50 protein-coding genes and 2 tRNA genes (2 of these 52 cut by a window edge) are annotated in these 57,522 nt (G+C 63.4%); 31 read left to right on the plus strand and 21 right to left on the minus strand.

Going from position 1 to position 57,522, the window contains the following annotated elements:
- From BKY26_RS07450 to BKY26_RS07465, 4 genes are all read left to right on the plus strand, one after another.
- A protein-coding gene (locus BKY26_RS07450) for a helicase HerA-like domain-containing protein (protein WP_071689771.1) crosses the window boundary here: on the plus strand, positions 1-174 show its final stretch. 1,416 nt of this gene lie to the left of the window's left edge; the window shows 174 of its 1,590 coding nt (coding positions 1,417-1,590); its start codon lies beyond the left edge, outside the window; its stop codon occupies positions 172-174.
- A gap of 266 nt (positions 175-440) precedes the next feature.
- Positions 441-2,414 carry a heme lyase CcmF/NrfE family subunit gene (locus BKY26_RS07455; RefSeq protein WP_071689772.1) on the plus strand — a complete coding sequence of 658 codons (1,974 nt, stop codon included), beginning with the start codon at positions 441-443 and terminating at the stop codon, positions 2,412-2,414.
- Positions 2,411-2,872 carry a cytochrome c-type biogenesis protein gene (locus BKY26_RS07460; RefSeq protein WP_071689773.1) on the plus strand — a complete coding sequence of 154 codons (462 nt, stop codon included), beginning with the start codon at positions 2,411-2,413 and terminating at the stop codon, positions 2,870-2,872. Before BKY26_RS07455 ends, BKY26_RS07460 begins: the two co-directional genes overlap by 4 nt.
- A 79-nt stretch (positions 2,873-2,951) precedes the next feature.
- A complete protein-coding gene (locus tag BKY26_RS07465; protein ID WP_071689774.1) occupies positions 2,952-3,728 on the plus strand; it encodes an enoyl-CoA hydratase-related protein in 777 nt (258 codons plus the stop codon).
- Between the two features lie 89 nt (positions 3,729-3,817).
- Here BKY26_RS07465 and BKY26_RS07470 read toward each other — a convergent pair whose 3' ends face one another.
- The 3 genes from BKY26_RS07470 to ccmI are packed head-to-tail and all read right to left on the minus strand — an operon-like array spanning position 3,818 to position 5,807.
- Positions 3,818-4,054 (minus strand): DUF1289 domain-containing protein, encoded by a 237-nt coding sequence (locus BKY26_RS07470; RefSeq protein ID WP_071689775.1) that lies wholly within the window; start codon positions 4,052-4,054, stop codon positions 3,818-3,820.
- Positions 4,051-4,530: a Holliday junction resolvase RuvX gene (gene ruvX / locus BKY26_RS07475; protein WP_071689776.1), complete on the minus strand. Its 480-nt coding sequence runs from the start codon at positions 4,528-4,530 to the stop codon at positions 4,051-4,053. Before ruvX ends, BKY26_RS07470 begins: the two co-directional genes overlap by 4 nt.
- Entirely contained in the window at positions 4,527-5,807 is a 1,281-nt protein-coding gene (ccmI, locus tag BKY26_RS07480; RefSeq protein WP_071689777.1) for a c-type cytochrome biogenesis protein CcmI, read from the minus strand. Before ccmI ends, ruvX begins: the two co-directional genes overlap by 4 nt.
- Before the next feature lie 191 nt (positions 5,808-5,998).
- Here ccmI and BKY26_RS07485 point away from each other — a divergent pair, with 191 nt between their 5' ends.
- The 6 genes from BKY26_RS07485 to rarD all read left to right on the plus strand — a co-directional run bounded on the left by BKY26_RS07485 (position 5,999) and on the right by rarD (position 13,140).
- Entirely contained in the window at positions 5,999-7,243 is a 1,245-nt protein-coding gene (locus BKY26_RS07485; RefSeq protein ID WP_071689778.1) for a sarcosine oxidase subunit beta family protein, read from the plus strand.
- Between the two features lie 112 nt (positions 7,244-7,355).
- Positions 7,356-7,679, plus strand: a complete 324-nt coding sequence (locus tag BKY26_RS07490; RefSeq protein ID WP_071689779.1) for a sarcosine oxidase subunit delta — start codon at positions 7,356-7,358, stop codon at positions 7,677-7,679.
- Positions 7,676-10,687 carry a sarcosine oxidase subunit alpha family protein gene (locus BKY26_RS07495; protein WP_071689780.1) on the plus strand — a complete coding sequence of 1,004 codons (3,012 nt, stop codon included), beginning with the start codon at positions 7,676-7,678 and terminating at the stop codon, positions 10,685-10,687. Before BKY26_RS07490 ends, BKY26_RS07495 begins: the two co-directional genes overlap by 4 nt.
- Positions 10,680-11,243, plus strand: coding sequence for a sarcosine oxidase subunit gamma (locus BKY26_RS07500; RefSeq protein ID WP_071689781.1), 564 nt, complete (start codon positions 10,680-10,682; stop codon positions 11,241-11,243). The genes BKY26_RS07495 and BKY26_RS07500 overlap by 8 nt, the downstream gene beginning before the upstream one ends.
- Positions 11,244-11,508: 265 nt before the next feature.
- Positions 11,509-12,114: a superoxide dismutase gene (locus tag BKY26_RS07505; protein ID WP_071689782.1), complete on the plus strand. Its 606-nt coding sequence runs from the start codon at positions 11,509-11,511 to the stop codon at positions 12,112-12,114.
- 147 nt (positions 12,115-12,261) lie between these two features.
- Positions 12,262-13,140 carry an EamA family transporter RarD gene (gene rarD, locus BKY26_RS07510; RefSeq protein WP_071689820.1) on the plus strand — a complete coding sequence of 293 codons (879 nt, stop codon included), beginning with the start codon at positions 12,262-12,264 and terminating at the stop codon, positions 13,138-13,140.
- Here rarD and BKY26_RS07515 read toward each other — a convergent pair.
- Complete coding sequence (locus BKY26_RS07515; protein WP_071689783.1) at positions 13,106-13,657, minus strand: LOG family protein; 552 nt, start codon at positions 13,655-13,657, stop codon at positions 13,106-13,108. The two genes, rarD and BKY26_RS07515, sit on opposite strands and share 35 nt — an antisense overlap.
- Positions 13,658-13,764: 107 nt before the next feature.
- On the opposite strand from BKY26_RS07515, the gene BKY26_RS07520 reads away from it, so the two are divergent.
- Both BKY26_RS07520 and BKY26_RS07525 read left to right on the plus strand, forming a co-directional pair.
- The gene (locus tag BKY26_RS07520; protein WP_083431361.1) at positions 13,765-15,990 is read left to right on the plus strand and encodes a LysM peptidoglycan-binding domain-containing protein; all 2,226 of its coding nucleotides are present in this window, start codon (positions 13,765-13,767) and stop codon (positions 15,988-15,990) included.
- A gap of 115 nt (positions 15,991-16,105) precedes the next feature.
- Complete coding sequence (locus BKY26_RS07525) at positions 16,106-17,947, plus strand: ABCB family ABC transporter ATP-binding protein/permease (RefSeq protein ID WP_071689785.1); 1,842 nt, start codon at positions 16,106-16,108, stop codon at positions 17,945-17,947.
- 228 nt (positions 17,948-18,175) lie between these two features.
- Here the strand turns inward: BKY26_RS07525 and BKY26_RS07530 are convergent, their stop codons facing one another.
- Entirely contained in the window at positions 18,176-21,946 is a 3,771-nt protein-coding gene (locus tag BKY26_RS07530; RefSeq protein ID WP_071689786.1) for an efflux RND transporter permease subunit, read from the minus strand.
- Positions 21,943-23,244, minus strand: coding sequence for an efflux RND transporter periplasmic adaptor subunit (locus BKY26_RS07535; protein WP_071689787.1), 1,302 nt, complete (start codon positions 23,242-23,244; stop codon positions 21,943-21,945). Before BKY26_RS07535 ends, BKY26_RS07530 begins: the two co-directional genes overlap by 4 nt.
- A gap of 283 nt (positions 23,245-23,527) precedes the next feature.
- Here BKY26_RS07535 and BKY26_RS07540 point away from each other — a divergent pair, with 283 nt between their 5' ends.
- The 3 genes from BKY26_RS07540 to der all read left to right on the plus strand — a co-directional run bounded on the left by BKY26_RS07540 (position 23,528) and on the right by der (position 27,227).
- Complete coding sequence (locus BKY26_RS07540; RefSeq protein ID WP_071689788.1) at positions 23,528-24,304, plus strand: tetratricopeptide repeat protein; 777 nt, start codon at positions 23,528-23,530, stop codon at positions 24,302-24,304.
- 46 nt (positions 24,305-24,350) lie between these two features.
- Positions 24,351-25,679 carry a PQQ-like beta-propeller repeat protein gene (locus tag BKY26_RS07545; RefSeq protein WP_071689789.1) on the plus strand — a complete coding sequence of 443 codons (1,329 nt, stop codon included), beginning with the start codon at positions 24,351-24,353 and terminating at the stop codon, positions 25,677-25,679.
- A 105-nt stretch (positions 25,680-25,784) separates the two neighbouring features.
- Positions 25,785-27,227, plus strand: coding sequence for a ribosome biogenesis GTPase Der (gene der, locus BKY26_RS07550; RefSeq protein WP_071689790.1), 1,443 nt, complete (start codon positions 25,785-25,787; stop codon positions 27,225-27,227).
- Between the two features lie 146 nt (positions 27,228-27,373).
- On the opposite strand, the gene grxD is transcribed toward der, so the two are convergent.
- The 5 genes from grxD to BKY26_RS07575 form a co-directional block, all read right to left on the minus strand.
- Entirely contained in the window at positions 27,374-27,733 is a 360-nt protein-coding gene (gene grxD / locus BKY26_RS07555) for a Grx4 family monothiol glutaredoxin (RefSeq protein WP_071689791.1), read from the minus strand.
- A 49-nt stretch (positions 27,734-27,782) separates the two neighbouring features.
- The gene (locus tag BKY26_RS07560; protein WP_071689792.1) at positions 27,783-28,019 is read right to left on the minus strand and encodes a BolA family protein; all 237 of its coding nucleotides are present in this window, start codon (positions 28,017-28,019) and stop codon (positions 27,783-27,785) included.
- A gap of 126 nt (positions 28,020-28,145) precedes the next feature.
- Positions 28,146-30,305: a phosphoribosylformylglycinamidine synthase subunit PurL gene (gene purL, locus BKY26_RS07565; protein WP_071689793.1), complete on the minus strand. Its 2,160-nt coding sequence runs from the start codon at positions 30,303-30,305 to the stop codon at positions 28,146-28,148.
- A gap of 80 nt (positions 30,306-30,385) precedes the next feature.
- Positions 30,386-30,859 (minus strand): GNAT family N-acetyltransferase, encoded by a 474-nt coding sequence (locus BKY26_RS07570; protein WP_071689821.1) that lies wholly within the window; start codon positions 30,857-30,859, stop codon positions 30,386-30,388.
- A 218-nt stretch (positions 30,860-31,077) separates the two neighbouring features.
- Complete coding sequence (locus BKY26_RS07575; RefSeq protein ID WP_071689794.1) at positions 31,078-31,980, minus strand: LysR family transcriptional regulator; 903 nt, start codon at positions 31,978-31,980, stop codon at positions 31,078-31,080.
- 131 nt (positions 31,981-32,111) lie between these two features.
- On the opposite strand from BKY26_RS07575, the gene BKY26_RS07580 reads away from it, so the two are divergent.
- A complete protein-coding gene (locus BKY26_RS07580) occupies positions 32,112-35,549 on the plus strand; it encodes an indolepyruvate ferredoxin oxidoreductase family protein (protein WP_071689795.1) in 3,438 nt (1,145 codons plus the stop codon).
- 122 nt (positions 35,550-35,671) lie between these two features.
- Here the strand turns inward: BKY26_RS07580 and BKY26_RS07585 are convergent, their stop codons facing one another.
- Complete coding sequence (locus BKY26_RS07585; RefSeq protein ID WP_071689796.1) at positions 35,672-35,899, minus strand: sulfurtransferase TusA family protein; 228 nt, start codon at positions 35,897-35,899, stop codon at positions 35,672-35,674.
- A 94-nt stretch (positions 35,900-35,993) separates the two neighbouring features.
- Here BKY26_RS07585 and BKY26_RS07590 point away from each other — a divergent pair, with 94 nt between their 5' ends.
- The 3 genes from BKY26_RS07590 to BKY26_RS07600 all read left to right on the plus strand — a co-directional run bounded on the left by BKY26_RS07590 (position 35,994) and on the right by BKY26_RS07600 (position 39,423).
- Positions 35,994-36,743 (plus strand): cytochrome c biogenesis CcdA family protein, encoded by a 750-nt coding sequence (locus BKY26_RS07590; protein ID WP_071689797.1) that lies wholly within the window; start codon positions 35,994-35,996, stop codon positions 36,741-36,743.
- Between the two features lie 65 nt (positions 36,744-36,808).
- Entirely contained in the window at positions 36,809-38,077 is a 1,269-nt protein-coding gene (locus BKY26_RS07595; RefSeq protein ID WP_071689798.1) for a hypothetical protein, read from the plus strand.
- A complete protein-coding gene (locus tag BKY26_RS07600) occupies positions 38,074-39,423 on the plus strand; it encodes a cytochrome P450 (protein ID WP_071689799.1) in 1,350 nt (449 codons plus the stop codon). Before BKY26_RS07595 ends, BKY26_RS07600 begins: the two co-directional genes overlap by 4 nt.
- Here BKY26_RS07600 and tpiA read toward each other — a convergent pair.
- The 7 genes from tpiA to rimK all read right to left on the minus strand — a co-directional run bounded on the left by tpiA (position 39,411) and on the right by rimK (position 44,405).
- A complete protein-coding gene (gene tpiA / locus BKY26_RS07605; RefSeq protein ID WP_071689800.1) occupies positions 39,411-40,160 on the minus strand; it encodes a triose-phosphate isomerase in 750 nt (249 codons plus the stop codon). The genes BKY26_RS07600 and tpiA overlap by 13 nt on opposite strands.
- Before the next feature lie 63 nt (positions 40,161-40,223).
- Positions 40,224-40,547: a TfoX/Sxy family protein gene (locus BKY26_RS07610; protein WP_071689801.1), complete on the minus strand. Its 324-nt coding sequence runs from the start codon at positions 40,545-40,547 to the stop codon at positions 40,224-40,226.
- Entirely contained in the window at positions 40,544-40,924 is a 381-nt protein-coding gene (locus BKY26_RS07615) for a HesB/IscA family protein (protein WP_071689802.1), read from the minus strand. Before BKY26_RS07615 ends, BKY26_RS07610 begins: the two co-directional genes overlap by 4 nt.
- A 52-nt stretch (positions 40,925-40,976) precedes the next feature.
- Complete coding sequence (locus BKY26_RS07620) at positions 40,977-41,690, minus strand: DUF3307 domain-containing protein (protein WP_071689803.1); 714 nt, start codon at positions 41,688-41,690, stop codon at positions 40,977-40,979.
- The gene (locus tag BKY26_RS07625; RefSeq protein WP_071689804.1) at positions 41,683-42,333 is read right to left on the minus strand and encodes a helix-turn-helix domain-containing protein; all 651 of its coding nucleotides are present in this window, start codon (positions 42,331-42,333) and stop codon (positions 41,683-41,685) included. Before BKY26_RS07625 ends, BKY26_RS07620 begins: the two co-directional genes overlap by 8 nt.
- A gap of 52 nt (positions 42,334-42,385) precedes the next feature.
- A complete protein-coding gene (locus BKY26_RS07630) occupies positions 42,386-42,739 on the minus strand; it encodes an SUF system Fe-S cluster assembly protein (RefSeq protein ID WP_071689805.1) in 354 nt (117 codons plus the stop codon).
- Between the two features lie 274 nt (positions 42,740-43,013).
- Positions 43,014-44,405 (minus strand): 30S ribosomal protein S6--L-glutamate ligase, encoded by a 1,392-nt coding sequence (gene rimK / locus BKY26_RS07635; RefSeq protein WP_071689806.1) that lies wholly within the window; start codon positions 44,403-44,405, stop codon positions 43,014-43,016.
- A gap of 73 nt (positions 44,406-44,478) precedes the next feature.
- Between rimK and tgt the strand changes: the two genes are divergently transcribed.
- The gene (tgt, locus tag BKY26_RS07640) at positions 44,479-45,609 is read left to right on the plus strand and encodes a tRNA guanosine(34) transglycosylase Tgt (RefSeq protein ID WP_071689807.1); all 1,131 of its coding nucleotides are present in this window, start codon (positions 44,479-44,481) and stop codon (positions 45,607-45,609) included.
- Positions 45,610-45,615: 6 nt separating this feature from the next.
- Here the strand turns inward: tgt and BKY26_RS20480 are convergent, their stop codons facing one another.
- Entirely contained in the window at positions 45,616-47,124 is a 1,509-nt protein-coding gene (locus tag BKY26_RS20480) for a hypothetical protein (RefSeq protein WP_071689808.1), read from the minus strand.
- 194 nt (positions 47,125-47,318) lie between these two features.
- On the opposite strand from BKY26_RS20480, the gene BKY26_RS07650 reads away from it, so the two are divergent.
- From BKY26_RS07650 to BKY26_RS20200, 3 genes are all read left to right on the plus strand, one after another.
- Positions 47,319-48,863 (plus strand): hypothetical protein, encoded by a 1,545-nt coding sequence (locus BKY26_RS07650; protein WP_071689809.1) that lies wholly within the window; start codon positions 47,319-47,321, stop codon positions 48,861-48,863.
- Between the two features lie 212 nt (positions 48,864-49,075).
- Positions 49,076-51,481: an endopeptidase La gene (gene lon, locus BKY26_RS07655; protein ID WP_071689810.1), complete on the plus strand. Its 2,406-nt coding sequence runs from the start codon at positions 49,076-49,078 to the stop codon at positions 51,479-51,481.
- A gap of 76 nt (positions 51,482-51,557) precedes the next feature.
- Positions 51,558-51,731, plus strand: a complete 174-nt coding sequence (locus tag BKY26_RS20200; RefSeq protein ID WP_158514314.1) for a hypothetical protein — start codon at positions 51,558-51,560, stop codon at positions 51,729-51,731.
- Positions 51,732-51,753: 22 nt separating this feature from the next.
- On the opposite strand, the gene BKY26_RS07660 is transcribed toward BKY26_RS20200, so the two are convergent.
- Positions 51,754-51,966, minus strand: a complete 213-nt coding sequence (locus BKY26_RS07660) for a hypothetical protein (protein WP_071689811.1) — start codon at positions 51,964-51,966, stop codon at positions 51,754-51,756.
- A 237-nt stretch (positions 51,967-52,203) separates the two neighbouring features.
- On the opposite strand from BKY26_RS07660, the gene BKY26_RS07665 reads away from it, so the two are divergent.
- From BKY26_RS07665 to BKY26_RS07700, 8 genes are all read left to right on the plus strand, one after another.
- A complete protein-coding gene (locus BKY26_RS07665; protein WP_071689812.1) occupies positions 52,204-52,983 on the plus strand; it encodes a polysaccharide deacetylase family protein in 780 nt (259 codons plus the stop codon).
- 86 nt (positions 52,984-53,069) lie between these two features.
- A complete protein-coding gene (locus BKY26_RS07670) occupies positions 53,070-53,429 on the plus strand; it encodes an HU family DNA-binding protein (RefSeq protein WP_071689813.1) in 360 nt (119 codons plus the stop codon).
- Positions 53,430-53,480: 51 nt separating this feature from the next.
- Positions 53,481-53,555 (plus strand) — tRNA-Val (locus tag BKY26_RS07675).
- A 75-nt stretch (positions 53,556-53,630) separates the two neighbouring features.
- Positions 53,631-54,221 carry a histidine phosphatase family protein gene (locus BKY26_RS07680; RefSeq protein WP_071689814.1) on the plus strand — a complete coding sequence of 197 codons (591 nt, stop codon included), beginning with the start codon at positions 53,631-53,633 and terminating at the stop codon, positions 54,219-54,221.
- Positions 54,222-54,263: 42 nt separating this feature from the next.
- Positions 54,264-54,339 (plus strand) — tRNA-Val (locus BKY26_RS07685).
- A gap of 292 nt (positions 54,340-54,631) precedes the next feature.
- Positions 54,632-55,543 (plus strand): hypothetical protein, encoded by a 912-nt coding sequence (locus BKY26_RS07690; RefSeq protein WP_071689815.1) that lies wholly within the window; start codon positions 54,632-54,634, stop codon positions 55,541-55,543.
- A gap of 190 nt (positions 55,544-55,733) precedes the next feature.
- Positions 55,734-56,696: a pirin family protein gene (locus BKY26_RS07695; RefSeq protein ID WP_071689816.1), complete on the plus strand. Its 963-nt coding sequence runs from the start codon at positions 55,734-55,736 to the stop codon at positions 56,694-56,696.
- Positions 56,697-56,795: 99 nt separating this feature from the next.
- Positions 56,796-57,522, plus strand: partial view of a DMT family transporter gene (locus BKY26_RS07700; RefSeq protein WP_071689817.1) — the 5' portion only. Its footprint extends 260 nt past the window's final position; 727 of the gene's 987 nt are visible here — the first part of the coding sequence; the start codon lies at positions 56,796-56,798; its stop codon lies beyond the right edge, outside the window.

Here is a 57,522-nt window from a genome sequence, read left to right on the forward strand (position 1 = left end):
TCGCGGGTGTCCCGACAGGCGCCTGCCGAGGAACAACCGCGCCGCCGGTCGTCTTCGAGGCGCAGCGATTCGGTCGGCACGGCCTTCGCCAAGAGCTTTGCCCGGCAACTGGGCACCCAATCGGGCCGTGCGGTGGTGCGGGGCATTCTGGGGGGGCTCTTTCGCGGGAGATAAGCGGTTTCGCCGCCTGCCGGCGTCGACCCGGGAACGGCCCGGCTCGACCCCCGCTTGCGCGGGGGCACTCACCCGTGCCGTGTTGCCACGGAGATGTGGCGGGGATCGGGCTTGACCTGATGCGGAGACGCCGGTTGCCGCGTCGGAAGCCTCCGGCGGAGGTATTTGGGCCAAGATGAAGGGGCAGTGCGGCAGGCGGTCACGGAGGCGTGTGTGGCGGACGGTTGGGCTTGGCGGTCGGGCATGGCTGCTCTAGGTTGACAGGCATGATCGTAGAGCTTGGACATTTCACCCTCATTCTCGCCTTTGCCGTCTCGATCTTCCAGACGGTGGTGCCCCTTGTCGGGGCCCATAAGGGCTGGCCCGAATGGATGGCCGCCGCTGCCCCCGCCGCGAGCGCGCAATTCCTTCTGACGGCCGTCAGCTTCGGCGCGCTGACCTTTGCATTCGTGACCTCCGATTTCTCGGTGGCGCTGGTAACCGCGAATTCACATACGCTGAAGCCACTGCTCTACAAGATCACCGGGGTCTGGGGAAATCATGAGGGCTCGCTGCTGCTTTGGGTGTTGATCCTGACCCTGTTCGGGGCCATGGCCGCGTGGTTCGGGGGCAACCTGCCGCCGCGTCTGCGCGCGCGGGTTCTGGGGGTGCAAAGCAGCATCGGCGTGGCCTTCTTCGCCTTTATCCTGTTTACCTCGAACCCGTTCCTGCGGCTGGAAAGCCCGCCGATGAATGGGGGCGATCTGAACCCGCTCTTGCAGGATCCCGGCCTGGCCTTTCATCCGCCCTTTCTCTACCTGGGCTATGTGGGCCTCAGCATGGCGTTTTCCTTTGCGGTCGCCGCCCTGCTGGAGGGCCGTGTGGATGCCGCCTGGGGCCGGTGGGTGCGGCCCTGGACATTGGCCGCCTGGCTGTTCCTGACCATCGGCATCGGGCTTGGGTCCTGGTGGGCCTATTACGAGCTTGGCTGGGGTGGCTTCTGGTTCTGGGATCCCGTTGAAAACGCCAGCTTCATGCCCTGGCTGATCTCGGCGGCCTTGCTGCATTCGGCTATCGTGGTGGAAAAGCGCGAGGCGCTGAAAAGCTGGACGATCCTTCTGGCGATCCTGGCCTTCGGCTTCTCGCTCATTGGCACCTTCATCGTGCGCTCGGGCGTTATCACCTCTGTTCATGCCTTTGCAAATGACCCGGAGCGCGGCGTGTTCATTCTGTTCATCCTGGCGTTCTTCATGGGCGGGGCTTTCCTGCTATTTGCCCTGCGGGCAGGCGCGATGGAGGCCAAGGGCGTGTTCGGTCTTGTCAGTCGCGAAAGCGCACTTGTGCTGAACAATGTGCTTCTGGCTGTGTCCTGTTTCGTTGTCTTCATTGGAACGATCTGGCCGCTTCTGTCCGAGATGTTCTTTGACCGGACCCTGTCGGTCGGGCCGCCCTTTTTCAACGCGGCCTTCTCGCCCTTTGTCTTCGTTCTGGCCGTGGCGCTGCCGATCGGCTCGGTGATGCCGTGGAAACGGGCCAGTATCGGACGGGCCATGCGTCAGCAGATGCCGGCGGCCGTGCTGGCCTTGGCGGGCGGGTTGCTGGCCTATGCCGTCTTTACCGGGCATTCGGCCATCGGACCGGTGTTCATCGCGCTGGCGGTCTGGCTGGTGGCCGGGGCGGTCGTCGACCTGTTCACCCGTACCGGGCGCGGGGCGCTTGGGGCGCGTCTGTCCCGCCTGACCCGGCTGCCGCGGGCGGATTGGGGCAAGGCGGTGGCGCATGCGGGCTTTGGGCTGACACTGTTTGGCGTCGCCGCCCTGACCACCTATGAATCGGAGGACATCCGTATTGCCCGGCTCGGCGAAGCCTTCGACGTCGGCCCCTACGAGATCACCCTGGCCGCCGTGAGAGAGCATGAGGGGCCGAACTATATCGCCCTGATGGGAACCGTCGAAGTGGCACGGGACGGAGACGTGGTGTCCACCCTGCATCCCGAGCGGCGCTTCTATCCGGTGGCGGGCATGCCCACGACCGAGGCGGCCATCGACAATGGCGTGTCCCGCGATGTCTATGTCGTTCTTGGCGAACCGCAGCAGGGGGGCTTCGCCCTGCGCACCTATATCAAGCCCTGGGCAAACTGGATCTGGGGCGGGTCGATCATCATGGCGCTTGGCGGGCTGCTGTCCCTGTCAGACCGGCGATACCGGGTTGCGGCCGGAGCACGCCGTCAGGCCGAACCGAAGGGAGTGCCCGCGGAATGAAGCGGCTCTTGCTGATACTGTGCCTGTTGGCCTCCCCGCTTTGGGCGGTCGAACCGGATGAAATGCTGGCCGATCCGGTCCTTGAGGAACGGGCAAGGGACATCTCGGCCGGGCTGCGCTGCGTGGTCTGTCGCAACGAATCGATCGACGAAAGCAATGCGGACCTGGCGCGGGATCTGCGGCTCTTGGTGCGCGAACGGCTGGTCGAGGGCGACAGCGATGACGAGGTTGTGGACTATATCGTCGAGCGCTATGGCGAATACGTTCTGCTCAGGCCGACGCTGACCGGGTCTAACCTGGTATTGTGGCTGGCGGGGCCGGGCATGGCGCTGATCGGTCTGGGGCTGGCCTTCGGATATCTTCGCAGCCAGTCACGGCGGAAAGCCGAGGGAGAGGCCGCTCCGACCGGGCTCTCTGATGCGGAGCAGGCGCGGCTGCGGCAGATCATGGAAGACTGACGCCGCGTTGCCCTTCCGGTCGGGCGGCTTGGCCCTTATCTGTCAGGGCGATTGCGCAAGACCGAGGGAATGCACGGCCATGGACTACCAGACACTTACCAGCGATTTGCACGACGGCGTTGCTGTCATTACCCTGCGGCGTCCGGATGTGATGAACTCCTTCAACACCCAGATGCGGGCCGAGCTGTGCCACGCGGTTCAGATGGCGGGACAAGCAGCGCGCGTGGGCGTTATCACGGGGGAGGGGCGTGCCTTTTCCGCCGGGCAGGATCTGGGCGATACCGGCAATCTCAACGATCTGAACCTCGAAAAACTTCTGCGCGATGAATATTCCCCGATCCTGCGCGCCATTGCAGAGGTGCCGATTCCGATCATCGCGGCGGTGAACGGGGTCGCGGCGGGCGCGGGGGCCAATATCGCGCTGGCCTGTGACGTGGTGATCGCGGCGGAAAGCGCATCCTTCATGCAGGCGTTTTCCAAGATCGGGCTGATCCCCGACGCGGGCGGCACCTATACGCTGCCGCGCAAGGTTGGCTTTGCCAAGGCCATGGGGTTGGCGCTCTTTGCCGAAAAGCTCTCTGCACGCGAGGCCGATGAGATGGGGCTGATCTGGGAAGCGGTGGACGATGCCAGCTTCGAGGCGCATTGGCGGGCTCGCGCGCAGCATCTGGCAAGCGGCCCGACACAGGCCTTTTCCCGGATCAAACAGGCGATGCGGGACAGTCTTGGCAACGATCTTGAGGACCAGCTGATGCTGGAGGCCCGGCTGCAAGGTCAGGCCGGCAAGTCCCGCGATTTCAAGGAAGGGGTTCTGGCGTTTCTGGAAAAGCGACCGGCGCATTTCGAGGGACGGTAATCACCGGGCGCGGGGAAGGCTTTTGCAAAAGCCTTTCAAGGATCTTGCAAGATCCTTCCACCGTCCGGTTCGGACGTATTGAACGATTGTCAGAGGCCGCGCTTCAGTCGGGCCGAGCGACCGCCCCGTCGCTTCTGGATCAGGTTTTGGCGCCCCGGCAGCTCCGCCATGATGCGGCGGCGATCCTCGGGCGACATGCGGCTCCAGGCCCCGATTTCGTCGATGGAGCGCAGGCAGCCGGTGCACAGCCGCGCCTCGGGATGCACCACGCAGATCTTCACGCAGGGGCTTTCGATCTCGTCGCGTTTCCAGACCTGATCCGTCATCCATCGGCACCTTTCAAATGGGCCAGCCTGTCCAGCACCCCTTGCAGGATAAACCCGGCGGCAACATGGTCGATCACCTCTGCGCGACGTTTTCGGGACGTATCCGCCTCCAACAGTGCCCGTTCGGCGGCCACGGTGGACAGGCGTTCATCCCAGAAAGAGATGGGCATATCCACCAGCCGGTCCAGATTGCGGGCAAAGGCGCGGGTGGCCTGGGCGCGCGGCCCCTCTGTGCCATCCATGTTCATTGGCAAGCCAAGTACAAGACCGCCAACAGACCGATGCGACAGGATCTTCTGCAAGGCCGCAGCATCCTGGGTGAATTTCACCCTGCGGATGGTTTCCAGCGGCGTCGAGACGCTGAGGAACGGGTCGGATACGGCCACGCCGATGGTCTTGGTGCCAAGATCGAGCCCGGCAAGGGCGCGCATGGGCGGCAGGGCGGCGGCAAACGCCGCAACATCTTCGAAGATCACTCGTCAGGCTCCCGCAGGGGGGCGTCGTCCGGCAAGGGCGTATCGCCGGCTGCATCAAGCGGCGCACCCGCTGCACGGATGATTTCAAGCGCCGCATCGGACCGTGCAAAGGCGGACAGGGCCTCCTGGTAGATCGGCCGCGCCCGGTCCGGTTGCCCCAGCACGATATAGGCAGAGATCAGCCGCGCCCATTCCTCTGGCGTGCCGCCCTCGTTGGCCAGTCGTTCCGAAAGGCCCGCAACCATGCTCTCGATCATCGCCTGACGATCCGCTGCCGACATCGCGCCTGCGGCCTCGATGTCCTCGGCAGTTGGGCCAGGCTGGTTGGGCAGGGGCGGCTGCGGCAGTTGTTCGACCGAGATGTCATCGCCCGCCATGGCCGCGACAATCTCGATCTGTTCACGAATGGCGGTCAGCCAGGGTGCGTCGGGCTCGCTGTCGGCCAAGAGGTTACGCCAGATCGGATAGCCCAGATCGGGGCGGCCCTGTTGGGCATACATCAGCCCGACGTAATAGCGCGCGGCACCGTTCATGCGATCTTCCTGCAGGACGCTGTTCAGCAGCGCCTCGGCCTCCGGCGAGACATAGCCACCGGCGGCCATGAACATCATCTCGGCCAGGTCCAGCCGATGCTGCGCCGTGGCCTCGTCCCCCAAGACCTCGATCAGGTGCGCCTGTGCCGTTCGGGCCGCGACATAGTTGCCAACGCGCGCCTCCTCGAAGGCCAGTAGGCGCAGCCCCTCCGGTTCATCGGGATGGTCCTGCATGGTTTCACGCAGTTCCGCCACCAGTTCGGCGCGGCGCGGGTCCGGGTCTTCGCGAGTCTGGCTGGGGGCGCCCGCCTCTGCCTCCGCTTGGGTCGGTCGTTCGGCGCGGGCCTGTTCGACGAGGGATATTCGCGTCTCGATCGGCAGGTCCGGGTAGCCCGGCGCACCGATGATGTTATAGAGCCAGAAGGCCCCCGCAATCACCACGGCAACGCCTGCCACGACGGCAATACGCTGCGGACGCCCGGCATGTGCCTCCGCTGTCTGGGCCTGCAACGCGCGGTCGGCCTCCAGCACCCGGCGGGCGACCTCTGTGCGGGTGCGTTCGGCCTCGTCCTCGGTCAGAACCCCACGCGCCAGGTCCTTGTCGATCTCGCGCAACTGGTCACGATAAATCTGCAGATCATAGGCCGCCGCCGGATCGGCTGCGTCACGAGACCGCCACGCGGCCATGACCAGCGCCGCGCCGATCAGCAAAGACAGAAGCCCTGCCAGCATCCAGAAACCCATGATCCCTCCGCGCTTAACCTTCTGGACACATCTATACACCGCAAGGCCGTATCAAAAGCCCCAAACCGGCCCGAAAAGCGACATCCCCCTGCGCGCCTTGTCGCATTTTCCTTGCGAAATGCCGCCGGGGGGTGGACCGGATCGGGCGCAATCCAGCATGTAGTTCGGGCACGCAGCCGTCGGGGATTACCATGCGCCGTTATTCCGCCTTTGCCATCGCCCGCGAAGCCGCCCGCTACCATCAGGGATGGGAACGGGCCTGGGCCTCGCCTGAGCCAAAAAAGTCCTACGATGCGATCATCGTGGGGGCGGGGGGGCACGGGCTCGCCACCGCCTTCTACCTGGGCAAGAACTTCGGGATCACCAATGTGGCGGTGATCGAAAAGGGCTGGCTCGGCGGCGGCAATACGGGCCGCAACACCACCATCATCCGCTCGAACTACCTGCAGGACGCCTCGGCCGCGATCTATGAAAAGGCGCGTGGTCTGTATGAGACGATGAGCCAGGACCTGAACTACAACGTCATGTTCAGCCCCCGCGGCGTCATCATGCTGGCCCAGACCCATCACGAGGTGCGCGGCTATCAGCGCACGGCGCACGCGAACGCGCTGCAGGGGGTGAAGACCGAGTTCATCTCGCCGCAGCGGGTCAAGGAAATCGTGCCGATCATCAATCTCGACGGGCCGCGCTACCCGGTTCTGGGCGGGCTCTGGCAGGCGCGCGGCGGTACCGCCCGGCATGACGCCGTGGCCTGGGGCTACGCGCGGGCCTGTTCCGACATGGGCATGGACATCATCCAGAAAACCGAAGTGACAGGTGTGCGCAAGGAAAACGGCGCAGTCGTGGGCGTTGAGACCTCGCGCGGCTTCATCGGCACCAAGAAACTGGGCATCGTCGTGGCGGGCCATTCCGGCGTGCTGGCCGATATGGCGGGCTTCCGGCTGCCCATTGAATCCGTGGCGCTGCAGGCGCTGGTGTCCGAACCCATCAAGCCCTGCATGGATTGCGTCGTGATGGCCAACACCGTGCATGGCTATATGAGCCAGTCGGACAAGGGCGAGATGGTCATTGGCGGCGGTGCCGACGGCTACAACAACTACACGCAGCGCGGGTCGTTCCACCATATCGAGGAAACCGTGCGCGCCCTCGTGGAAACCTTCCCGATGATCAGCCGCCTCAAGCAGCTGCGCCAGTGGGGCGGGATCGTGGACATGACCGGCGACCGTTCACCCATCCTGTCGAAAACCCCGGTGGAGGGCGTCTTCATCAACTGCGGATGGGGCACCGGCGGCTTCAAGGCGATCCCGGGCTCAGGCTGGGGCTTTGCTGAACTGATGGCGCGCGGCTACTCGCCGCTGACCGCCGAGTTTGGCCTCAACCGTTTCAAGGAAGGCCGCTTCATCGACGAGAGCGTCGCGGCCGGGGTGGCGCACTGATGGTCGGCAGGAAGAATTTTCTGGAAAATTCTTCGGGTCGAAAATTCTTCCAGAAGAATTTTCCTGCGCCCGGATCGGAAACCGAAGTAATCTACAAGGGGAAGAGCGAGACATGCTGATCCTGGAATGCCCCTGCTGCGGCGTGATGGCCGATGAAACCGAGCTTGCCCCCGGTGGCGAGGCGCATCTCAAGCGCTACGGCCCCGGCTCCTCGGACGAGGATTTCGAGGGCTACCTCTTCCACCGCGTGAACCCCAAGGGCGTGCATTTTGAACGCTGGCGGCACGCGAATGGCTGCGGCAAGTGGTTCCTCGCGGCCCGCTGCACGAACACGCTGGAGGTCTTTGCCACCTATTCGGCCCAGACCCCGGAACCGCCCCAACACGTCATTGACGCCATCCGCGCCAAGCGCCCCGACTGGAGCATTGAGGCATGAGCACCCGTCTGTCTTCCGGCGGTCGCCTGATCGACCGCAGCGCCGCCCGCGACTTCACCTTCAACGGCAAGCGCCTGACCGGTTACGCCGGTGATACGCTGGCCTCGGCGCTTTTGGCCAATGGTCAGACGCTGATGGGCCGGTCGTTCAAATATCACCGTCCGCGCGGCGTCGTCGCCTCGGGCGCGGAAGAACCCAATGCGCTGATGGGCATCGGCAAGGGATCGCGGTTCGAGCCGAACCAGCGCGCCACCACAACCGAGCTTTTCGACGGGCTGGAAGCGGAAAGCCAGAACCACTGGCCGAGCCTGGAATTCGATGTGGGTGCCGTGAATAACAGCCTCTACAAGTTTTTCCCGGCGGGGTTCTACTACAAGACCTTCATGTTCCCGCGCCCGGCATGGAAGCATCTGTTTGAACCCATTGTCCGCCACTCCGCCGGACTGGGCAAAGCCCCCAAGGACCGCGACGCGGATCGGTACGAGCATTTCTATGCCTTCGTCGATGTGATGATCGTGGGCGGTGGCATTGCAGGGCTACAAGCGGCACTGACCGCAGGTGCCACCGGCGCACGGGTTCTGCTGGTGGAACAAACCGCCCATTGGGGGGGACGTGCCCCCGTGGACGGGGTCGAGATCGACGGCCAGCCTGCTGATCAATGGATCAAGAACGCCCTGCAAACCCTCGAAGGCATGGACAATGTCCGGGTGCGCAGCCGTACCATGGCCTCTGGCGTTTATGACCACGGCTATGTTCTGGCCTATGAACGTCTGACCGACCATGCGCCGGAGATGGATGGCCCGCGCCACCGCCTGTGGCGCATCCGTGCCAAGCAGGTCATCACCGCAACCGGCGCGCTGGAACGGCCCCTGTCTTTCGCAGGCAACGACATTCCGGGCGTCATGCTGGCCTCTGCCGTGCGCGATTATGTGGTGAACTGGGGGGTCAGCCCCGGCGACCGTACCGTTGTGGTGACCAACAACGACGACGCCTATCGCACCGCGCTGGCGCTGCACGGGGCCGGTCTGGCCGTGCCCGCCATCGTGGACGCCCGCGCCACCGTGACCGGCGACCTGGCGGAAGCCGCCCGTGCCGCTGGCATCCGGGTGCTGACCGGCACCGGCATCGCCTCTGTAAAGGGCAAGAAAGCCGTGACCGGTGTAACCCTTTGTGCCCAAGCTGGCGAGGGCGCGGTGACCGAGGAGATTGCCTGCGAGGCGGTCGCCATGTCCGGCGGCTGGTCACCGGTGGTGCATCTGTGGTCTCATTGCGGTGGCAAGCTGACCTGGGACGCGGAACAGGCCTGTTTCCGCCCCGACCATGACCGCGCGCCCACCAGCCATGACGGCAAGCCCTTCGTGACGGCCGCCGGGGCCGCTGATGGTGTGCTTGGCTCTGCCGATGCGCTGGCCTCCGGCAGCAATGCGGCGGTTGCCGTGGCCCAGGCCCTTGGCCTTTCCGCCACCGCCTCCGCACCGTCCGCCAACGATCCGCATGAAACCCCGTTGGAGCCTGTCTGGATCATGCCGCAGGGCGCAGGCCCCGCCAAGCGCATGAAGATGTGGCTCGACTATCAGAACGACGTGAAGGTCTCGGACGTGCGGCTTGCTGCGCAGGAAGGCTATGAAAGCGTTGAACATACCAAGCGCTACACCACGCTCGGCATGGCGACGGATCAGGGGAAGCTCAGCAATATCAACGGTCTGGCGACCCTTGCCTCGGCGCTGAACGATGAGATCCCGAATGTGGGCACCACCACGTTCCGCCCGCCCTATACCCCCATTTCCATGGGGGCCATCGCGGGCGAGGCGCGTGGGGACGTGTTCCAGCCGCTGCGCCGCACGCCGATGCATGCCTGGCACGAGGAACAGGGCGCTTATATGGAGCCCGTGGGCCATTGGCGCCGGCCCTACTGCTACCCGAAAGCTGGCGAAACCCACGAACAAGCGGTCCACCGCGAGGTTCTGGCGACCCGCAACAGCCTTGGCCTGCTCGATGCCTCGACCCTTGGCAAGATCATCGTCAAGGGCCCCGATGCGGGCCGCTTCATGGACATGCTCTACACCAACATGATGAGCACCCTGAAGCCCGGCAAATGCCGCTATGGCCTGATGTGCAACGAAAACGGCTTCCTGATGGATGACGGCGTCGTGGCGCGGATCGACGAAGATACCTTCCTTGTCCACACCACCTCGGGCGGGGCGGAGCATACTCACGCCCATATGGAAGACTGGCTGCAATGCGAATGGTGGGACTGGAAGGTCCATACCGTCAACGTGACCGAGCAATATGCGCAGGTCGCCGTTGTCGGACCCAATGCGCGGAAACTGCTGGAAAAACTGGGCACGGATATGGACCTATCGGCCGAGGCGCTGCCCTTCATGGGGTGGGCTGAGGGCAAGATCGGCGGCTTCAACACCCGCGTCTTCCGTATCTCCTTCTCGGGCGAGCTCAGCTTCGAGATTGCCGTTCCCGCCAGCCAGGGCCGCGCCTTCTGGGACGCGCTGCATGCGGCAGGTGCGGAATGGAACGCCACCGCGTACGGCACCGAGGCGCTTCACATCATGCGGGCCGAGAAGGGCTTCATCATGATCGGCGATGAAACCGATGGCACCGTGATCCCGCAGGATCTGGGGCTTGGATGGGCGATCTCGAAGAAGAAAGAAGACTACCTGGGCAAACGCGCGCAGGAACGCAGCCATATGACCGATCCGACCCGCTGGAAACTGGTGGGGCTGGAAACGGTGGATGGCTCGGTCATTCCCGATGGCTCCTACGCCGTGGCCTCTGGCACCAATGCCAATGGGCAGGGCAATACCCAGGGCCGGATCACCTCGACCTATCATTCGCCCACTCTGGGCAAGGGCATCGCCATGGGGCTGGTTCTGAACGGGCCGGACCGGATGGGCGAAGTGATCGAGTTCAACAAGGTGGATGGCACCACGGTGCCCGCGAAAATCGTGAACCCGGTGTTCTACGACCCGGACGGGGAGAAGCAGAATGTCTGAAGTGAGCGCATTGATGGGCGCGGTGGCCGAAGGCCGGACCCGTGTTGAAGAGGCGGGGCTTGCCGGGATGATCACCCTGCGCGGGGATCTTGCCAGCGCCAAGCTGATTGCCGCCGTGACCGGCCTTGCGGGCGTCGAGATGCCCGGCCAGCGGGAGATCAAAGCGGGCGATGACAAGGCGGTGGCCTGGATGTCGCGTGACGAGCTGTTGATCATGGTGCCCCATGAGGAGGCGGAGGCCGCCGTCGCTATGCTGTCCACCGCTCTGGCGGGCGAGCATGCGACCGTCGCCAATGTCTCGGATGCGCGCGCTCTGTTCCGGGTGGACGGGCCCCATGCGCGGGAAGCGATTGCCAAACTGGCACCTGCCGATCTGCATCCCGACAGCTTTGGTCCCGGTGAAATGCGCCGCACCCGCATGGCGCAGGTGCCTGCGGCGATCTGGCAAAGCGGGGACGACCAGTTTTCGGTCATCTGTTTCCGGTCCGTGGCGCAGTACGTGTTCGACCTGCTGGCGCTGTCTGCCAAGGACGGCTCGGAAGTCGGATATTTCTGAGCCTGACGGTTGGGTTGGGGAAGCGGTTTCGAAACCGCTTTGTCACGCGCATTCGAATGCGCGTTGAAAAGGGCCTTCGAAGGCCCTTTCTTCATGGCGCTTCGAAGCGCCATCCCGCCCATCGGCAAGGGGAGAGCGCATCGGTCGGGACCGGTCACCTGCATTTGCGCAGGTGAAAAACCTGACCGAAACGCTTGACCAACCGGGGCTTGGGCCTCAGGTAGAGGGTATCTGACTTCCCACGCGAACAAGAGGGGCCCTTACAATGGCTTTTGAACTTCCCGACCTACCCTACGCTCATGACGCGCTGGCCGATCTCGGCATGTCCGCCGAGACGCTGGAATACCACCACGACCTGCACCACAAGGCCTATGTCGACAACGGCAACAAGCTGATTGCCGGGACCGAGTGGGAAAACAAGTCGATGGAAGAGATCATCACCGGCACCTACAACGCCTCTGCCGTTGCGCAGAACGGTATCTTCAACAACATCAGCCAGCTGTGGAACCACAACCAGTTCTGGGAAATGATGGGCCCCGGCGAAAGTGCCATGCCGGGCGAGTTGGAAGCGGCCCTGACCGAGAACTTCGGCTCGGTCGACGAGTTCAAGTCGCAGTTTGCCGCCGCGGGCGCGGGCCAGTTCGGCTCTGGCTGGTGCTGGCTGGTGAAGAACGCCGACGGCTCGCTGGCCGTGACCAAGACCGAGAACGGTGTGAACCCGCTCTGCTTCGGCCAGACTGCACTGCTTGGCTGTGACGTGTGGGAACATTCCTACTACATCGACTTCCGCAACAAGCGCCCGGCCTACCTCGACAACTTCCTGAACAAGCTGGTGAACTGGGAAAACGTCGCGGCACGCCTCGCCGGCTGATCGGCCTTCTGGACAATCAGACACATGCGAACCCGCCGGTGATCTTCACCGGCGGGTTTTTCCGTGCTGACAAGAATACCGGTGCTGCTTGACCATATTCGGCCCTCGTGAAAGGGGTAGGATAAGATCGACGGGGACAGAATGGCCATGACCGAGATGCAAAAGGGTATCCTGGCCCTGATTCTGGCCTGTGCCATCTGGGGGCTGGCGCCGATCTTCTACAGGGAGCTGTCTCATGTCGCGCCGTCAGAGGTGTTGGTCCATCGTACCGTCTGGTCCTTTGTCAGCTTTGGCCTTGTCCTGGCCCTTCAAGGCCGATTCGGCGAGATCCGGACCGGGTTTGGCGACAAGCGACAGTTGGGGATTTCCTGTTTTTCATCGCTGACCATCTCGCTCAACTGGTTCATCTTCATTTTTGCCATTGGCGCGGGCCGGGCGCTGGAGGCGTCCATCGGCTACTACATCTACCCGCTGGTCGCGGTGGTGATCGGGCTTGTAGTGCTACGCGAGAGACTGAGCCGCGCTCAGGGGGTGGCGGTCGGGCTTGCCACGCTGGCGGTGCTGGTCCTGACGGCCGGGCTTGGCGTCACGCCGTGGATCAGCCTCGTTCTGGCGGTCAGCTTTGCCACCTACGGGCTGCTCAAACGCTGGATCGACGCAGGCCCGGTGGTGTCGGTGACGCTGGAAACCCTGCTGCTGACGCCCTTTGCCCTGGCGTTTCTGGCAATCTGGGGGCAGGGCGCGTTTTTCTGGGGCTGGTGGGAGGCGCTGCTGCTGATCCTCTGCGGCCCCGTCACGGCGGTGCCGCTCATTCTGTTTTCCTACGCGGCCAAGCGCGTGCCGATGTCGTCCATGGGGCTCATTCAGTACCTGAACCCGACGCTGCAATTCCTCGTGGCCTGGCTGGTCCTGCTGGAGCCGGTCTCCCACTGGCACGCCATTGCCCTGCCGATGATCTGGCTGGCGCTGGCGCTATACAGCTGGTCGGTGCTCAGCCCTTCTGCGCGCGGTAGAGCCCGGACATGAGCGCGGGCACGTCATCCACGATCTGAAAGAAGTCCAGCAGGCTGGAATCGGCAAAGCCCTGGCCGACGATATGGGTCAGAAGATCGCTTAGCTTTTCCCAGTAACCTGCGGAGTTCAGAAGGAAAATCGGCTTTGAATGCAGGCCGAGCTGGCGCCATGTCAGCACTTCGAAGAACTCGTCCAGCGATCCGGCACCGCCCGGCAGCACCACGATGGCATCGGCATTCATCACCATGACTTTCTTGCGCTCATGCATGGTTTCGGTGACGATGAACGTATCCAGATCGCGCTTGCCGACCTCCATGTTCAGCAGGTGCTCTGGAATCACCCCGAACGTGCCGCCACCCGCCGCCATGGCCGCCCGCGCGACGATGCCCATCAGCCCCACATCGCCCGCACCGTAGACGAGCCGCATGCCACCCTCGGCCAGCGCCGTTCCAAGCGCTTCGGCATCCTCGGCATAGCGCGGCGAGGAACCGGCACGAGAGCCACAGTAGACACAAACGGAATAGGACATGGGTGAACCTGACTTGATGGTGTTTTGACCCGTGATAGACCTGTTGCTAAGGTCATACAACTGCACCGGCATGTGGGGACGTGCCGGGGCCTGAGGGGAGAGCAGATATGGCAGCTTCGGCAGGGTCCGGACTTGGACTAGGCACGGTTGCGGCGGGGGTGGCTGTCGCCGCCGTGGTCGGCGTGGTCGGCTATCAGGTCATCTTTGCACCCGGGCCAGACCCGGTGGCGGAAGATGTGCCCCAAGGTATCGCAAGCGATCCGGTGGCGGTGCCCGATCCCGATGTGACCGACCCGGACGTGGAGGTCGCAGCCGAGACCCCGACAGCCGCGACCCCGGCAGAGCCTGACATCCTGCCCGACCTCATCGCCCCGCGCTTCGACCTGGTTCGCGTGGATGCCGCCGGAGGGGCGCTGATTGCCGGTCAGGCCGAAAGCAATGCGGAACTGCGCCTGCTGCTTGACGGGCAGGAAATCCATCTTGCTAGCAGCGATGCGGGCGGAGATTTCGTGGCGATGTTCGATATTCCACCGTCCGAATTGCCACGCATCCTGAGCCTTGAGATGCTGATGGAGGATGGCTCGGTTCTGGTGTCGGAACAAAGCGTCATCATCTCGCCGACCCTGCGCCCCGTCGGCGCGGCCACCGGTGTCGAGGTTGCTGAAGCCGACGCAACCGGCCCGGACGTGCCCGACGACAGTGGCATGACCGAGATTGCCATGGCGTCAGAGCCCGACACGCCCCCGGCCAGCGGCACCACACCTCTTGCCCCTGCCACGCCCGATCTTCCTGAACAGACCGGCATTGCGGCTGGCGGCGAAGTCGGCACCGCACCGGGCAGCGAAAACGGCACCGAGGTCGCGGACTCCGTAGCGGACGAGACGCCAGCAGGCGGGTCCCAGCAACCTGCGGCGCTTGCGGAGGAGTCCGGTGGCGCCGGCGAATCCGACCTGGAAATCGCGTCGCTGGAGATCGAGGAAAGCTCTGGCGGTGGCCTGAGCCGCGGCTTGCAGCCGGGAAATGCGGCGACGGTCACGGAAAATGCCGGTGCCGCCGATGCCCAGTCCAGCGGGGCCGGTCCTGAAGAGCCGACACAGGCGGCTGCGGGCGATACCCTGCAGGTGACCCTTGAAACCGCCAATGCGCCCCTACCGGACGCGGGCGACGGGGTTGGGCCGGTTGAGGTGGCAGCGGACGCACCCTCGGCGGATCGTGACAGCCCCGAGATCGCGGGCGCATCGGGTGCGGACGATCCGGAAGCCCTGCCGGACGCGACCGGTGCCCCGATTGCAGAAGGCAGCAGCCCGGAGGTCTCGACCGCCAGCCTGGAGGAAAATCCCGTCACCGTCCCGGACGACAGTGGCCCCTCTGCGGCATCCGAGGGCACGACGGGACTGGCCACGCCAGAGGCCGGGGGCGGCTCATCTGCGGATGTGGATATGGCGGCTGCGGGTGACGCTTCCGCTACTTCGCAGGAGAACACGGCGCAGGCCGCAGCGCAACAGACGGGCGACGCGCCCATTGTGGAGATGGAGGTTGCGGACCCTTCCGCAGACTCACATGGCGCACCGGAAGGGAACACGCAGCTGGCAGCCGCGCAGGACGCGGCAGATGTTCCTGCTGCGCAAGACAGCGCGGCGGTTTCCTCTGGCGAGGCAGAGACGCAACCGGTTTCGCAACCCGATGTCGTTGCGGCTGAGGGTGGTTCCGGCGCTTCCCCCTCCGACTCCACGCAAGTGGCGGCGGCGGGCAGCCCGGCAGAGGCCCCGCAGGACAGCCCGGCGATGGAGCCTCAGACCCCCACCGTTCTGCTGGCCGACAGTCAGGGCATCCGCGTCATCCAGTCGGGCGACGAGGCCCCGCAGGTGCAATCACAGGTGACGCTGGACACCATCGCCTATGATACCGTTGGCGACGTGGTGCTGGCGGGGCGTGGCCCGGCGGAATCGGATGTGCGCTTCTACCTCAACAACCAGCCCATTCATCTGGCCCCGATCAACTTGCAAGGCGGCTGGCGCACGGCATTGCCGCAGGTCGATCCCGGCACCTACACGCTGCGTCTGGACGAGGTCAGCGCCGATGGCGCGGTGCAAAGCCGGATCGAAACGCCCTTCCTGCGCGAAGAACCCGAGGCCGTTGCGGCGATCACCTCGGCCTCGGGTGAGAATGTGATCACCGTTCAATGGGGGCACACGCTGTGGGGCATTGCGCAGCAGCATTTTGGCGAGGGCGTGGCCTATGTGCAGATCTACGAGGCCAACCGAGATCAGATCCGCAACCCGGACCTGATCTATCCGGGCCAGATCTTCACCCTGCCGGAACGGACCGACTAGGTCTCGCCTCGGCACATCCGCACATATGGGTCGCGCCCCGGTGATCTGGTCATTCCGGCGGGGCGGGCTTAGGTTGCGCGCAACGCTCCGCCATCTGTGACAGAAAGCCCGCTTCATGCCGCCCACCACCATGACCGACCACCCCAAGGGCTCCGAGGCCCGCCGCAGCGGTTGGCGCACCATCCGCAAGGTCGCACCCTATCTCTGGCCCGATGCCCATCCATGGGTGAAACACCGGGTGCTGGCGGCGCTGGCGATGCTGGTTCTGGGGCGGTTGATCGCGGTCTATACGCCGTTTTTCTATGCCGATGCGGTGGATGTTCTGTCAGGAGAGCTGTCTCCCTCTGGCATGTTGATGATGGGGGCCGTGGGGCTGACCGTGGCCTATGGCGTGGCGCGGGCCATGGCCGTTGGGTTCCAGCAGTTGCGCGATGTGGTCTTCGCCAAGGTGGGCCAGCGTGCGCTCAGGCAACTGGCGCTGGAAACCTTCGAGCATATCCACGCGCTGTCGCTGCGCTATCACATCACCCGCAAGACCGGCGGCCTGTCCCGGATCATCGAGCGCGGTGTGAAGGGCGTCGAATTCCTGCTGCGCTTCCTGCTGTTTTCCATCGGGCCGCTGGTGATCGAGCTTTTGCTGATCGGCATCGTTCTGGCCGTGCTGTTCGACATCTGGTATTTCGTTGTCGTCCTCGTGACGCTCGCCATTTACATCTGGTTCACCTTCGCGGTGACCGAATGGCGTGTAAAAATCCGCAAGGAAATGAACGATCAGGACACCGACGCCAACCAGAAGGCGATCGACAGCCTGCTCAACTTCGAAACGGTCAAGTATTTCGGGGCCGAGAAGCGCGAAGCGGAACGCTATGACAGTGCCATGGCGGGCTATGAGCGCGCGGCGCTGAAAACGGCCTATTCGCTTGGGTTTCTCAATTTCGGCCAATCGGTGATCATCACCATCGGGCTGGTCATCGTCATGGTCATGGCCGCCATTGGCGTGAACAACGGCACGCTCACCGTGGGCGATTTCGTCATGGTCAACGCCTACATGATCCAGATCACCATGCCGCTCAATTTCCTTGGCACGGTCTACCGCGAGATTCGGCAGGCTTTGGTCGATATGGGCGAGATGTTCGACCTGCTGGAACAGCCCGCCGATGTGGTGGATGCATCGGATGCGCGAGAGTTGACCTGCGACAAGGGCGAGCTGATCTTCGAAGATGTGCGTTTCGGCTATGAGGATGCGCGCCCGATCCTGAAGGGGCTGTCTTTTGCCGTGCCACCGGGGCACACGGTGGCGCTGGTGGGGCCGTCCGGGTCGGGCAAGTCCACCATCGGGCGGCTTCTGTTCCGCTTCTACGACGTAGGCAGCGGCGCCATCCGTATCGACGGGCAGGATCTGCGGTCGGTCACGCAGGCCAGCCTGCACGCCCGCATCGGCGTGGTGCCGCAGGATACGGTGCTGTTCAACGACACGATCCGCTATAACATCGCCTATGGCCGCCCCGACGCGAGCTTCGCCGAGATCGAGGCGGCAGCGCGGGCGGCGAAGATCCACGATTTCATCGAGAGCCTGCCGGAAGGGTACGAGACACCCGTGGGCGAACGCGGGCTGAAGCTGTCGGGCGGGGAAAAGCAGCGGGTGGGGATTGCGCGCACGCTGCTGAAGGATCCGCCGATCCTGCTGCTGGATGAAGCGACCTCGGCACTCGATACGGAAACCGAACGCGAGATCCAGGAAGAGCTGAAGATGATGGGGCAGGGGCGCACGGTGATCACCATCGCGCACCGGCTGTCCACGGTGGTCGACAGCAATCAGATCATTGTTCTGGAAAAAGGCGAGATTGCCGAGCGCGGGACGCATGAGGAGCTCTTGGCCCTGAATGGCCGCTATGCCTCGATGTGGGCGCGGCAGGCGGCCGAGCGCGAGGACATGGCCGAGCAGGGCGCCGCCTGAGGGCGGTTTCGCCGCGCATCGCGCGTCGACCGGGGAGCGCTGCGCCTCAAGCCCCTTCGGGGCCCTCGTTGCAGCGCGTTGCCACGGAGGATGGAGAGGTTTCGCACCATGGTCGGACGCCTGATCGGGCGGCGAGCGATGGACGCCTCCGGCGGGGGTATTTGGACAAAGAAGAAGGGGCAGGCGGTGTGATCCGTCTGCCCCTTTGGGGAGTCTGAACAGGGCTTTTTATTCGGCGGCGCGCAGGGGGGCGTCGGGAGTGGGAGGGTCCTCCTGCTGCGTGTCCTCGGGCTCCGCGGCGGGGGGGGCCTCCTCCGGGGCCTCGATGATGAAGACCGGTTGCGGTGGCTCTTCCCACAGAATCTCCGGGTGCCGGGTGCGGCGGGCTGCGCGGGCCAGCGTCCAATCCTGGGCCCGCTGGCTGACGCCTCGCGCCCCGAGACGCCCAATGGCGCGGGCGAGCCAGCTCAGGATGGTCCAGAACCAGACCCTGAGTGCCAGCAGTGACGGGGTCAGCACCAGCGTCAACACCGTGGCCACACCCAGGCCGAAGACCACCGCCGTGGCCAGTTGCTTCCACCAGAGCGCCGTGGGGCTGTCGACCGAGTAGCCGCCTGCCGCGAAGTCGAGACTGATGCCGTACATCATCGGCATGAGACCCGCCATCGTCGTGATGGTGGTCAACAGCACGGGCCGGATGCGTGCCTCGGCGGTGCGGGTGATCGCCTCAAGCTGTGGCATGTAGCGGCTGTATTCCTGATAGGTGTCGATCAGAACAATGTTGTTGTTCACAACGATCCCCGCAAGCGCAACGATCCCCGTGCCGGTCATGATGATCGAGAAGGTCTGGTCCATGACCAGCATGCCGATCAGAACGCCGACGGTGGACAGCACCACGGCGAGCAGCACGAGCACCGAGTTATAGACCGAGTTGAACTGCGCCAGCAGGATGATGAACATCAGCCCAAGCGCCGCCCCGAAGGCCTGCCCCAGGAAGGCCTGGCTTTCCTGTTCCTCTTCCTGATCGCCGCCCCATTCCCAGCTGACCGAGGCGGGAAGCGGGTTTTCGGTTTCCAGCCATTCGGTGATCGCCGCGATGCGTTCATTGGCGTTCACCGGCGTGAGGGTCAGGGCGCCCGTGCGCAGGCCCTCCTGCACCGCAAAGCTCTCATCGGCGGCACTTGCATCTTCCAGCCAGCTGTCACCGGTTTCCGTGTCCGTCAGCATCACGAGCCCGTCCAGAACATCGGCGCGGACGTTGAAAATGCGGCTCTGGTCGCGGCGGTCGATCTCGGCCAGTTGCGGGGCGGGGGTGCGGGTGACGAAATTGGCCAGCGGGACCAGCCCGTCGGCGGTGCGCACGCGCAGGGTGTCGAGGGTGGACAGAACGCGGGCCTCTTCCGGGAAGCGGACGCGGATCTCGATTTCTTCGTCCGAGGTCGGCACGCGCATCGTGTCCAGCAGAATGCCGCGCGTGACAAGCTGCACCATGGCGCCCACTGTGGCCACATTGGCGCCGTAGCGGCCTGCGGCTTCGACATCGACGGTCAGTTCCCAATCGACGCCGGGCAAGGGCAGGGTGTCTTCCACCAGGGTCAGGGCCGGGGTGGCTTCAAACCGGTCGCGGACGAGGCGAGTGGCTTCCTGAAGCTCTTCCCAGTTGTCGCCGGCAAGGCGCAGGTTCACGGGCTTGCCCGAGGAGGGGCCACGGGACTGGCTGAAGATCTCGGTCCGGATGCCGGGGATCTGGTCAAGATCGGCCTGCATGCCTGCGAGGATCGCGTCGCCGTCATAGGCCGGGTCGATCACGGTGCGGGGGAACTGGATCAAACCGCCAAGCAGGGAAACGGGCGCATCCAGAACGGGCCGCTCATCCCAGGGCAGCAGGTCGAACTGGACCTGTCCGATCGTATCGCGGGGTTGTTCGGCCCCGCCGGTGTTGTTGTTCAGCCCGCCCTGACCGGAAAAGGCAAAGACATCGCGCACGCCTTCGGTGGCCAGAACCCTCGCCTCGACCTGACGCACCAGCAGGTCCATTTCCTCGACCGACAGGTTGCCGCGGGCGCGGACATAGACGATGCCGTTCTCTGGCTCTGATTCGACGAAGAACTCGACACCGTTGTTATTGGCCTGGAAGTAGACGAAGACGCTGACTACGAAGAAGATGACCGCACCGATCGTGACCAGCGGCATCACCGGATTGCCGACTATGGCGTGGATGAACCAGCCGAAAGGGCTGCGCCGATAGCCCGCGCGGATACGCTTCTGTTTGCGATGGATGGCGACAGAGCCGATCATGACAGACATGAGCGAGGCCGCCGCCACGAACATGACCATGCCCGGCAGCATCTGGCGGAAGGCCGAGGCCGTGGGATCGGCCGGGACCAGCCCGCCGGGGCTGATCGTTTCCAGCGCGGCAAGGAACATCAGGTAACCGGCACCCGCAGTCAGCAACGCCCGAACCGGCCACCAGGGGATCAGCGCCTTGACGACGGCGGTGCCGTTGTCGATCAGCCGCGAATAGCGGGCGGCGACGCCACCCAGAACCGGCAGGTAGATCAGCGCCACGATCAGCGAGGCCGACAGCACGAAGATCAGCGTCACGGGCAGCATGCCCATGAACTCGCCGGGCACGCCGGGCCAGAACAGCATCGGCAGGAAGGCGCAAAGCGTCGTGGCGGTCGAACTGACGATCGGCCAGAACATCCGCTTGGCCGCATCCGTGTAGGCCTGCATGGGGCGTGCGCCCTCTGCCAGGCGTTTGTCGGCATATTCCACGACCACGATGGCCCCGTCCACCAGCATGCCCACGGCGAGGATCAGGCCGAACATGACGATGTTGGAGATTGTCACGCCCATGATGCCAAGGAAGATGAAGCACAGCAGGAAGGAGGTGGGGATCGCAAAACCGACCAGCAGCGCGGAGCGGGTGCCAAGCGCCGCCAGCACCACGATCATCACCAGCGCGATGGCCGTCAGGACCGAGCCTTCCAACTGGCTGACCATGCCCTGAACGGTCACGGATTGGTCCAGCGTCGCGGTCACGCTCACCGATTGGCGCAGTTCCTCTGGCCATTCGGCCTGCGCGGCCTCGATCTCTGCCCGGACCAGCGCGGCTGTGTCCATGATGTTGAAGCCAAGCCGCTTCACGACCTGCAAAGCGATGGCGTTTTCACCGTTGAACCGGGCCGTGCCTTCGCGGTCTTCATAGGTCAGGCGGATCTCGGCCAGATCGCCGAGGGTGACCACCCTGTCCCCGTTCACCTTGATGGGCAGGTTGTAGATGTCTTCGGTCGTGTCGAAGCTGGACGGAATCGAAACGGAAATCGCCCCGCTGGCCGTCGAGACCTCGCCCGCTGCAATCAGCTGGTTGTTGTTCACGACCGCGTCGATCAGTTCGCGCGCGGTGACGTTGTAGGCCTCCAGCGCCAGCGGGTCGATGACCACCTCGACCATTTCATCCCGACCCCCGGCAAGCCCGGCCTCAAGGATGGGGGGCAGGGCCTCCAGCCGATCCTGAAGCTCCTGCGCCAGTCGCAACAAGGTGCGTTCCGGGGCCTCGCCAGACAGGGCCACGATGATGATCGGGAATTCGGAGAAGTTGATTTCGTTGATCGAATAGCTTTCGGCGCCGTCCGGGAACTGTGCCTCGGCAGCATCCATGGCCTCGCGCACTTCGGCAATGGTGGCGTCCTTGTCCCAGCCGAACTCGAATTCCAGGAAGATCCCGGCATAACCCTCTGCCGCGGTGGCCGAGATGGTCTGCAACCCGTCGAGATCCTGAAACTCGGCCTCCATCGGGCGGACCAGCAGGCGTTCGCTGTCTTCCGCCGAGATGCCGGGGAAGGGGACCGAGACGAACAGACCCGGAATGTCGATATCGGGCTCGCCCTCTTTCGGCAGGCCGATATAGGCGGCGGTGCCCACGACCACGGAGAGCACCACGAAGGCCACGACCATCCGGGCGCGTGAGGCGGCCCAGTCCACCATTCCCATCATTGCGACAGCTCCTGGTAATGGGGCTGCACGGGCACGCCATCGGTCACGAATTCTTGTCCGACAACGATCACGTCTGCGGTGTCCGGCAGGCCGGCCAGCAGGACACCGTTCACCGTGTCACGCAGATAGGTCACCGGTGCGAAGCGGGCTGTGTTGGTCTCGTCCACGATCCGCAACCCGAGCAGACCCTGGTCATTCAGGGTCAGGGCGGAAGAGGGCAGCAGATGCGCCATCTGCCCGGAAGACGCGATCAGGATATCCGCGGTCTGCCCGTCGCTGATGGACAGATCACTATTGTCCACCGTGATTTCGACCCGGAAGGTCCGTGTCTGTGGATCGGCAGAGCGGCTGAGGAAGGTGACCGTGCCCACCACCTGCTGACCGGTCGCCAAACGAGCGCCTGCACTGGCACCGACAGCGACCCGGCTGACCTCGGCCTCTGGTACGAACCCGACCAGCTTGATTGGATCGAGCTGGATGACCGTGGCACAAAGCGATCCGGGCTGCATCAGCGACCCGATTTCGGCGGTGTCACTTTCCAGAAGACCCTCGAACGGGGCGTAGATCCGAAGGTTGTCGATTTCCTGCTCGGCGCGCAGCACGGCGGCCTCGGCGGCGCTGATGCCGCTTTGGGCGGCCTGAATGGCGGCCTGTGCGGCTTGAACCCCGGCGGCAGCGGATTCGAGTCCGGCCTCGGCGGCGCTGACCGTGGCACTGGCAGACGCGGCGCGGGTTTCCGACGCAAAGCCGCTTTCACTAAGCCGGCTGGCGGCGTTCGAGTCAATTTCGGCGGCGGTCAGGCTGGCTTGTGCTTCGGCCACGCGGGCCCGTGCGGCGGGCAATTGCGCTTCGGCCTCGGGGAGGCGGGCCTGTGCCTCCAACAAGCGTGCCTCGGCCTCGGCCAGCGCGGCTTCGCGGGTGCCGGGATCTATCTGGCACAGAAGCTGGCCTTCTTCCACGAAGGCCCCGGCGCGGATCGGGTCAGAGATGATGCGGCCAGACGTTTCGGCCCGCACTTCCACCTGACGGGCGGCTTCCGTGCGGCCGCGCAGCAGAACCGCCGAGTCGACCTCTTCTGCGACCGAGCGGCGCACAACGACGGATACGGTGCCTTCTGGCAGGGTCTCGGCGGTATCCTCTTGTGCAATCTCGGCGGCCGGAGCGGGGTCTTCGGCCACCGGCACTTCTGTAGACGCGCGAAAACTGTTGGCGAATTCCACCAGACGCTCGCGTTCCATCACCACGCCGTAGATCGCCGCGCACACGAGGATCGCCGTTATAATCGAAAAAATACGCATCATTCGCCTCTTGCAGCGGGCCCGGTTCCGTCGGCCCTACATCTGAGCCTTTGGTCCCCGTTTCAACCCGCTATTACGCTGAACCAGTCCGTTTAGTTTACTTTTTGTGGAATCCGGCTGCAAGACTGAACTGACCAGTTCACTTTTTTGCGTTCCCTTCCGGATTTCCGGGGCTTGGACTACCCCAGACGGTTGCGGAGACTTGTTCCCGGGGCGCTTCTCGCGTTAAGAGGCGGTAACGAGTGACACGCGGGCCGGGAATGGCCCAGATATTGGGGCGAACATGGCCAATACCGACAGTTTCATCGAAGAGGTCAACGAAGAGCTTCGCCGTGACCGGCTGTTCCGTCTGTTCCGGAAATGGGGCTGGATTCCGGTTCTGCTGGTCATTGCTATTGTCGCGGCCGCCGCCTGGCGGGAATACTCGCTGGCGCAGGAACGCGCGGCCTCCGAGGCGTTCGGCGACGCCCTGATTGCCGCCCTAGACAATGACGACGCAGAAGCGCGTCAGGCGGCCCTGTCCGAGATCACTCCCACGAGCGAAAATGCCCGCGTGCTACTGGCAATGCTTCTGGCCGGGGAACAGGCCAATGGCGAAAGCCCCGAAGAGGCTGCCGCCAGCTTGCGCAGCATCGCCGTGGACACCGCCTTGCCGGAACGCTACCGCGACCTTGCTTTGCTCAAGGCCCATATGCTGGCCCCGCAGGACTTTGCCACCGCGATGGCCGAACTGGACCAGCTGGCGCGACCGGGCCGCCCCTATCGCCCGCTTGCGATGGAACAGCAGGCGCTTTTGCATGTCAGCAATGGCGATCGGGAGGCCGCAATCGCGCTGTTGCGCCTGTTGGAGGAAGACAGCGAAGCCACGCCGGGCTTGCAACAGCGCGCGTCTCAGTTGATTGTGGCATTGGAATCCGGCGCTGCCCTGCAGGATCCGGCCCCGGTGGAGGACACCGCGACCGACGGGTCAGAGACAGCGACCGAAGACGAAGCCGGTGCCGAGGCTCCGGCAGACGAGGGGGAAGAGCCCCCGGCAGCAGAAAGCGCCCCCGAACAATAAGGGGCAGGGTGCCGGTGGTGGAACGGTTTGAAGAGGCGGCAGTCAGATGAACAAGATCAGCATTGGTTTCCTTGGGCTCGGATTGCTCGCCATGCTGGCCGCATGTGCAGAACGCGAGGTCATTCTCGAAGGGGATCGCTTCGGCACCCGCACGCCGTTGGATCAGGCTTTTCCCGGTATCGAGGCGCCCGAAGTGACGGAAGATACCGCAGCTCCGATTTCGCTGGCTGAGCCGGTCACTCTCGACAGCTGGCCCATGCGGTCCCTGACCACGCGCAACGTGGTTCCGCATTTGTCCCTGTCCGCTGCGCCGGTGGAGCTTTGGGCCAGTGATATCGGACAAGGCAATACGCGCCGCGCCCGCATCACCGCCGATCCCGTCATGGCCGATGGCCGGATCTTCACCCTCGATTCCGACGCGCAGCTGACCGCAACCGGCACCGATGGCAGTACCCTTTGGACCGCCGATCTGACGGCGGGTTACGAGCGCGGCGGCGGCGTATCCGGTGGCGGCCTCGCAGTCGTGGGCGGCGTCGTCTACGCAACCACGGGCTATGGCGAGCTGATCGCCCTGCAACCGGTCAATGGCGAGGTCCTCTGGCGTCAGCGCCTTGGCGCCGGGATTACCGCGCCGACCGTCACCGACAATTCCGTATATGTGGTCAGCCGCGACAGTCAGGCCTGGTCGCTGAACCCTGAAAACGGCCGCATTCGCTGGCAATTGCCCGCAGGACCGGCCACGGCGGTTCTGTCCGGCGGCGCATCGCCCGCGCTGACCGATCGCCTGGTGATCTTCCCCTTCGGCTCGGGCGAGCTTGTGGCCACCCTGCGCCTCTCCGGCGTCCGGGTCTGGGGCACGACCGTTGCAGGTGCGCGCCGAGGCGTGGCCTATAATGATCTCAACGATATCACCGGCGACCCGGTGATCGTGGGCAATACGCTTTATGCCGGTAACCAGTCCGGCCGCGTCGTGGCAATGGAGGCCTCCTCGGGCGAGCGGCTCTGGACCGCGCAGGACGGTGCCTATTCCCCGGTGCTGCCGGCCGGTGATTCCATCTTCTTCGTGTCCGACCGCAACGAGCTGATCCGTCTGGACGCCGAAACCGGCACCCGCATCTGGGGCACCGAACTGCCGCTTTACGTCAATGAGCGCGAACGCCGCCGCCAGGCCGTCTTTACCCATTATGGCCCAATCCTGGCCGGGGGGCGCCTCGTGGTTGCCTCGGGCGACGGCAATATCCGCTTCTTCGATCCCGAAAGCGGGGCGGAACTGTCGCGTGTCGAAATCCGCGGCGGCGCGGCAGCGCATCCGATCGTCGTGGGCGGGACACTGTACGTCGTGTCCGGGGCCGGGCGGCTTCACGCCTTCCGCTGATCGCATCGCACAAGTTTTTTCGAGGGTTTGGCGTCACGACGGCTTTTCATTGCCTGTCAGCCGCGTTATGCCGCGCGATCTAGATAGAGTAAGGATAACGGGCCGATGAGCTTCGTTCTGGCCATTGTCGGGCGTCCCAATGTGGGCAAGTCGACGCTGTTCAACCGCCTCGTGGGCAAGAAACTGGCCTTGGTCGATGACCAGCCCGGCGTGACGCGTGATCTGCGCGAAGGGGCCGCGCGGCTTGGCGACCTTCGTTTTACCGTGATGGACACGGCGGGGCTGGAAGACGCCAATGATGACAGCCTGCCGGGACGCATGCGCCGCCTGACCGAACGCGCCGTGGGTCTGGCCGATGCCTGCCTGTTCCTCGTCGATGCCCGCACCGGGATCACGCCCACGGATGAGGTCTTTGCCGACATCCTGCGCCGCTCCGGCACGCCGGTCATTCTGGCCGCCAACAAGGCCGAAGGCCGCGCTGGAGAGGCTGGCGTGATAGAAGCGTTCGGGCTGGGGCTTGGCGATCCGCTGGCGCTGTCGGCGGAACATGGCGAGGGCATGGCCGAACTGGCCGTGGTCCTGTCACCGCTCATCGAAGCGGCGGAGGCCAAGGCCGAAGAGGCCATCACCGATATCGACATCGAGGATGGTGAGGAGGCAGCAGAGCGCACCAAACCCCTTCAGATCGCCGTCATCGGACGCCCGAACGCAGGTAAATCCACCCTGATCAACAAGATCATCGGCGAGGACCGTCTGCTGACAGGACCCGAGGCCGGGATCACCCGCGATTCCATCGCCGTGACGGTGGATTGGGACGGCACGCCGATGCGGATCTTCGACACCGCCGGGATGCGCAAGAAGGCCAAGGTGCAGGAGAAGCTGGAGAAGCTCTCGGTGTCCGACGGTCTGCGCGCGGTGAAATTCGCCGAGATCGTCGTGGTGCTGCTCGACGCCGCCATCCCCTTCGAACAGCAGGATCTGCGCATCGCCGATCTGGCGGAACGCGAGGGCCGCGCGGTTGTCGTCGCGGTCAACAAGTGGGACCTGGAAGAGCACAAGCAGGAAAAGCTGCGCGACATGCGCGAGGCGTTCGAGAGGCTGCTGCCGCAGCTGCGCGGGGCGCCACTCGTCACCGTCTCGGCCAAGACCGGCCGGGGGCTCGACCGGCTGCAACAGGCGATTGTGCGGGCCTATGATGTGTGGAACCGCCGGGTCCCGACCGCGACGCTGAACCGCTGGCTGGCGGGCATGGTCGAGGCGCATCCGCCCCCCGCACCATCCGGGCGCCGCATCAAGCTGCGTTACATGACCCAGGCCAAGACACGGCCGCCGGGATTCGTGGTCATGTGTTCGATGCCCGAGAAATTGCCGGAAAGTTATTCCCGCTATCTTGTCAATGGGTTGCGAGAGGACTTTGACATGCCCGGAACGCCAATTCGCCTGCATATGCGCAGCCAGGCCGATGCCAACCCCTACAAGGATCGCAAGAAATCGATCCCCTCGCGGCTGGCCAAACATGTGCGCAAAGGGGCCACCAAGAAGAGCTGAGCCGACCATCGCGCGGCCCCTTTCAGCTTGACAAAAATACCTCGGGGGAGTCGCCTGAAACGAGGCGGGGGCAGCGCCCCCAAAGAAAACGCGGCCCGGAACGGGCCGCGCGGATCGACGCCGAAGGCGGCGAAATTCCTTGTGCCTCAGGCGTTCGCGGCCCGGATCTTGTCGGCGGCCTCTTTCGAATAGCCAACGCCCTTGTCATCGAAAAGCGTGTCGAGCTCTCCCGACAGGGTCATTTCGGTCACGATATCGCAGCCGCCCACGAACTCGCCCTTCACATAAAGCTGCGGGATGGTCGGCCAGTCTGAAAAGGCCTTGATTCCCTGCCGGATCTCTTCGTCGGCCAGCACGTTCACATCGGCAAACTCGACGCCCATGAAGTTGAGCACCCCCGCCACGCGGCTGGAAAACCCGCATTGCGGCATGGTTTTGGTGCCTTTCATGAAGAGCACCACGTCATTGGCCTTGATAGTGTCCTTGATCTGGGTCTCTGCGCTCATCTCGGCGTTCCTCAAAATCGTGATAATCAGTCCGGTGTCCCAAATGGGCTCACTCCGGTGCCTTCGTGGTCAGCGCCAGTGCATGAACTTCGCCCTGGGCCCCGTCCATCTTGCCCTTTAGTGCCGCATAAACCGTGCGTTGCTGCTGCACCCGGTTCATGCCCCTGAAGCTTTCATCCACAACCTGCGCGGAGAAATGGACGCCGTCATCGCCCTCGACAATGATCTTCGCATTCGGGAGACTTTCCCGGATCAGGTCTTCGATGTCCTGGGCCGTAATGGGCATGATGGGCAACTCCTGTCTGTCTTCCCAGATGTAGTCCGCGACCAAGTATCCCGCAAGGGCGCGACGTGAAAGGATCTTCGAAGATCCTTGGCAAAGATCTTCGAAGATTTTTTCCCGCGCCGGTGGTTAGCCGAGCTTTTCTGCAAACGCGGTTCGATAGGTGGCAGAGAGCTCCGCCAGCGGCGCTTCGGATCCGCCCATGCGCACCTTGTCCCCGCCAAACCGTCCCACGGTCGTGATCGAAACGCCGGCCTGTCCTGCGGCAACCATCAGCGCTTCTGCCTTGTCGAAAGAGCAGGCAATCAGGTATCGCGCCTGATCCTCGCCGAATAGCGTCGGTGTGTCGCCCGCGTCGAGCGTGACGCCCACGCCGGAGGCTTCCGCCATCTCAAACGCCGCCAGCGCCAGCCCGCCATCGGAGAGGTCCGAACACATGTCGATCAGGCCGCGGTTGGCGCGGATGAAGTCGCCATTGCGCTTCTCGGCCTCCAGATCCACATGAGGCGCATCGCCGTCTTCGCGGCTGAACACTTCATACAGCAGCGCCGACTGGCCCAGATGCCCGGTGGTTTCACCCACCAGAACCGCCACATGGCCGTCGCGCGCAGTCCCGCCGATCAGGTCGGCCACATTGTCCAGCAGTCCGACCGCGCCGATGGTGGGGGTGGGCAGAATGCCCTTGCCGTCGGTTTCGTTGTAAAGTGAAACATTGCCCGACACGATCGGCATGTCGAGCGCCGCCACGGCCGCCCCGATCCCTTTGATCGCGCCCACGAACTGGCCCATGATCTCGGGTTTTTCGGGATTGCCGAAATTGAGGTTGTCGGTTGTCGCCAGCGGCAGCGCGCCGGTGGCGGTGATATTCCGATAGGCCTCGGCCACCGCCTGTTTGCCGCCCTCGAACGGGTTTGCTTTGACGTAGCGCGGGGTCACGTCCGAGGTGAAGGCCAGCGCCTTGTCGGTGCCATGCACGCGGGTCACGCCCGCGCCAAGCCCCGGTGCGCGCACCGTGTCGGCCATAACCATGTGGTCATATTGTTCATAGACCCATTGCTTGGCCGCATAGTTGGGCGATCCGATCAGCGCCCTCAGCCCGTCGATGGGGTCAACACCCGTCACGGGTTCCATCTCGGCGGCTGCCGGGGTCTCCACCCAGGGGCGGTCGTATTCCGGTGCGGTCGAGGAGAGTTTCGACAACGGCAGATCGGCCATGACCTCGTTTCCATGGATGATCAGGAAGCGGTCCTCGGGGATCGTCTCGCCCACGATGGCAAAATCCAGATCCCATTTTTCGAACACCGCGCGGGCCTCTGCCTCCAGATCCGGGTTCAGCACCATGAGCATCCGCTCCTGGCTTTCCGACAGCATCATTTCATAGGCGGTCATCGCATCTTCACGCTGCGGCACATGGTCGAGGTTGAGCTGAATGCCAAGCCCGCCCTTATCGCCCATTTCCACCGCCGAACAGGTCAGGCCCGCAGCCCCCATGTCCTGGATCGAGATAACGGCACCGGTCTGCATCAGTTCCATGCAGGCTTCCATCAGGCGTTTCTCGGTGAAGGGGTCGCCCACCTGCACGGTGGGGCGCTTTTCCTCGATCGTGTCGTCGAATTCGGCGCTGGCCATGGTGGCGCCGCCAACCCCGTCGCGGCCCGTCTTGGCCCCGAGATACACAACCGGCATGCCAACGCCGGAGGCCGCAGAGTAGAAGATCTTGTCGGCATCGGCCAAACCGGCGGCAAAGGCGTTTACAAGGCAATTGCCGTTATAAGCCGGGTGGAAGCGAACCTCGCCCCCCACGGTCGGCACGCCGAAACAGTTGCCGTAGCCGCCGATGCCTTCCACCACACCATGGACCAGCTGGCGGGTCTTGGGGTGATCGACCGCGCCGAACGATAGCGCGTTCATCGCCGCAATTGGCCGCGCGCCCATGGTGAAGACATCGCGCAGGATGCCGCCCACGCCGGTCGCTGCGCCCTGGTAGGGTTCGATATAGGAAGGGTGGTTGTGGCTTTCCATCTTGAAGACCACGGCCTGACCGTCGCCGATGTCGATCACGCCCGCGTTCTCCCCCGGACCGCAGATCACCTGGGGGCCGTCCGTAGGCAGGGTGCGCAGCCATTTCTTGGAGGACTTGTAGGAACAATGTTCGTTCCACATGGCCGAGAAGATGCCCAGTTCCGTGAAAGTCGGCTCTCGGCCGATGATCTCCAGAATGCGCTCATACTCATCGGGGCTCAGCCCGTGCGCGGCGATGATGTCGGGCGTGATGGCCGGTTCCTGCATGATCTTCGATGTCCCTTGGGGCTCAGGTCGCTTGGCGCACTCTTTAGGGCAAGGCCCCGGCGGGGAAAAGGGGTGAGAGGTCACAGGGGGCGGCGGAATGTCAACGATGTGGCCCGCGCATAGCCCGGATGGGCGCTGGCACCGATCAGATGGAACCCCATGGCCCGGAATGTCCGGTGGTTTTCGCGCAGCTCCACCCTTGTTTGCAGGCGCAGCCCCTTGAGCCCGCGCCGGACCGCTTCCTGCGCTGCAGCATCCAGAAGCTGCCGGGCCAGCCCTGTACCGCGATGTCTGCGATCCACCGCCAGCTTGCCAATATAATACTCCGTTTTCTGCGGATGGCCGAAGAGACAGGCAATTGGGCGGGAATTCTGCGTGATCAGAAAAAGGTCTTCTTCAGCGGCTTTCTGCTTCAGGCTATCAGCAGACATGCGCAAAAGAGAGGATGGCGGATCGATGCGGCCTTCCATGAAGGCAAAAGCCTTGTTCAGAAGGGCCAGAAGACCGTCCCAGTCCTGAAAGCTGTCTGAATTGAGCGAAACCGCGAGGCGCATCGCGCCGCAATAGCAGGGGATTAGACCAAAAAAAAGGCCGAGACGAATCTCGGCCAAAGTCCAACAGGGAGGTAGTGAGCGCGCGATGTCTATCGCCCGTCACTGATGCTGAAATAGTCAGCAGCATGTTAACGATCAAGGGTTTTTTCGCCGCATCGCCGCAATGCCGCTATGCGCGTTGCACATGGCTCACACTTTTTGCGGGTGCCGGGCGCGCGTTACCCCTCTTGTTCGCGTCGTTTCCGGCGATGCGCGATGATTTCCTCGGTCACGAAATCGCGGAAGGCCTCGATCCGCTTAGAATGGCGCAGCTCTTCCGGATAGGCAAGGAAAACAGGCACTTCGTTGCTTTCCACCTCTGGCAAGACGCGGACCAGCTGCGGGAAATCTTCTGCAAGGTAATCCGGCAGCAGACCAATGCCCAGATCGTGAATAACGCCCTGAAGGACACCGAAATAGTTGTTGACCGTCAGGAAGCTGCCCACATCGTAGGACATGATCTCGCGCACTAGCAGGGCCCCGGCGCTGACTTGCGCGGAATGGGCGTTCTGGCTGATCAGCCGGTGCTGGCCCAGTTCTTCCAGCGAGGCGGGGGTGCCGTTGGCTTCCAGATAGGTTTGCGAGGCATAAAGCTGCATCCGCACGCTCATCAGCTTCTTGCGGATCAGGTCGGCCTGGCTCGGTTCCTTCATGCGGATGGCGACATCGGCCTCGCGCATTGGCAGGTCCATCACCCGTTCTTCCAGGATCAGGTCGATCTTCAATTCGGGGTACTTGTTATAGAGCTGCGGCAGGCGCGGGGCGAGCCAGAGCGTACCGAATCCGACGGTCGTGGTGACCCGCAGCTCGCCAAATACCTCTTCTTCACTGTCGCGAATGCGGGCGGCGGCGGCATCAAGGCGTTTCGACATGGAACGGGTGGCGTCGAACAGCAATTCGCCCTGTTCGGTCAGGATCAGCCCGCGCGCATGGCGATGAAACAGTGTCGTATCAAGGCTTTCCTCCAGCGCGCGGATCTGGCGGCTGACAGCGGACTGGCTCAGATGCAGGGTGTCGCCCGCATGGGTCAGGCTGCCCGCATCGGCAACGGCGTGAAAAATGCGCAGCTTGTCCCAATCCATTGGAGAGACTTTCTTTTCCTGACGATGTGTCCTGTTACCCATGGCAACCTAGTCAATTTGCCTTACAGTTCAATGAAGAACTCCGCGCGTCAGCCAAACATCGCTTGAAAGGTCACAAATGCTGACCTATAATGCGGGAAAATGCGGCATTCCATCGGGAGAGGACCATGGGACTGGCACAAGTTTCACTGAACGACCGTTTCGATCTGGAAAAATCCCCTGTTCTGTTGAACGGCACGCAGGCATTGGTGCGGCTGATGCTGGCGCAGAAATGGCGGGACCAGCAGGCGGGGCTGAACACGGCCGGGTTTGTCACCGGGTACCGTGGCTCGCCCCTTGGTGCGGTCGACTTGCAGATGACCAAGGCCGAGAAGGTGCTGAAGGCCGCCGACGTGCTGTTCCGTCCCGGCCTGAATGAAGACCTCGCCGCCACGTCGCTTTGGGGGTCGCAGCAGGCAGAACTGCGGGGCGAGGGCAAATATGACGGCGTGTTTGGTCTCTGGTATGGCAAAGGGCCTGGGGTGGACCGCTCGGGCGACGTGATGCGCCACGCCAACATGGCCGGCACCTCGCCCCATGGCGGGGTGATCATGGCCATGGGCGACGACCATACCGGCGAAAGCTCCACCGTCTGCCACCAGTCCGATTGGGCGATGGTCGATGTGCATATGCCGGTGCTCTCGCCCGCAGGCGTGCAGGAGATCCTGGATTACGGCCATTACGGCTATGAGCTCAGCCGCTTTGCCGGGGTCTGGGTGGGGCTGAAGGTTATGAAGGATACGGTCGAGGCGACCTCCGTCGTCGATGGCCGCCCCGACCGCATGGGCTTCACCCGCCCCGATTTCACCATGCCGCCCGGCGGGCTCAATATCCGCCTTGGCGATCACTGGATCGCGCAGGAAGAACGGCTTCTGGCCCATAAACGCTTCGCCGCCGAGGCCTTTGCGCGGGCCAACGGCATTGACAAGCGGGTTCTGGGCAAGCCCGGTGCCAAGATCGGCTTCGTCGCGGCGGGCAAGAACTGGCTCGACCTCGTGCATGCGATGGAACTCCTTGGCATCCACGAAGACGAGGCCGAGCGGCTTGGCATCACCACCTACAAGGTGGGGCAGACCTGGCCCCTCGACATGAAAAGCCTCGGGGAATGGGCCGAAGGGCTGGAGCTGATCGTCGTCGTCGAGGAAAAGCGCAAACTGATCGAGGTTCAGATCAAGGAAGCCATCTTCGACAACCGTCGCGGCCGCCGCGTCTATGGCTACAAGGGCGGCAAGGGCGAGGTTCTGTTCCCCACCCATTACGCGCTCGACCCCAACGATATCGCGGTGAAACTCGGCAATATCCTGATCGACGAGGGCCGCGCCACCGACCGCATCCGCGCGGGCATCCAGCAGGTGACCGATGCCATGCGCGCCGACAACGCGCAGGAACTGGCGACGCGGTTGCCGTGGTTCTGCTCGGGTTGCCCGCACAACACCTCCACCAAGGTGCCCGAAGGCGCGCGGGGGGGCGCGGGCATCGGCTGTCATTTCATGGCCAAATGGATGGACCGCAACACCGAGGCCTTCACCCATATGGGCGCGGAAGGGGCGAACTGGGCCGGCGAGGCTCCGTTTTCCACCCGCAAGCACATCTTCCAGAACCTGGGCGAAGGCACCTACAACCACTCCGGCATCCTGGCCATTCGCGCGGCCATCGCGGCGGGCACCAACATCACCTACAAGATCCTGTTCAACGATGCGGTCGCCATGACCGGCGGCCAGCACAATGAGGGCGATCTGGACCCGGCGCGCATCGCCCATGAAATCCGCGCCATGGGCGTGAAACACATCGCGCTCATCTACGACCCTAAGGAAGAGATTGATTTTTCAGCCTTTCCGCGCGACGTCGAACGCCATGAACGCGACGACCTCATGACCGTGCAGGAGAGGTTTCAGGACATCGAGGGCGTCTCTGCCATCATCTACGTGCAGACCTGCGCCGCCGAAAAACGCCGCCGCCGCAAGCGCGGCACCTTCCCCGATCCCGACAAGCGCGTCTTCATCAACGCCGACGTCTGTGAAGGCTGCGGCGATTGCGGGGTGCAATCGAACTGCGTGTCCATCGTGCCGGTGGAAACCGAACTTGGCCGCAAGCGCGCCATCGACCAATCGAGCTGTAACAAGGATTTTTCCTGCCTCAAGGGCTTCTGCCCCAGTTTCGTGACCGTGGAAGGCGGCAAGATCCGCAAGGAGGCCTCGGCCAGCGTCGATGTGGGTCATCTGCCCGCGCCCGACCTGCCCGCCATCGACGGCACCCATAACGTGGTGATCACCGGCGTCGGCGGCACGGGCGTCGTGACCGTGGGCGCGGTTCTGGCGCAGGCGGCGCAGCTTGATGGCAAGGGCGCGGGCATGATCGAGATGGCCGGGCTCGCGCAGAAGGGCGGGGCGGTGCATATCCACCTGCGGCTGGCCGACCGGCCCGACGATATCAGCGCAATCCGCGTCGCCGTGGGCGAGGCCGATGCGGTGATCGGCGGCGATCTGGTGGTCAGCGCCGGGGCCAAGACGCTCGGCCTGATGACGACGGGCCGCACCAAGGCCGTGGTCAACAGCCATGAAATCATCACCGGCGCCTTCACCCGTGATACGGAATTCCGTATTCCCGTGAATGACTTGGAGATCGCTCTTCAAGCACGTCTGGGGGAGGGGCTGGCGCTTTTCGATGCCTCGGACCTTGCCCGCCGGCTGATGGGCGATTCCATCTTCTCCAACATGATGGTGCTCGGCGCCGCCTGGCAGAACGGGCTGGTGCCGCTGAGCCACGAGGCGATCCTGGGCGCGATTGAGCTCAATGGCGCGGCGGTGGAACGCAACAAGCAGGCCTTCGAACTGGGCCGGTGGGCGGTGCTGCACCCCGAGGAGGCGGCGAAGATCGGTGGCGATGTGGTCGAAATGCCGAAATCGCTGGAGGACCGTATCGCCTTCCGCGAAGCGCATCTGGTGGCCTATCAGGGCAAGCGGCTGGCCAAGCGGTATCGCAAGCTGGTGGACGGCGTGGAGGATGCGGCGCTGAAGGAGGCCGTCGCAATCGGATATCATAAGCTGCTGGCCTACAAGGATGAATACGAGGTTGCACGGCTCCATCTGGAGACCGAAGCGAAGGCGCGGGAGGTTTTTGAAGGCGATCTGAAGCTCAGCTATCACCTCGCGCCGCCGATGCTGCCGGGACGCGACCCGTCGGGTCGCCCCCGCAAGCGGCAATTCGGTGCCTGGATGGGGCGCGGTTTTAAAGTGCTCTCCAAACTGCGCAAGCTGCGCGGGACGCCTCTCGATATCTTCGGTTACACCGCAGAACGCAAGATGGAGCGCGGTCTGATCCGTCAGTACGAGGCAGACATGGCGGAAGTCTTGTCGAGTGTCACCCCGGAAACGTCTGATATTGCAATGGAAATCGCCTATCTGCCACGTCAGGTCCGGGGGTTTGGCCCGGTGAAAGAGGCCAATGTCGAAGCCGCAAACAGACGCCGGGAGGAACTGTTGGCCTCCTTCCGCGCCGGGGGCAGCCCGATGGCGACGGCAGCGGAGTAAGGTGATCCAGCGGAGGCGCTGCCGCGCCGCTCTATTCCCGCCCGTGGACAGGCGACGCCAAACGCGCGTGTCGGTCCTGGTTTCACGGTCGGGATGTGAGTATTTTGACCAAGAAGAAGCGGTCAGGCTGCGCGGATCGTGAAGGCGGTGCCTTGATCCATGGCCTCGGTCAGCAGAAGCTCCACGCCTTGTTCGGCACAGAAATGCGGGATGTCGATGCGCGCGACCGGATCGTCGGCCAGGATGCGGATCACCGCGCCGGGACGGGCGGCCAGCAGCACCTTGCGCAGGCGCAGGACGGGCAGGGGGCAGAGCAGGCCGAGCGCGTCGATATCGTGATCGGGGGTCATGAACCGCGCCTTACGCAAGGCTGCGGCACTTGTCCACGGGAATGTGAGATCGCTTGGGCTGGTCTTTTGCCCCGCGGCGCGGCAGGAAGGGCTTATGTTCGGAATTGATCTTTTCGATGCGGGTCTCCTGCCCGCGATGCTGGTCGCGCTGACGGCCGGGGTGCTGAGCTTCCTCAGCCCTTGTGTATTGCCCATCGTGCCGCCTTACCTCGCCTATATGGGCGGGATCAGCATGAACGAGATGCAGGAAGGAACGGGCCGGCGCCGCGCGGTTCTGGCGGCGGCGTTTTTCGTCCTGGGGCTGTCGACGGTGTTCGTGTTTCTGGGTTTCACGGCCTCGATCTTCGGGCAGTTCTTTTTGCAAAATCAGGATCTTCTGGCGAAGATTGCCGGGGTGGTCGTGATCATCTTCGGTCTGCATTTCCTGGGCGTCTTCCGCATTTCGATTCTCGACCGGGATGCGCGGATGGATGCGGGCGACCGGGGGGGCTCGGCCCTTGGGGCCTATGTGCTTGGGCTCGCTTTCGCCTTTGGCTGGACCCCCTGCATCGGGCCTCAGCTTGGCGCGATTCTGGGGCTGGCGGCGGTGGAATCGTCCGTCGCACGCGGGACGACGCTGCTGGCGGTCTATGCGCTCGGCCTCGGGGTGCCCTTCCTGCTGGCTGCGATGTTCATCGAACGCGCCATGGGGCTGATGACGCGGCTGAAACGCCATATGAAGCTCATCGAGCGGATCATGGGGCTTTTGCTGATCGCCGTGGGGCTGATGCTGCTGACCGGGGCGTTCACAACGCTGTCCTTCTGGATCCTCGAAACCTTCCCGGCGCTTGGCGAATTGGGCTGATCGGGCCTTAGCCTTGGCTGATTTTCCCTGTATGCTGCGCCGGAAAGCCGGTGCAGAGTAGAGTGATGAGTGAGGCACAGAGCCAAGAGGTCAGGACCCGGCGGGTTCTTTATATTCCCGGCTTCGACCCGGTCCCCGCGCGCAAATATCGTGAACGGTATCGGCGTGGGGGCGAGGATCAGGCGGCAATTTCCGGATATGCGCTGACGATGGGGCCGCAGCGGACCGAGGGCTATTACGGATGGTCGGTGGAAACCGAGATAGACGGGAACCGGACGCAGGCGGATATCGAGGTGCTGGTCTGGGCCGATATCGTCAAGGACAGCATGGGCCACGGGATTGCCGCGACCTACTGGCAGCTGCTGAAAACGGCCTGGGCCTATATCGGCTCCGGCGCGCTCTTCCGACTGATGCGGCTCAGAAAAGGGCCGGTGATCGCGGCGCTTTACCCGGTGCTGCTGCTGCTGGCGCAGCTTGGGCTGGCCCTTGGGCTTGGCTTTGCGCTGGCATATGGCGCGCTAGCGGGGTCCGAGGCGCTGCTGCGGGGGATTGAAGGGGAACGATCCGGCGGGCAGAGCCTGTTTGTTTTGCGCGCGGCCATGGCGCTGGTGATGTGGCCCAGTCTGGCCTGGCTGGTGCTGCGCTGGTTCAAACGGCGCGACCCCTGGCTTGGCTGGTACCTGATGCATGATTACGCGTTTTCGGCGAGTTGCGGCGGCGCTTACCCGCCCGCTCAGGAAGCGCGGATGCGGGAGTTCGCGGATCGGATCGCTGGGGCGCTGGCCGAGGATGTGGAGGAGGTGCTGGTCGTCGGCCATTCCTCGGGCGCCTATATGGCGGTGTCCCTGCTGGCCGATGTGATCCGGGCGGGCAGGGTGCCCGATAGCGGGCCGAAACTGGCGCTGCTGACGCTTGGCCATGTGGTGCCTATGGTCTCGTTCCTGCCAAAGGCGGGGCGGTTGCGGGCGGATCTGGCGTTTCTGAGCACGCGAGAGGAGATCACATGGCTCGACGTGACCGCACCGGGCGATGGCTGTTCTTTCGCGCTCTGCGATCCCGTGGCGGTGACGGGGGTCGCGCCGGAGGGGCAGCGTTGGCCGCTGGTCATATCGGCGGCATTTACGCAGACCCTCAGCCCCGAGCGGCAGAAGGCCCTGAAATGGCAGCTGTTCGAGCTGCATTTCCAGTATCTCAATGCCTTCGACCGGCCCGGCGATTACGACTATTTCCAGATCACCGCCGGGCCTTTGACGTTGGCCACCCGCTACGCGGGCCGCGCGCCCTCGCCGGGGCGCATTGCCAAGCCGGTCAACCGGCATCGGAGCCTGTCATGATCCCACCCAAGCCCATACCGCGCCCCGACAGGGTGTCGCTCTGGCGCTATCTGCGGCTTTTCCGGCAGGACATCCTGTCGGCGCAGCCGGCGCGGCTCTATCGCGCGTGGATGGCGGAGTTCAAGACGCCGTTCTTCCGCAGCTTCATGGTGAATGAACCCGCGCTTCTGGATCTGGTCCTGAAAACCCGCCCCGATGATTTCCCAAAATCCGACCGGATCGGCGAAGGCTTGCGCCCGCTGCTTGGTGACTCGGTGTTCTTGACAAACGGGGAAACGTGGAAACGGCAACGCCGGATCATCGACCCGGCTTTCGAGGGCGGACGCCTGCGAGATACCTTCCCGGCCATGTGGGCCGCGGCAGAGGCCGCCTGCGATCGCATGGGCCGGGGTGAGGTGGAGGTTGAGGAACAGATGAGCCACGCTGCGGCGGACGTGATCTTCCGAACGCTCTTTTCCATCCCCATCGAGCACGAGGTGGCCGCGCAGGTCTTCACCCAGTTCCGCGATTACCAGCGCACGCAGCCCATCCTGAACCTCGCCGCCTTCCTGCCCCTGCCGCGCTTCCTGCCGCGCGGGCACCGGCGCAAGACGCGGGAAACGGCGAAGGCGATCCGGGGGCTGATCACGCGGCTGACGGCGGAGCGGATGGCGGACATAGAGGCTGGGACCGCGCCCGATGACCTCGCCACGAAGATCATGACCACGGCGGACCCGATGACGGGGCAGACTTTCAGCACCGGCGAAATGGTCGATCAGGTGGCGATCTTCTTCCTTGCGGGGCATGAGACCAGTGCCTCGGCTCTGGCCTGGACGCTCTACCTGATGGCGCTTTTCCCAGAGTGGCAGGACAGGGTGGCAGAGGAAGCGCAGGCTCTGGAAAATCCTGACTTTTCAGTCATGTCCAAGCTGAAGTTAAGCCGGGATGTGTTCCGCGAGGCGCTGCGGCTTTACCCGCCGGTGCCGATGATGGTGCGCGAGGCTGCCTGCCCGGAGCGTTTCCGCAACCGAGCCGTGCCCAAGGGTGCGCAGATCGTTCTCAGCCCATGGCACCTGCACCGGCATGAAAGGCTCTGGGACAATCCCGACGGGTTCGATCCGGCCCGCTGGCAGACGGAGAACGGCAAGAAATGCCAGCGCGAGGCCTATATGCCGTTTTCCACAGGGCCGCGCGTCTGCACGGGGGCGGGATTTGCCATGGTCGAGGGGCCGCTATTGCTGTCGATGCTGCTCAAACGCTACCGGTTTGAGCGGATCGAAGGGAAAGACCCGGTGCCGGTGGCCTTCCTGACCGTGCGCGCGAAGGACGGCATTCATTTGCGTGTCACCCCCCGTCAGGAGGCCTGAAGAGCTTCGACGATTGGCAGGAAATCGGCGGCTTTCAGCGACGCCCCACCCACCAAAGCGCCGTTCACGTTGCTGACGGCGAAGATCTCAGCCGCGTTCGCGCCCTTGACCGACCCGCCATAGAGGATCGGCACCGCGCGGCCCACACCGACGCCAAAGCGCTTTTCCAGTTCCGCCCGGATGAAATCATGCACTTCGCCGATCTGGTGCAGCGTGGGCACCTTGCCGGTGCCGATGGCCCAAACCGGTTCATAGGCGATCACCAGACGGTCGGCACTGACCAGATCGGGGACGGACCCCGCCAGTTGCCCGCCGATGATGGCCAGCGTGTTGGCGGCCTCGCGCTCGGCCAGCGTTTCACCGACGCAGATCACCGCCGTCAGGCCCGCCGCAATCGCCGCCTTGGCCTTGGCGCGCACGTCTGCATCGGTTTCGCCATGATCGGTGCGCCGTTCGGAATGACCGAGGATCACATGGGTCGCCCCCGCATCCGTCAGCATCGCGGCCGAGATATCGCCGGTATGGGCGCCGGTTTCGGCGGAATGGCAGTCCTGCCCACCCGTGGCAATGGCGCTGCCCGACAGCGTGTCAGACATGCGGGACAGCAGCGTTGCGGGCGGGCAGATCAGCACATCGACCGTGGGCGCGGGCAGGGCGGCTTTCAACGCCTCCGCTTCGGCAAGGCTCGCGCCCGTTCCGTTCATCTTCCAGTTCCCGGCGGCAAGCTTGCGGACCATATCGACACCCTTCTTCATCACGCTTGCGCAGGGGATAGCGCGAAACCGGCGGGGCGGGAAGGGCTATAGGTGGCGCAGCGCCCGGCGGGCCCAGTCACAGGCCATCTCCGGATCGTCGAGCGCTGCGTCCGGCAAGGTCCAATAGGGCATCGACGTAGGTTTTCCGCCGTCGCGGGTGTAGGTCCAGCGGGTGCAGCCCTCGGCCTCCAGCTCGGCAATGAAATCGCCCGCACCCTTCAGCCAAATCGAGCCGTCCCCATGGACAATCGCGAAGATCGTGCCCTCGTGATAAAGGCAAAGCCCGCCCATCATCCGCCGGGTGCTCAGCTCACCAAGGTCCGAAAACAGCTCTTTCGCGAAGGCAATTTCCTCCGCTGACAGGCTCATTTCCCGGCCTGTTCGGCCTGAAGCTCGTCGATATCCTTGAACTTGATCGATTCCCCGCAGCCACAGGCATCGGCCACGTTCGGGTTGCGGAACTTGAAGCCCGATTCCAGCAGCGAAACCTCGTAGTCGATCTCGGTGCCAAACAGGAACATCTGCGCCATCGGCGCGATCATCACCCGCGCGCCGTCCTGTTCGACGACCTCATCGAGCGGGTCGATCTCGGACACGTATTCCATCGTGTATTCCATCCCCGCGCAGCCGCCCTTCTTGACGCCAATGCGCAAGCCCTGCGATCCGCCGGACTCCATCAGTTTGGAAATCTGGCGCGCTGCGGCGTCTGTGACGGTCACGGCCTGTTTGCCGGGAATGCCGAACATGGGGATGGTCCTTTTCCTGTTACCCCAAATTTAGGGCAGGCGACGCCGGTTCTCAAGCACCTCCAAGATGGGAAATCAGCGCCGCGGTGCCAATTCCGGCCAGTAACGCCCATCCGATCGACGCGAGCGTGCCGATGATAACGTATTCGGCCAGCGTCCGGTCCTTCTCGATACTGCCCACCCGTAGGAAGGATTTCGCCGCGATCAGGAAGCCCACGCCCGCCATCTGCCCGCTGAGCACAAGGATGAAGGTCAGCCCCCGTTCCAGCAGGCCGATGACCGCGCCGCCATTTGACAGCCCCTCGGTATCGGGCAGGGCCAGCGCATAGGGGGCCATCAGCTTGCCCACGGCGAATTGCCCGGCCCGCGTCGCCAGCAGAAAACCCGTAATCAGCGCCATCGCCTCGGGCGCTTGTGCCGTCAGTCCCGGCATCTGCCCCCAAAGGCCCGTGGCATAGGCATCGGTCCACAGCAGCCCGCCCGCCAAAATCGCCATCCCATGCGCGCCCTGATCAATCAGGAAATGTGCAAGACGCTCATCCGATCCAAGCCGCGCCTTGGCATAGTCGATCTGCATATGTAGCGCCGCGATGAACAGCGCCGGCCAATGCGCCCCGCCAAGTGCCGCATAGCTGAGCAGGAAGACCACGCCCGTGTGCGCCAGAAGCGGCCCCAGCCTGTCCTTGCCCGTGGCCATCGCCTTGGTCTGAAAGGCGAAATCGGCCAGAACATGGGCGAAGATCAGCGCGGTGACGGTCTCAATCATGGCGGCTTTCCTCGTGGGCTTCCCAATGCGTGACGGCTTGAACAACCTCTCGCCAATGGGCGCTTTTCAGCCGGGAATGAATGGCTTGCGGCGAGACCCCAAGCGCATCTGCCAGATCCTTCAGGGTCGGGGTGGACGGCGGAAGGAAGTGCATCATGGCTTCGGCCTGTTCGCGGCTCCAGTCCTGCACTTCCCGTTCAAGCAGAACGGCAATGCCTTTGTGGAGATACGCGGACTCACGCGCCGCGATGACGAGCTCTTGGTCCCTTGCCATGCCATCCAGGGCTTGGCCCGAGGCAATGAACGCAGGTCCAGACGCGTTTGACAGGTCGCCAACCGGCAGGTCGTCGATTTCTCCCATGCCTATCGCAATGCGGCTCCGGGCTCCGGACTGGACGGATTTTAGGCTTGCCTGGATAAAGAGCGCAGCACGCAGGGCGCGGTGCGGTTCGCTCAGGACGATCTGCCAGCCATCGCCCCGATATCGGGTGAACCGCGGGTCATCGGCGTTGTCCCAAGCCCTGATTTCATGCGCACATGTCTTGATACGGTCAAGCGCTTGTGTCGTCCATTCAGGCGGATGATCGGTTGAGCCAATGAGGTCGCCGGTAAGGACGGCCACGGGATGGGGGGAGGTGATCATGCCTCAAGTCATATGACTTGATAATTCAAAAATCAAGCCAAAAGACTTGATCTCACATGAAGCCCAGTTCCAGCCGCGCCTCGTCCGACATCATCTCCATCCCCCAGGGCGGGTCCCAGGTGATCTCGACATTCACCGTCTTGACCCCGGCCACCGGCAGGATTGCATCGGCCAGCCAGCCGGGCATTTCACCGGCCACGGGACAGCCCGGCGCGGTCAGGGTCATGGTCACCTCGACCTCGTTCTCAGCGCTGATCTCGACCGTGTAGACAAGGCCCAGGTCATAGATATTGACCGGGATTTCAGGGTCATAGACCGTGCGGCAGGCCTCGACGATCGCGTCGTAGAGAGGATGATCGGTCGAAGATGGTTTGATGAGGGGCGCGCCCTCCAGCTGCTCTTGCATTTGCGTGCCATCCGGCTTGGAAAACCAATTGTTGAGCAAAGATATAAGGAAAGCGCCCCCAGAGGTCCAGAGCCGCCAGCCAATCCCGTCCGTTCATCTTGGCAAAAATACCTCCGCCGGAGGCATCCTGCCCTCACCACCATCACATCCGACCGGCCTGAAGCGCAGGTCTCGCAGATGTTCCGTGGCAACGCGGCATGACGAGGCCTCCGGCGTCAGCCGGGGGTTGAGGAGGGCCGCCCATGGGTCGACGCCGACAGGCGGCGAAACACCCCTATTTTCCCTTGCGCTTGCGGGCAGGCGTCGGGCGCACCTTCTTCTCTATGGCATCGAACAGATGCGCGGCGATGTTCTTGCCGGTCGCCTTTTCCACGCCTTCGAAGCCGGGCGAGCTGTTGACTTCCAGCACCTTCGGGCCATCCGAGGCGCGCAACAGGTCCACCCCGGCCATCCCGAGGCCGAACACCCGGGCAGATCGCAGCGCCGCCTCCCGTTCCTCCTTGCTGATCCGCACCGCCTTTGCAGTGCCGCCCTGGTGCAGGTTTGACCGGAAATCATCCCCCGCCGCGCTGCGTTTCATCGCGGCGACCACCTTGCCGTCGATCACGAGGCAGCGAATGTCCTCGCCCGCGGCTTCCTTGACGAAATCCTGCACAAGGAAATTGGCCTTGAGACCCCGGAACGCGTCGATCACCGATTGCGCGGCCTTTCGGGTTTCCGCCAGCACCACGCCTTTGCCTTGCGTGCTTTCCAGCAGTTTCACGATCAGCGGCGCGGTGCCCACGAGGCCAATCAGGTTGCCGGTATCCTTGGGCGAGGCCGCGAAAGCGGTGCGTGGCATCCCGATCCGGTGGCGGGCCAGCAACTGGTGGGCATGGAGCTTGTCGCGGCTCGCCGTGATCCCCGCGCTGCCGTTCACGCAGAACGTGCCGAGCGTTTCGAACTGGCGCAGAACGGCGGTGCCATAGGCAGTCACCGAGGCCCCGATCCGCGGGATCACGGCGTCATAGCGGGGCAGGCGGGCGCCGTCGTAATGGACTTCCGGGGCCAGCGAATTGATCGCCATGTAGCAGCGCGTCGTGTCGATGACCTCAATCGTGTGGCCACGCTCCTCGCCCTCATCGACCAGCCTGCGGGTGGAATAATTGTTCTCCCGGCTCAGCACGGCGATGCGCAGCGCGCGTTTCGGGGCCGAGGTCTTGACCTTGGCGGAATGATAGACGTCGTAGCTCAGCAGAGGCTGACAACAGCTTTCCGTCGGGCTGACGATCCAGTCGGGCTGAAGCGCCTGCCGCCCCAACAGCATGCGATAGGCCATGTTGGTGCGGTCGGTCAGGGTCACCTCGATTGGTACGCGCTGCCCGCCGATATCCAGCTCGGTCTCGATCACATAGCGTTGTTCGGTCTCGCCATTGGACGAGGTTACCTCGCGCCGGTCCCGCAGCGGGGCGGAACAGGCGATGGTGATATCGGTGCGCCCGGGCACCGGATGCACGGCAAAGCGCACCTTCGGTTTGCTGGACGAGCCGAAGGTTTCGATATCGAAGGCGTGCAGCGCCGAGGTCTTGGCCCCGGTGTCGACCTTGGCTTTCAGCGCGGGCAGACCGAGGCCGGGAAGGCTCAGCCACTCTTCCCACCCAAGACGAAGGGACTCTTCTGCAGTCATTTCATGGGTCCTCTCTTGGCATCGCGAATATTTCGCCTATGACAGTCGCCTGTCCAAAGCAATGGGTGACGACATGACAGGCCGGTTTGACTTTTCGGTGACAGCGACCAGCGGCAAGGCCCGTCGGGGGGTGATTTCGACCCCACGCGGGCAGATCCGGACGCCCGCCTTCATGCCGGTTGGCACGGCGGCGACGGTGAAGGCAATGATGCCCGAAAGCGTGGCCGCGACGGGGGCCGATATCCTGCTTGGCAACACCTACCACCTGATGCTGCGCCCGACGGCGGAACGGATCGACCGGTTGGGCGGGCTTCATCGCTTCATGAACTGGGACAAACCCATTCTGACCGATTCCGGCGGTTTTCAGGTCATGAGCCTTGCCGACCTGCGCAAGCTGACCGAAGAGGGCGTGAGTTTCCGCAGCCATGTGGACGGCTCGCGCCACATGCTGACACCGGAACGCTCGATGGAGATCCAGCGGCTCCTGGGCTCCGACATCGTGATGTGTTTCGACGAATGCCCGGCGCTGCCCGCCGACCGTGCCCGGATCGCCGAGTCCATGCGCCTGTCGATGAGATGGGCCGCGCGCAGCCGCGACGCGTTCGGGGACCGGCCCGGACACGCGCTTTTCGGCATCATGCAGGGCGGTCTGGAACGCGATCTGCGCGAGGAAAGCGCCGAGGCGTTGAAAGAGATCGGCTTCGACGGCTATGCCGTCGGCGGGCTTGCCGTGGGCGAAGGGCAGGAGGCGATGTTCACCTGTCTCGACTACGCACCCGATTTCCTGCCCGAGGACAAGCCGCGCTACCTGATGGGCGTGGGCAAGCCCGACGACATCGTGGGGGCCGTCAAACGCGGGATCGACATGATGGATTGCGTGCTGCCCTCACGCTCGGGCCGGACCGGGCAGGCCTTCACCCGACGCGGCGTGGTCAATATCAAGAACGCCCGCCACCAGGACGACCCGCGCCCGCTGGACGAACACTGCACATGCCCTGCCTGCACCGGCTATTCCCGCGCCTACCTACACCATGTCTTCCGCGCCAAGGAGATCATCAGCTCCATGCTGCTGACCTGGCACAATCTGCATTACTTCCAAGAGCTTATGCAGAACATGCGTGACGCCATCGAAGCCGACAGGTTCGACGCATTCGAAACCGCCTTCCATGCTGCGCGCGCGGAAGGCGATATCAAACCGCTCTAATCCGCCTCAGCGGGTCGCTGACCAGCCGCTGTCGTAGGGCGTACCGGGTCCACGGTTGAACATGCCGGTGATTTCGCCGCCCGAGAGGGTGCCGACATAGTGCTGTGTTCCGCGTTCGCGGTAGAATTGCACTTCGCCCGTCACGGGGTCGAACTGAACGTTCTGGAGGATCTCCTCGAAATCGTTCACGTTGAACCGCACCGTCGCAGACCAGCCGTTCGCGTGTCGGTCGAAGGTCAGCGTGCCGCCGTAGCCAAAGGAGTCAATGGTCCAGGCCCCTTCCAGAACCGTCGCGCTGTTGCCGGGCTGACCTTGGGGTGCGCCGGAGCCCGGTGGGTTTTCGAGATCACCTCCCAAACGCGTCGCGCCGAACCGGTAGCCTTCGTTGTTGACGATCTCCAGCCGGCTTCCAGTCAGGGTGGCGTAGTCGGTGTAGCCGTGGCTCCAGGTCAGGGTGTAGGTGCCGTTTGCGTCAGGACCGGTCCACGTCATCGTGTTGACACCGTCATGTCCGGTCCCATTCGCGTTGATCGTGATCGGGCGGCTGATCGCCTCCCAGTACCATTGCCCCGCAAGACTGGCGCCTTGCGTGAAGCCCCCGGTTCCGGTGCCCCCGCTCGACCCCGCCGCAAAGGTTTCCATATACAAGGTGCCCTGGCAGTCAGAGCCTGAATAGCTGCCGACCCAGATGTCGACACGGCCCTCGAGTCCAGACGTAAGGGTGACGCGCGGGTCGAGGTTGCCGTTGCTGTCATCGTCGAAAAACCACATGCCGCTGGCGGAATTGATCAGCAGGGTGGAGTCGCAGGTGCTCTCGACATCGAGCACGAGGTCATAGCCCACCATCCCCGACAACATCAGCGACGCCGTCGGCATCGCGGCCGCATAGCCGGTGCCCGGAATGCCGCAGGAAGACAGCGCCGTTCCGCCTGTTGCAGTAATGGACAGGCTGTGGCGCGTGGAAAGCTGTTGTCCGGTCATCGCATAGCTCGGCCCGGGTCGGGACGGGTCTGGGCAACCCACGCCGGTAGAGCCTCCACCGCCGCCGCCCGAACTCAGGAACGTCTCTAGCGTCAGCGTGGCATCGCAGTACTGGCCATTGTAGCTGCCGACCCAGACATCGACCCTACCGTTCAATGCGCTGCCCCCGCGCAGCTCGAGGCGCGGGTTGAGGTTGCCGTTGCTGTCGTCGTCGAAATGCCATTGGGCATCGGCCGTGTTTACCAAAAGTGTCGCGTCGCAGGCGCTGACAACGTCAAGCAGGAGGTCGTAGCGATCCATTTCGGACAAATAGAAGGTGAAGTCCGGCGCGGTCGTGACATAGCCCACGCCCGGCTGCGGGCAGGTCCGCAGATCATCCTGACCACCCGCGACCACGTTGAACGAGTCTGGACTGTATAGCTGGTCTCCGGTCAGGCTATAGGTCGTCCCGGTCAAGCTATAGGTGGGGCAGGCGTTGGCCCCCGTAGCCAGGGCAAGCCCGGCAATGAAGCTTGCAAGATAAACACGCTGCATTTGATCCTCCCTCTCTGCAATTGACAACAGCAATTATCGAGGAAAATCTCTTATTGTCCTTGATTCAGAACAAGCCAGGCGCAACGCGCAGGATTGGTCTGTGAAACAAGGTGTTGTGCGTTGGCTTGCTTGGCGTAGCCGGGCTGCCGTGCTAGCAGATCTCAGGCAGATCGTTGAAACGAAAGGTGGATGCCTTGAACGAAGCACGGGGGCAAAGCATCCTTGAAACCCGCAGCGACAAGCTGCTGCCGGGGCTGACCCTTGCCCTGATCGGCCTGCTCTACCTACTAACCTTCCCGCAGAATTTCACCGAAGGGGAAGACGCGGTCTATTACGTCGATCGCGTATCGGGCGGGGTGGCCCAGTGGCATCCGAACCACCTGATCTATGAGCCGCTGATGCAGGGCCTGACCGGCATGGCGCGGCTTGTCTGGCCGGGGGCAACGGCGCTAGGCGTCATGCAGGTGGCGAGCCTGCTGACAGCGCTTTGGACCCTCGCACTGGTGTGGAAGATTGCCCGTCTCGCGGGCGGTGGATTGTCAGGCGCGTCGGGCGCTGTCTGGCTGTTGGCGGGCTGTTTTGCCTTCTGGCTTTATGGAATGTATCCAGATACTTACACGCTGCCCTTGCCCTTTGTCCTTGCCAGCTTTCTGGCCCTTTGGCAGGTCGGGTGGGAACAGTCCGGCCCCCGTGCCGTGATCCTGGCGGCGTTTCTGGCGGGCATTGCCACGCTGATCCATCAAAGCCATGTGTTTCTGGCGGTGCCTGCGCTTATCGTACTGATCTCTGCGCGCCGGATCGGGGCGGCGGTCCTGTGGCTGGCGATGTTTGGCGCGGTGGTCGGGGTATTCTATCTCTGGGCCGGGTGGGTCTTGCTGGGGCATCGGACGATCGGCGAGCTCATCCTCTGGGCCAAGGGCTACGCCGCTGACGGGCTTTGGACGCCACTCTCGGTCCTGGCTCCGGTCAAGGCGCTGATCGGGCTTGGCACCGCGATCTGGTCGAGCCTGTTTCTCTTTGCCTCTCCAGAGGCCGCGGGCGCGCTGGAGCGGGTGTTCGCGGGCCGTCAACTGGTGGAGGAAGCGCATTTCGCTGAAACCAGACTTGCGCTCGGGTTCTGGCCCCTGCTGCTGCTGACTGTACTCAGCGTGCTGGCCATCGGCGCATTGTCGGTCAGGGCCTTGCTGCGCAGGGGCAGGGCGTTGACGCCCGGTTTTGGGCCGCTTCTGCTACTGCATGCGGGCACCTATGCGCTGGTCGCCACGGTCTGGGAACCAACCAACAAGGAATTCTGGATCGTCGTGCTGCCGTTTCTGACCCTGCTTGTTGTGCTTCGGTTGCCACCTGTCCGAGGCGTCCAGCGGGTGCTGGTGGCTGGCATCCTGGCTTTGTGGGTTGCCAACGGCGCAGGCGCGATGATGGGCTTCGCACGGGCAGACAGCGATTATTGGCGCGTCACCCATGCGCCGCTGCTGCAAGAGGTGCGTCCCGGCGACATCGTCGTCGATGATTGCGGCTATATCTGCACAGGCTACCTGTTGCTGTTTTCCCCGGCAGAGCTGCTGCCCGCCGATGCGCTGGACCGGGCGGCTGACACCGGGCCGGGTCGCATCCTGCTGACCTCGCGCGCCATCGCGGCACTGGATGCGGAGCCGGATGACAGTTGGGCCAGTCAAAGGGCGCTGTTGCAACCTGTCTTTTCAACGGCGGCCCTGTCCCTGTCGGAACTGCCACGCTGACGGGCCCGTGTGCGTCACATTTCCTTCATCATGCTTCAGTTCGCGCCTTGCCCCTGCCTGCGCCGGGGTGCAGACTGCCCGCGACCCAAAGCCGGGATGACCAGTTGAAATCGGCGGGCCATGCCCCCACTTTCAAGTGTCCCACCCGGAGAGGGCCGAGGGCTGCCGCATGACGGGGCCAGCGTCCTCTTGCCAAGAACAAGGAAGGCACCATGCCCGAGCAACATACAACCTATCCTGTCCTGCCGCTGCGCGACGTTGTCGTGTTCCCGCATATGATCGTGCCGCTCTTTGTCGGGCGCGAGAAATCGGTGCGCGCGCTGGAAGAGGTGATGCAGGAAGACCGGCAGATCCTGCTGTCGAGCCAGATCGACCCGGCAGAGGACGACCCCGACACCGATGGCATCTATCGCACCGGCGTGCTGGCCAATGTGCTGCAACTGCTGAAGCTGCCCGACGGCACCGTGAAGGTGCTGGTCGAAGGCCGCAACCGCGTGACCATCACCGGTTTCCTCGACAACCCCGAGTTTTTCGAGGCGACGGCAGAGGACCTCGCCGAAGACGAAGGGGATGCCGCCGCCATTCAGGCGATGCTTGGCCCTGTCGCGGAAGAGTTCGAACGCTATGCCAAGGTCAAGAAGAACATCCCCGAAGAGGCACTGACCTCGGTTTCAGAAACCACGGATCCGGCGAAGCTGGCCGATCTGGTCGCCGGTCATCTGGGCATCGAAGTGGCGCAGAAACAGGATCTTCTGGAAACGCTGTCCATCTCGGAGCGGCTGGAAAAGGTCTACGGCCTGATGCAGGGCGAAATGAGCGTCCTGAAGGTCGAGAAGAAGATCAAGACGCGCGTGAAATCCCAGATGGAACGCACGCAGCGCGAATATTACCTGAATGAGCAGATGAAGGCCATTCAGCGCGAACTTGGCGATGGTGAAGAAGGCGCAAACGAGGTTGCGGAACTGGAAGAGCGGGTGGCCAATACCAAGCTGTCCAAGGAAGCCCGCGAAAAGGCCGATGCCGAGATCAAGAAGCTCAAGAACATGAGTCCGATGAGCGCCGAGGCGACCGTCGTGCGCAACTATCTCGACTGGATGCTGGCCATTCCGTGGGGCGTGAAATCCCGCGTGAAAAAGGATCTGGGCCGCGCGCAGGGCGTGCTGGATGCCGATCATTATGGGCTGGAGAAGGTCAAGGAACGCATCGTCGAGTATCTCGCCGTGCAGCAGCGGTCCAAGACGTTGAAAGGCCCGATCATGTGCCTTGTCGGCCCTCCGGGCGTCGGCAAGACCTCGCTTGGGAAATCGGTGGCCAAGGCGACGGGGCGCGAATTTATCCGCATCTCGCTTGGCGGCGTGCGCGATGAATCCGAAATTCGCGGCCACCGCCGGACCTATATCGGCTCCATGCCCGGCAAGATCATCCAGGCGCTGAAAAAGGCGAAAACCACGAACCCGCTGATTCTGCTCGATGAGATCGACAAGATGGGGCAGGATTTCCGTGGCGACCCGGCTTCGGCAATGCTTGAGGTGCTGGACCCGGAACAGAACTCGACCTTCGTGGACCACTATCTTGAGGTGGAATACGACCTGTCGAACGTCATGTTCCTGACTACGTCGAACAGCTACAACATGCCCGGCCCGCTTCTGGACCGGATGGAGATCATCCCGCTGGCGGGCTATACAGAGGACGAAAAGCGCGAGATCGCGCTGCGCCACCTGCTGCCCAAGCAGACCAAGAACCATGGTCTGAAGGCCAAGGAGTTCGAGCTGACCGAGGACGGTCTGACCGACATCATCCGCTACTACACCCGTGAAGCCGGGGTTCGGAACCTGGAACGCGAGATCGCCAAGATCTGCCGCAAGGCGCTGACCAAGATCCTCAAGCGCGAGGTGGAAACGGTCCGCGTGACTCCGGAGAACCTTGAGGATTTCCTGGGCGTGAAGCGGTTCAAGTTTGGTCTGGCGGAAAAGGACGATCAGATCGGCGTGGTAACGGGCCTGGCCTGGACCAGCGTCGGCGGCGATCTTCTGTCCATCGAGGCGCTGCGCCTGCCGGGCAAGGGCCGGATGAAGACCACGGGAAAACTGGGCGATGTGATGAAGGAATCCATCGACGCGGCCAGCTCCTTCGTGCGGTCCATCAGCCCGGCCATCGGGGTGAAACCGCCGAAATTCGACAAGATCGACATCCATGTGCATGTGCCGGAAGGCGCGACGCCCAAGGATGGGCCTTCTGCCGGGATTGCCATGGTGACCTCCATCGTGTCGGTGCTGACGCAGATTCCGGTGCGCAAGGATATTGCCATGACCGGCGAGGTGACCCTGCGCGGCAATGTGCTGCCGATCGGCGGCCTGAAGGAGAAACTGCTCGCGGCCTTGCGGGGCGGCATCAAGACGGTGCTGATCCCGGTGGACAACGAAAAGGATCTGCCCGAGATCCCCGACAACGTGAAAGAAGGTTTGGAGATCATCCCGGTCGCGCATGTTCGTGACGTGCTGGCCCATGCGCTTGTACGCACGCCCGAAGCGATTGACTGGGATGAAGAGGCCGAAGAAGCCGCCGCCGCCGCCGCGCAGGCCGCTGCGGGTGGCGGGGCAGGGGCAACCGCCCACTGACGGCTAATATATCCGGTCAACATTTAAGAACCCCGCCGATACGCTGTCGGCGGGGTTTCCTTTTGTGGCGGCGAAGATGACAGAGCTCAGAACCAAAGATGGCGCCACCAAAGAAATGAAAACACCAGCGTTACCGCTGGTGTTTCGTGCGTTCTTTCGACCGTTTGCGACAGGAGAGTGCCGACCTGAACAAAAGGCCACGATAGGCAATGGCACCGTCGTCGGCGTCGTTTCCGATATCGGCCTCTAAAACCCGCCTTCAGCGAGAGCGATCAGCTTGGCGTGTGATAGCCACCGCCACCGGACGCAGCCATCAGCATCAGGATCATCGCAAGGATCGGAACCAGAATGCCGCCGTCGACGCCGGTATCCATGGCGTCCTGAGATACGATCTCAACCGGCATGGTCGGCGTGGTCTCGTCGGCATAGGTGGCGGTTGCACTCAGCAAGGTGAGCGCCGTTGTTGCAGCCATAAGTTTTTTCATCGTCTTCCCCTTCAGAGCCATCGGCCCGTTCTTACCCCAAGGTTATTGTCAATCGTAATCAATCATAATGCAGGTTCGCAAGGCAAGAACCCCCTGTGTCGCAAAGGCGACACAAGTGGGGCAGGTGACACCCTTTTGCAACGGATCGGTGCCCCATTGCTGTGACACAACTTGATTCGCAGCCGATTCGCGGGTTGCCTAGCCAAATTGCCTTAAACCGCCTTGCCTGGTGACATAATGAAAACCAACCTGACACGTCGCAGATTTGCCGGCTGCCTGACGGCCGTATTGGCCAGCCCCGCCCTGATTGGCCGCGCAGAGGCGCAGGCCCGGATGGATCTGACCATTCCCGAGGGGATCACTCAGGGCGGTCCGACCACGATCACCCGGATTCCGACGGATCAGCCATTGGTCGCCATGACCTTCGATGACGGTCCGCACCAGACGCTGACTCCGCAACTGCTGGACATGCTGGCCGCGCGAAACATCCGCGCGACCTTCTACCTGATCGGTCGCCGCGTGGCGCTCTACCCCGAACTGACTCGGCGCATTGCGGCCGAGGGGCACGAGATCGGCAACCATACCTGGAATCATCCGCGCCTGACATCGCTTGGCAATGACGGGCTGCTGCGGGAACTGGACCGTACCACTGTTGTGATCAACGAAACCGTTGGCCGCCCGCCGGTCACCATGCGCCCGCCTTATGGGCTTCTGTCCATGCGTCAGCGCAACCTGATCTACGAGGCACGGCAACTGCCCACCATCCTGTGGTCCGTCGACCCGGAGGATTGGCGCCGTCCGGGCAGTTCGGTCGTGGCCAACCGCATCGTCAGCCGGTCGCATTCGGGCGCGGTGATTCTGGCCCATGACATCATCGGCCCAACCGTGCGCGCCATGCCGGCCGCGCTGGATGGTCTGATTGCGCGGGGCTATCGCTTCACCACCGTGTCCGAACTGATGGGCTGGCCCCGGTGGGATACCCGCAACATTCGGCTCGCCGCCAGCAGCGCGGGCTGAAAAGGCGCGAATGCGGCTCTGGCGCAGCGGCACATCGGTCGCTAGGTTGTTTCCACAAAAGCAACAAACTGCCGACAGGGGGCCATATGTCAGCCGGAGAAATCGTGAGTCTCTCCTCTTCCGCGGATGCGAACAGCGCAACTGCCGAAACTACGGGCGCGGAAAAGCCCAAAGCCTACAAGATGCAGGACCTGATGCAGGCCATCGCCGATCAGTCCGACCTGAAACGATCGGAACCGCGGGAGGCTGCGGGCCTGGTCTGCGAAGCGATTGGTCGGGCGCTCGATGACGGGCAGGTGATTTCGCTGCCGGGGCTTGGCAAGATCACCCCGCGCAAGCGCGACAGCAAACCTTCCGGGGATCTGTTGACCGCGCGAATCAAGCTCATGAACAAGGGGGAAAAACTGACCCCGACAGCGCCAGAGGACGATCCGGAAAAACCGTGATCTGGCCCCTTGCGCAGTTGCGAAAGCGCCGCTAAAAGACGGCCCCACGGCGGGTGATTAGCTCAGTGGTAGAGCGCTTCGTTCACATCGAAGATGTCAGGAGTTCAAATCTCTTATCACCCACCATTTTTCCTCCGAAAGGCGCCCGGCATCGCGGCGCCTTTTCGTTTTCACAGGACCTGATCGGACCGGAAAGCGCCCATGAAACAAGCCAGAACAGATTTTCCCGAACTCTGGGTGCTGCGCCATGGCGAGACCGAGTGGAACACCGAGGAACGCCTGCAAGGCCGGCTTGATTCCCCCCTGACCGCTGCGGGATTGCAGCAGGCGCAAACGCAAGGGCAGATTCTGACAGCCCATCTGCCCGGTCCGGTGCGGGTCATTTCCAGCGACGCCCCCCGCGCATTGCGCACGGCGGAGATCGCGGTTTCGGACTTGGGTTTGTCAATAGAAGCCGATCCGCGCCTGGCCGAGATCGACCTTGGCAAATGGCAAGGACGCACGGTGCAGGATCTGCGCGCGGACCATCCCGACATCGCCCGTGCGACCGACCCGCATCTGTGGAAATTCACCGCCCCCGGCGGCGAGACGCTCGGCCAGATGGCGGCGCGGGTTCAGGCGGTGCTGGAGAGGCTGACCGGGCCCACGGTTCTGGTCACCCACGGCGTCACGTCGCGCCTGCTGCGCTGTATCGTTCTGGGGTTGCCGATCACCGATCTGGCCTCGGTTCCGGGCGGGCAGGGGGTGGTTCACCACATCCGCGACGGCAAGGCGCAAATCCTGACCGCTTAGGGCTTGCGCCCCTTCCGGACCCGCGCTATCAGAACCGCCGACGGGTCGTTAGCTCAGTTGGTAGAGCGCTTCGTTTACACCGAAGATGTCGGGAGTTCGAGCCTCTCACGACCCACCATTCCACCTCATGATATTGTAATATAAGCATTGTCGGTGATGTGCGCTTTCCGCATTCAGGATCGGATTATCTCGATTCAGGTCAGGTATGCTCTCAACAGAAATCTCAATTACATCAAAGCTTTGTTGCCCAGAAACAAATTGTTTCCCCGGCATATCTACGCGGTATCTGTCAATTATCGGCGAAATCTGGAAAAATTTGTGGCGAAATTGTGGTGTTCGGGTGGGGGCTCGAAAACCAGCCGTGGAAGCCATATTCCTCGATGTCTGGTTTTATGACCGGAGGAATACCTATGCCTAACCATTCCAAAACTTTCACTTACGAGTTGGAGGGGCTGTCTTACACGGTGACCGTGTTCGAAGATCCTGTCACCGGCGGTGTGTTCGCGGAAGTTGAAGTTCTCGAAGGCTCAATGGATGTGAATGCCATCTATTACGGGGATGATGACTTCTCTGGCGACAGTGCGTCGCTTAGTGGCCCGCTCAACATGAACGGCACCCGGCTGGAGGATGAGGATATCCAGTGGGATGGCGCAGTTGCGCTATCGGATCCGGGGCTTGGTCCGGATGCGGATGAGAAGGAAACCTATCTTCAAAGCGGCGAAAGCTACCTTGTGGAACTGACCGATGTCAGCAGCATTGACGAAATTGACGTGCTTGGTATCCGCGCCACATCGACCACGACCGAAGAAGGGTCCATCAAATCCGTCTCTGACGAACCCGAAGACCCCGAAGACCCCGAAGATCCCACCTTCGAGAAAATCGGCTTTGGCGTCGAAATCGGCGCAAATGGCGGCATTGAGAATGGCGTCTACGTCTTTGAAGAGGCCCTGCCGGAAGGCCAGGACGGCACCTTCGAGAATTACGTCGCCTACTACGATAGCCTCTATGCAGAAGATCCCGACTACAACATCACTCAGCTGGAATCTGTGATCTTCCTGGAACTTGTCCCGGGAACCGATGACAACGGAAACCCGATCGACATCCCGCAGGAACTGTTCCGCATCGACGCGCCCGAGGACGGGTGGAACTCTGCCGATGATCTGCTTGCCTCCTATGAGGAAGCCGTGGCCAATGGAGCCCTCGATGGGATCTCAGCTGACGAAGGAGTCGAACTGATGGCTGCCCTCAGCCTTGACGGATCCTATGACGACCCGGCCATGGACGGGGATGGCATGGAAGAGGACGCTCTAGAGTTCATGTAAAAGCGGCTGCAGCCCCTGTTCCGCTCTCCCGCCAGCGACTTTGTTCCGTTGGCGGGAGGCCCGGCTTTGCAGTCTATCAGGGTTACGCTCGTGCAATACTGCGCGGTGCCTGTGTGCGGAGCTATAATAGGTATGCGCGTCTTTTGGACCTATCTTTGTCTTAGCTGCAAAACGATAGGAGACAAAGGACATGAGCTGGAACCCCGCCCTCGACCCGCATTGCCCATTGGGCGACGGGGTCGATGCCATCGAGACATTGATCATCCCACGCGCCCGCGACCTGGGCGGATTTGAAGTGCGTCGCGCGCTGCCCGCGCCCAAGCGGCAGATGGTTGGACCGTTCATCTTCTTCGACCAGATGGGCCCGGCCGAGATGCTGCCCACAAAGGGGCTCGACGTGCGCCCGCATCCGCATATCGGGCTGGCGACGATTTCCTATCTCTACCGGGGCAGGATGCATCACCGTGACAGCCTGGGTACCGATGGCTGGATCGAACCGGGGGATGTCAACCTGATGGTGGCCGGGCGCGGCATCACTCATTCAGAACGCACCGATGACGAAACCCAGACCCTGCCCATGCCGTTCTTTGGCATCCAGACATGGATTGCCCTGCCCGAAGACCAGGAAGAGCGCGGGCCGGAGTTTCATCACGCGGGCAAGGCCGATTTGCCGTTGCTGAAGGCCGAGGGCAAGGAGGTGCGGCTGATCCTGGGGTCCGCCTATGGCGAAACCGCGCCGGTGCCGGTCCCTTCCGAGATGTTCTATGCCGACGCGGTGCTGGAGCCGGGCGCGCAGCTGCCTTTGCCCGACAATCACGAGGACAGGGGCGTTTACGTCGCCGAAGGTTCGGTGACGCTGGCGGGCGACAGCCATGGCGCGGGCGAGATGATGGTCTTTCGCCCCGGCGACCGGTTGGCACTGACGGCGGGCCCCGCGGGGGCGCGGCTGGTGCTGCTCGGCGGTGCCACGCTGAACGGTCCACGCCATATCTGGTGGAATTTCGTCTCCTCCAGCAAAGAGCGGATCCTGGAGGCCAAGGAAGCATGGCGCAAGGCGGATTGGCAATCGGGTCCGTTCCATCTTCCGCCCGGCGACGACGCGGAGTTCATTCCCGCGCCGGATCGGGGGCCGCTTTGGGCAAAAAACGATTAAGGCCGCAAAGGGTTCTCAGGGCAGGGGTTTCGCGTTAGGGCTGGGTCGCGCGCGGCGGCATTCATCCTCGCCCGCGCCCGACCAATGAAAGCAGACGAGATGCCCGGCCCTCCGCGCCCCACCGAGGAGACTCCGCCGCTTGCGATCCTCCTGATCCTGGCTGGCATGGTCTTCATCACCGTGAACGATTCCCTGATCAAGGCGCTTGGCGGCGACTACCCGCTGCACCAGATGGTTTTCGTGCGCTCGGCCATCGGGATCGTCTTTTCGCTGGTGATCCTGCAGTTCGAAGGGGGCTTCCGCGAATTGCGCACCGCGACGCCGGGGCTGCACCTGATGCGTGGGCTCTTCGTGGTGATTTCGAACATGCTCTATTTCGCCGCCCTTGCGGTGATGCCGCTGGCCGATGCGGTGGCGACCTTTTTCGTGGCACCGCTGATCATCACGCTGCTGTCGGTCGTGGTTCTGGGCGAAAAGGTCGGCGTGCACAGGATCACCGCGATCATCGTGGGCTTTGCGGGCGTTCTGGTCATGACCCGCCCCGGCATGGCTGGTGAAGACGCGCCACAGCGCTGGACGCTTCTGCTGCCGGTGCTTGCGGCCACGGCCTACGCGGCGATGCAGGTGATGACGCGAAAACTGGGGGTCTATTCCAAGGCCTCGGCGCTGGCGGTCTATATCCAGGGGGTGTTCCTAGTGGTCAGCACCGGCTTCTACCTGGTGGCGGGCGATGGACGGTTTGCAGAAGGGGTGGAGGCAGAAAGCCTTGTCTTCCTGTTCCGGGCCTGGGTCTGGCCCACGCCGGGCGACTGGCCGCTCTTCCTCC

The sequence above is a fragment of the Nioella sediminis genome (genome assembly GCF_001879695.1).
Taxonomy (GTDB): Bacteria; Pseudomonadota; Alphaproteobacteria; order Rhodobacterales; family Rhodobacteraceae; genus Nioella; species Nioella sediminis.

Coding starts and splice junctions, on each gene's coding strand:
- BKY26_RS07500 (WP_071689781.1), top strand. CDS start 10,680: ATGTCTGAAGTGAGCGCATTGATGGGCGCGGTGGCCGAAGGCCGGACC.
- BKY26_RS07495 (WP_071689780.1), top strand. CDS start 7,676: ATGAGCACCCGTCTGTCTTCCGGCGGTCGCCTGATCGACCGCAGCGCC.
- BKY26_RS07690 (WP_071689815.1), top strand. CDS start 54,632: ATGCCTAACCATTCCAAAACTTTCACTTACGAGTTGGAGGGGCTGTCT.
- BKY26_RS07600 (WP_071689799.1), top strand. CDS start 38,074: ATGATCCCACCCAAGCCCATACCGCGCCCCGACAGGGTGTCGCTCTGG.
- BKY26_RS07625 (WP_071689804.1), bottom strand. CDS start 42,333: ATGATCACCTCCCCCCATCCCGTGGCCGTCCTTACCGGCGACCTCATT.
- BKY26_RS07485 (WP_071689778.1), top strand. CDS start 5,999: ATGCGCCGTTATTCCGCCTTTGCCATCGCCCGCGAAGCCGCCCGCTAC.
- BKY26_RS07580 (WP_071689795.1), top strand. CDS start 32,112: ATGCGGGAAAATGCGGCATTCCATCGGGAGAGGACCATGGGACTGGCA.
- BKY26_RS07465 (WP_071689774.1), top strand. CDS start 2,952: ATGGACTACCAGACACTTACCAGCGATTTGCACGACGGCGTTGCTGTC.
- lon (WP_071689810.1), top strand. CDS start 49,076: ATGCCCGAGCAACATACAACCTATCCTGTCCTGCCGCTGCGCGACGTT.
- BKY26_RS07660 (WP_071689811.1), bottom strand. CDS start 51,966: ATGAAAAAACTTATGGCTGCAACAACGGCGCTCACCTTGCTGAGTGCA.
- BKY26_RS07535 (WP_071689787.1), bottom strand. CDS start 23,244: ATGCGTATTTTTTCGATTATAACGGCGATCCTCGTGTGCGCGGCGATC.
- BKY26_RS07470 (WP_071689775.1), bottom strand. CDS start 4,054: ATGACGGATCAGGTCTGGAAACGCGACGAGATCGAAAGCCCCTGCGTG.
- BKY26_RS07545 (WP_071689789.1), top strand. CDS start 24,351: ATGAACAAGATCAGCATTGGTTTCCTTGGGCTCGGATTGCTCGCCATG.
- BKY26_RS07610 (WP_071689801.1), bottom strand. CDS start 40,547: ATGAGCCTGTCAGCGGAGGAAATTGCCTTCGCGAAAGAGCTGTTTTCG.
- BKY26_RS07540 (WP_071689788.1), top strand. CDS start 23,528: ATGGCCAATACCGACAGTTTCATCGAAGAGGTCAACGAAGAGCTTCGC.
- BKY26_RS07490 (WP_071689779.1), top strand. CDS start 7,356: ATGCTGATCCTGGAATGCCCCTGCTGCGGCGTGATGGCCGATGAAACC.
- BKY26_RS07455 (WP_071689772.1), top strand. CDS start 441: ATGATCGTAGAGCTTGGACATTTCACCCTCATTCTCGCCTTTGCCGTC.
- BKY26_RS07525 (WP_071689785.1), top strand. CDS start 16,106: ATGCCGCCCACCACCATGACCGACCACCCCAAGGGCTCCGAGGCCCGC.
- BKY26_RS07505 (WP_071689782.1), top strand. CDS start 11,509: ATGGCTTTTGAACTTCCCGACCTACCCTACGCTCATGACGCGCTGGCC.
- rimK (WP_071689806.1), bottom strand. CDS start 44,405: ATGACTGCAGAAGAGTCCCTTCGTCTTGGGTGGGAAGAGTGGCTGAGC.
- BKY26_RS07570 (WP_071689821.1), bottom strand. CDS start 30,859: ATGCGCCTCGCGGTTTCGCTCAATTCAGACAGCTTTCAGGACTGGGAC.
- BKY26_RS07560 (WP_071689792.1), bottom strand. CDS start 28,019: ATGCCCATTACGGCCCAGGACATCGAAGACCTGATCCGGGAAAGTCTC.
- BKY26_RS07670 (WP_071689813.1), top strand. CDS start 53,070: ATGTCAGCCGGAGAAATCGTGAGTCTCTCCTCTTCCGCGGATGCGAAC.
- BKY26_RS20480 (WP_071689808.1), bottom strand. CDS start 47,124: ATGCAGCGTGTTTATCTTGCAAGCTTCATTGCCGGGCTTGCCCTGGCT.
- rarD (WP_071689820.1), top strand. CDS start 12,262: ATGACCGAGATGCAAAAGGGTATCCTGGCCCTGATTCTGGCCTGTGCC.
- BKY26_RS07695 (WP_071689816.1), top strand. CDS start 55,734: ATGAGCTGGAACCCCGCCCTCGACCCGCATTGCCCATTGGGCGACGGG.
- tpiA (WP_071689800.1), bottom strand. CDS start 40,160: ATGGTCCGCAAGCTTGCCGCCGGGAACTGGAAGATGAACGGAACGGGC.
- BKY26_RS07620 (WP_071689803.1), bottom strand. CDS start 41,690: ATGATTGAGACCGTCACCGCGCTGATCTTCGCCCATGTTCTGGCCGAT.
- BKY26_RS07515 (WP_071689783.1), bottom strand. CDS start 13,657: ATGTCCTATTCCGTTTGTGTCTACTGTGGCTCTCGTGCCGGTTCCTCG.
- BKY26_RS07530 (WP_071689786.1), bottom strand. CDS start 21,946: ATGATGGGAATGGTGGACTGGGCCGCCTCACGCGCCCGGATGGTCGTG.
- BKY26_RS07665 (WP_071689812.1), top strand. CDS start 52,204: ATGAAAACCAACCTGACACGTCGCAGATTTGCCGGCTGCCTGACGGCC.
- ccmI (WP_071689777.1), bottom strand. CDS start 5,807: ATGGGTTTCTGGATGCTGGCAGGGCTTCTGTCTTTGCTGATCGGCGCG.
- BKY26_RS07520 (WP_083431361.1), top strand. CDS start 13,765: ATGGCAGCTTCGGCAGGGTCCGGACTTGGACTAGGCACGGTTGCGGCG.
- BKY26_RS07585 (WP_071689796.1), bottom strand. CDS start 35,899: ATGACCCCCGATCACGATATCGACGCGCTCGGCCTGCTCTGCCCCCTG.
- BKY26_RS07575 (WP_071689794.1), bottom strand. CDS start 31,980: ATGGATTGGGACAAGCTGCGCATTTTTCACGCCGTTGCCGATGCGGGC.
- BKY26_RS07630 (WP_071689805.1), bottom strand. CDS start 42,739: ATGCAAGAGCAGCTGGAGGGCGCGCCCCTCATCAAACCATCTTCGACC.
- BKY26_RS07680 (WP_071689814.1), top strand. CDS start 53,631: ATGAAACAAGCCAGAACAGATTTTCCCGAACTCTGGGTGCTGCGCCAT.
- grxD (WP_071689791.1), bottom strand. CDS start 27,733: ATGAGCGCAGAGACCCAGATCAAGGACACTATCAAGGCCAATGACGTG.
- der (WP_071689790.1), top strand. CDS start 25,785: ATGAGCTTCGTTCTGGCCATTGTCGGGCGTCCCAATGTGGGCAAGTCG.
- BKY26_RS20200 (WP_158514314.1), top strand. CDS start 51,558: ATGACAGAGCTCAGAACCAAAGATGGCGCCACCAAAGAAATGAAAACA.
- purL (WP_071689793.1), bottom strand. CDS start 30,305: ATGCAGGAACCGGCCATCACGCCCGACATCATCGCCGCGCACGGGCTG.
- BKY26_RS07595 (WP_071689798.1), top strand. CDS start 36,809: ATGAGTGAGGCACAGAGCCAAGAGGTCAGGACCCGGCGGGTTCTTTAT.
- BKY26_RS07615 (WP_071689802.1), bottom strand. CDS start 40,924: ATGTTCGGCATTCCCGGCAAACAGGCCGTGACCGTCACAGACGCCGCA.
- BKY26_RS07590 (WP_071689797.1), top strand. CDS start 35,994: ATGTTCGGAATTGATCTTTTCGATGCGGGTCTCCTGCCCGCGATGCTG.
- BKY26_RS07460 (WP_071689773.1), top strand. CDS start 2,411: ATGAAGCGGCTCTTGCTGATACTGTGCCTGTTGGCCTCCCCGCTTTGG.
- tgt (WP_071689807.1), top strand. CDS start 44,479: ATGACAGGCCGGTTTGACTTTTCGGTGACAGCGACCAGCGGCAAGGCC.